A 57,671-nucleotide genomic window follows, 5' to 3' on the forward strand; every position below is an offset into this window, starting at 1 on the left:
GGGTCAGATCAAACATTCTTTGTGGCATTTTTCCCTCTTTGGTAATAACGTAACAAATTTCTGTACAACACAGTTTTGATGAGGTTGCCAACAATTGCTGTTGCAAAAAGATTCCTGCTTGAAACGGTAATACAAATTGTATTTTACCGCTCATACTTAGACAATTTTCAGCGGCAAGCAACCAATCCAAATGGGATAAATCACCAATATAACGTGCAGTTTCTCTAGATTGATCCCTACATTGATTAGCACGTTCAAAATAGGGCGGATTTGCTACAATAAGATCGAAACGCTGTGATATTTCTCGACAAAATTGCTGCATAGATTGATGATAAATCGTAACTCGCTCCGACCACGGCGAAATCGCCACATTATCGACTGCCTGACAATAGGCATTTTCTTCAATTTCCACGCCGACAATTTGACAATCCGCCGTACTTCTTTGTGCCAACATCAAAGCAATTAATCCAGTGCCACAACCTAAATCTAATATCCGTTTTGCACCGACAATATCCGCCCACGCACCAAGCAGAACCCCGTCTGTACCTACTTTCATTGCACTGCGGTCATGATAAATTTTAAATTGCTTAAACTGAAAACAGTCTGATTTTGCCATTGTTAAAATCGTTCGGATCAGGATTGAATAGCGATATTTTAATAAAATTTCGCTATAATTCGAGGCTGATTTTTTATTTTCGAGAATTTTTATGACCATTCCTAATTTTGACGAATTTGATCTTGATCCGCAATTACTCAAGGCATTAGCCCAAAAAGGCTTAAATCGTCCGACTGCCATCCAAATTGATGCAATTCCTGCGGCAATGGATGGACACGACGTTTTAGGCTCTTCACCAACTGGTACCGGAAAAACCATCGCTTTTTTATTACCGGCAATTCAACATCTATTAGATTTTCCTCGCCGTAAACCGGGTGCGCCACGAGTTTTAGTGCTGACACCAACCAGAGAATTAGCAATGCAGGTTGCTGAACAGGCACGACAATTAGCACAATTCACCTCTTTAAATATCGCCACCATTACCGGAGGTGTCGCTTATCAAAATCACGGCGAAATTTTCAATAAAAATCAAGATATGGTCATAGCTACGCCCGGACGTTTGCTCCAGTACATTCAGGAAGAAAATTTCGATTGTCGTGCGGTAGAAATCTTAATTTTTGATGAAGCAGATCGAATGTTGCAAATGGGCTTCGGTCAGGATGCTGAACGTATTGCCGCTGAAACCCGTTGGCGCAAGCAGACAATGCTCTTCTCCGCCACACTTGAAGGCGAAGAGTTAAACAATTTTGCACAACGTTTATTGGATAATCCGGTTGAGGTGAATGCAGAACCGAGCCGCCGTGAACGTAAAAAGATTCAACAATGGTATTACCACGCCGACAGCAAAGAACACAAAATCAAATTGTTGGCTCGTGTCATTGTTGACGAAAAAGTAAGCAGAGGTATTGTATTCGTACGCCATCGTGAAGAAGTGCGTGAACTGGCTGAGATTTTGCGTAAACGAGGTATCCGTAGCACCTATTTAGAAGGTGAAATGGCACAAACACAACGCAATAATGCAATTGAGAAATTGCGTGATGGCGTAGTAACAATTTTGGTCGCAACCAATGTGGCTGCTCGTGGTATTGATATTGATGATATATCACACGTTTTCAATTTTGATCTACCTTATAACGCCGATGTTTATCTACACCGTATCGGACGTACCGCCAGAGCCGGTAAAAAAGGTTGTGCGATCTCTTTTGTTGAAGCGCACGATTATCCCTTGCTTGGTAAAATTTGCCGTTACACCGGCGAAATTCTGAAGGCTAGAGTGATTGACGATCTTGCGCCTCGTACAAAAGCACCGAAAGTGAATGAGATCAAAAAAGTCATCAAGAAAAAGAAAGCACATTTAAAACAAAAACGGCAACAAGCCAAAGAACAAACCAGCAAGAAAAAAGTAAAATTACGTCATCGTGATAGTAAAAATATCGGTAAACGTCGAGTTCCTACCGCATTGCGTATGGCGCAACAAAATAATTCTGAACAGTAAGGAGAATTTATGTCATCTCTTCCATTTAGTGTCGTGATTTTAGCAGCCGGTAAAGGCACTCGTATGTACTCTGATTTGCCTAAGGTGTTGCACCCTATCGCCGGTAAACCGATGGTTAAACACGTGATTGATACCGTATCCCAACTTGGAGCCAATCAGATCCATTTAGTCTATGGACACGGTGCAGAATTGCTGCAACAACGTCTTGCCAACGAAAAAGTAAATTGGGTATTGCAGGCACAACAACTCGGCACCGGTCACGCAATGCAACAGGCAGCACCTTATTTTAATGATAATGAAACCATTGTAATGTTATTTGGTGATGGTCCTTTGATCAGTGCAGAAACTATCCAGCAATTAATTGCTGCAAAACCGGAAAACGGCATTGCACTCTTAACCGTTAAACTGGACGATCCGACCGGTTACGGACGTATTTTGCGTGAAAACAATCAGGCGGACGGCAATATTATCGGCATTGTTGAGCAGAAAGATGCCTCCGCTGAACAGCTAAAAATTCAAGAAATTAACACCGGTCTGCTCGCTTGTGACGGCAAAAACCTGAAAAAATGGTTATCACAATTAACCAATAATAACGCACAAAAAGAGTATTACATCACCGATATTATCGCTATGGCGCACCACGACGGTTGCAAAGTGGTTTCTGTTCATCCGCAAGATCCAATGGAAGTGGAAGGTGTCAACAATCGTCTACAATTAGCCCGCTTGGAACGTTATTACCAACAAAAAAATGCGGAACGTCTTTTATTGGAAGGCGTGATGTTGGCAGATCCGAACCGTTTTGATCTTCGTGGCGAGTTGATTCACGGCAAAGATGTCGAAATTGATATTAATGTCATTATCGAAGGCAACGTTAAACTCGGCGATCGTGTCAAAATCGGTGCCGGTTGCGTGCTAAAAAATGTTGAAGTTGCAGATGATGTGGAAATCAAACCCTATTCCGTTTTTGAAGATGCCGTGATCGGAAAAGGTGCTCAGGTCGGACCATTCTCCCGATTACGTCCGGGTGCGGTATTGGCGGATAATGTTCACGTCGGTAACTTTGTGGAAATCAAAAAAGCGACTGTCGGTGTCGGCTCCAAAGTGAACCACTTAACCTATGTCGGTGATGCCGTGATCGGTAAAGATTGCAACCTTGGTGCCGGTGTCATCACTTGCAACTATGACGGTGCCAATAAATTCCAAACCACGATCGGTGATAACGTTTTCGTGGGTTCCGATGTGCAGCTGGTTGCTCCGGTTTCTGTCGCAGATGGTGCAACTATCGGTGCCGGTTCTACCATCACCAAAGATATTGCCGAAAATGAATTGGTGATTACGCGTGTGCCACAAAAACATATCCAAGGTTGGCAACGCCCTACCAAGAAAAAAGCATAATTAAACACCATTAAAGCTTAAAATTTAGACAAAATGCAGCGAAAACAGCGCTGCATTTTGTTATTTTTGTGATCTCGTCCAAACTTCTGAAAATTAAAGGTATCCTCCATATTTACAAATATAATGGAGTAGTCTTATCATTAGTCTATCTTTTAACCCATTCAGTGTCGTATTTAGAATGGTCTATTCACAAACTCAGAGGTGATCTTATGAAATTACAAAAAACCGTTCTTCATTCAATGATCGTTGCCGGTCTTTCATTAGCCGCTTTTGCAGCACAAGCCGGACAATACCCTGATCTTCCGGTCGGGATTAAAAGCGGCGGCGGCGCATTAATCGGTGACACTGTTTATGTCGGGTTAGGTTCAGGTGCAGATAAGTTTTATGCCCTTAATTTGAAAGATGCGAAAGCCGGTTGGAAAGAGATTGCTACATTCCCTGGTGGTGATCGTTCACAACCTGTGGTCAGCGCCGTTGACGGCAAACTCTATGTTTTCGGCGGCTTACAAAAAAATGAAAAAGGTGAATTACAGCTTGTTAATGATGCCTATAGCTACAATCCGCAAGACAACACTTGGAGCAAATTACCGACTCGCTCACCGCTTGGTTTAGTTGGTGCAACCGGTGTAAATTATGGTGATAAAGTTTATGTGATTGGCGGTTCAAATCTTTCTATCTTTAACGGTTACTTCCAAGATTACACCGCAGCCGGTGATGATCAGGCGAAGAAAGATGCGGTAATGGCAGCCTATTTCAATCAACGTCCACAAGATTACTTCTTCAATACCACATTCTTCAGCTATCAACCATCAACCAATAAATGGCGTAATGAAGGACAGCTTCCATTTTCAGGACGTGCCGGTGCGGCGGTTACCGTAAACGGCGATGTACTCACTGTAATTAACGGTGAAATCAAACCGGGCTTAAGAACAGCAGAAACAGAGCAAGGTAAATTCAATAAACACGGCACTGTCGATTGGAAAAATTTACCTAACTTACCTAAACCGCAAAAAGGCACAGCACAAGACGGTTTAGCAGGTGCATATGCCGGTTATAGCAACGGTCACCTTTTAGTCACCGGAGGTGCTAACTTCCCAGGCGCAACCAAACAGTTCAAAGAAGGCAAACTCTTTGCTCACCAAGGTTTGAAAAAAGCCTATCAAACCGCAGTCTACAGTTTGGATAAAGGCAAATGGAAAGTGGTCGGCAATTTACCGGCAGGTGCAGGCTATGGCGTCAGCGTATCTTACGGTAACAAAGTATTACTCATCGGTGGTGAAACTGATGGCGGTAAGGCTTTAACCTCCGTACAGGAATTAAGCTTTGATGGCAAAAAACTTACCGTTGAATAACCCTCCCTCCTCTTGAGTTAATCAACATCAGCACGGCAAATGCCGTGCTTTTTTGTATCTGCCATATTATTTCAATAGTACCAATTAGAAACTTCTGCTATTAAAAATACTGATTAAGTAGTACACTACTTGCGTTTATTGCGTTGACTATTGGGAGCTGATTATGAAACCTTATCTTATTGCACCGTCCATTTTATCCGCCAATCTTGCTCATCTTGGCGATGATGTAAAAAAGGTGCTATCTGCCGGAGCTGATGTTATCCATTTTGATGTGATGGACAACCATTATGTGCCGAATTTAACTTTCGGACCTGCAGTTTGTCAGGCTTTACGCGATGACGGCATTACCGCTCCTATTGATGTGCATTTAATGGTGAAGCCGGTTGATCGTTTAATTCCCGATTTTGCCAAAGCCGGAGCTACTTCAATCACATTTCATCCTGAAGCAAGTGAACATATCGATCGCTCATTACAATTAATCAAAGATCTCGGCTGTCAAGCAGGGTTAGTATTTAATCCAGCCACACCGTTACATTATTTAGATCACGTTATGGATAAACTTGACATTATTTTAATTATGTCAGTTAATCCTGGGTTCGGCGGACAATCTTTTATTCCACACGCATTAGATAAATTGCGTCAAGCCCGTCAACGCATTACTTCAAGCAACCGAGATATTCGTTTAGAAGTAGATGGTGGTGTTAAAGTGGATAACATCGCTGAAATTGCTCGTGCCGGTGCGGATATGTTTGTTGCCGGATCGGCAATTTTCGGTCAGCCTGATTATCAACAGGTTATTCAAGCAATGCGTGAGCAACTTGCTCACGCCCATAAATAATAAGGAAAAACTATGAGTCAATTTAAAGCTATCGGTTTTGATCTAGATGGAACATTGGTTAACAGTTTACCGGATCTCGCTTTAGCCGTTAGCAATACATTAAAGGAATTAAATTTACCAACACCCAATGAAGAGTTAGTGTTAACTTGGATTGGTAATGGCGCAGATATTTTATTAGCACGTGCATTGGAATGGGCAAATTTTTCTCCGAATACTGAGCAGTTAATGCAGATTAAATCCCGTTTTAACTACTATTACGGTGAAAATATTTGTAATAAAAGTCAGTTATTTCCAAATGTAAAACAGACTTTAGAACAATTAAAACAGAAAGGGTTTATTCTAGCGGTAGTCACCAACAAACCGACCCAACACGTCATTCCGGTGTTGAAAGCATTCGGTATTGAGCATCTGTTCTCCGAAACATTGGGCGGTCAATCATTACCAGCAATTAAGCCTCACCCTGCACCATTATTTTATCTATGTGGTAAATTCGGGATTTTGCCTAAAGAATTATTATTTGTCGGTGATTCTAAAAATGACATTTTAGCTGCTCGTGCCGCCGGCTGTTCAGTGGTCGGGTTAACTTACGGTTACAACTATAATATTCCGATTGCTAATTCTCATCCTGATTGGGTGTTTAGTGATTTTGCACAAATTTTAACTATTGTTGAATAGAATGAAGGAAAGAAAATGAGTAAACCTATTGTATTTAGCGGCGTTCAGCCTTCCGGTGAATTGACGATTGGTAACTATCTCGGTGCTTTACGCCAATGGGTTAAAATGCAGGATGATTATGAATGTTTATTCTGTGTGGTAGATTTGCACGCTATTACTGTCCGTCAAGATCCGGTTGCTTTGCATAAAGCGACTTTAGATGTTCTGGCACTTTATTTGGCTTGCGGTATTGATCCGAATAAAAGCACAATTTTCGTACAATCTCACGTGCCTGAGCATACGCAATTAGCGTGGGTGTTAAATTGTTACACCTATTTCGGCGAAATGGGGCGTATGACACAATTTAAAGATAAATCCGCACGCTATGAAGGCAATGTCAGCGTTGGCTTGTTTACTTATCCGGTTTTGATGGCGGCAGATATTTTGTTATATCAAGCCAAACAAGTGCCGGTCGGCGATGACCAAAAACAACATCTTGAAATCACACGTGATATTGCGCAACGTTTCAATGCGCTTTATGGCGATATTTTCACTATTCCAGAAGTTTTCATTCCAAAAGCCGGCGCAAGAGTGATGTCCTTGCTTGATCCGAATAAAAAAATGTCAAAATCGGATGACAATCGCAATAATGTGATTGGCTTATTGGAAGATCCGAAAGCGGTGGCGAAAAAAATCAAACGTGCAGTGACCGACTCTGAAGAACCGCCTCGCGTAAAATTTGATGTTGAAAATAAACCGGGCGTGTCCAATTTATTAAGCATTCTCTCGGCGATTACTGAAAAGTCCATTCCAGAATTGGAATCTGAATTTGAAGGCAAAATGTATGGTCATCTAAAAGGTGCAGTTGCAGATGAAGTAAGCGCAATGTTAACTCAATTACAAGAACGTTATTACCATTTCCGCAATGATGAAACATTATTAAATAATATCTTGCACGAAGGTGCAGCAAAAGCAAGAGCAAAAGCAAAAGAAACCTTGGATAAGGTTTACCAAGCTGTAGGTTTTGTAAAATAATTCTCTCTGTTTCAAGGTGCGCTGATCGCACCTTGAATTTTTCCTGTCATTTATCCACGAGGATGGAATTTGCTATGTAACTGTTTTAAGCGTTCTTTGGCAACGTGTGTATAAATTTGCGTTGTAGAAAGATCACTATGCCCCAATAACATCTGTACTACACGCAGATCAGCACCGTGATTAACTAAATGTGTAGCAAAAGCGTGCCGCAAAACGTGCGGCGATAATTTATCTGCATCAATATTTGCTAAACTAGCATAATGTTTAATACGATACCAAAATGTCTGTCGTGTCATCAATTTACCCTGTCGGCTTGGAAATAAAATATCACTGCTCTGCCCGCCTAACAATTCTGTTCTACCATAAAGAATAAATTGTTGTATCCAATAATTAGCCTCTTCGCCGATCGGCACTAATCTTTCTTTGTCCGCTTTACCGATAACCCGCACCACACCTTGCTGCAAATTGATATTATTTGTCGTTAAAGAAACCAATTCGCTCACTCGCAAACCGGTCGCATATAACAACTCCAACATTGCTTTATCACGCAGTTCCAACGCATTTTCTGTTGCCGGTGTATTTAACAGATCGGTCACTTGGCTTTCAGTTAAATATTTCGGCAAACGTGCCGGTAATTTTGGTGAAGTGAGCAGTGAACAAGGATTATCCTCACGATACTTTTCCTGATACAGATATTGGAACAGTTTCCGCATTGCACTTAACATTCGTGAATAACTTGTCGCTTTATAGCCTTGTTGTAAACGTTCACCAAGAAACGCCTGCAAATTAAGATACTGCACCTGTTGCAAGGTTAAATGATGCTTTTCCAGCCATTCACTCAGAAATTTAAGATCCGAACGATAACTGGCGATAGTATTTTGCGATAAATTTTTGCCTAGCCAAAGTTCATCAAGAAAAAGGTTGATTAACGTGCTGTCTTTCATTTGGGTTTTAATTAAAACGTTATCGGGTATAATGTGCCGCAAATTGTCAATAATAACGGACTTTATCGCTATTCTCGCTCCGCCGCAAGGTTGGAGCGTGATTTTTTGATAAACCGTTTAAATCTTATTCCAGTTCAACTTATTGGCATTACTTTTTATACAAATTTTTTATTTCATTTGAGGATTATTTTATGGCTCGTTCACAATGGGGGTCACGCCTTGGCTTTATTTTGGCATCCGCCGGTTCTGCCATCGGCTTAGGCGCAGTGTGGAAATTCCCTTATGTTACCGCCACACAAGGCGGCGGCGCATTCTTGTTAATTTATCTTTTTATCAGTCTGACTTTAGGCTTAATTCTGATGGCTACCGAAATGGCGATCGGTCGAGCCACACACTTAGGGCCAATCGGTGCATTCCGCAAATTAGGCAATAACAAATGGTCCATTATCGGCATTATGGGCGTATTGGTTGCCTTTTTTATTCTCTCTTTTTATAGCGTGGTCGGCGGTTGGACGGTCGCTTATTTGGTGAAATCAATGACCGGAAGCATTGCCGGCTCCACCGATCCCACCATCAATGGCAATTTGTTCTCTTCTTTTATCACCGATCCTTGGCAACCGCTTATTTACCACTTTATTTTCGGTTTCCTCACTCTGTTTACCGTCGTTTCAGGCGTGGAAAAAGGGATTGAACGCATCTCTAAATATTTAATGCCAATCCTGTTGATTTTAATGTTGGTTTTAATCGGTCGTGCCGTTTCACTGCCGGGAGCAATCGAAGGCATTAAATTCTTTTTACTGCCGGATTTCGGCAAAATTGATGGTAAAACCTGGTTAGAAGCACTTGGTTTGGCATTTTTCTCTTTGTCTTTAGGCATTGGCATTATGATTACCTACGGTTCGTATGTCGGCCCTGAGGCGAAATTGGTCAGCTCATCCGTCTGGGTGATTCTGCTTACATTATTAACCTGTGTTCTTTCCGGTTTAATGGTGTTACCGGCAGTTTTTGCTTTCGGCTTTGAACCCGGTGCCGGTCCCGGCTTAACCTTTATCACAATGCCGGCAGTCTTCGCCAGTATGCCGTTCGGGCATCTATTGGCAATGCTGTTTTTCGCCTTATTGTTAGTCGCAGCATTAACCTCTTCGATCTCTTTGCTTGAAGTGTTAGTCAGTTTTCTGATTGATGAATTTAAATTACATCGTCTTAAAGCCGGTGTTATTTCATTCGTGCTATTTTTCTTGCTCGGTATCGGTGCTTCCCTCTCTTTGGGGGCTTGGAGCGAATACAAAATCTTCGGTTACAATATTTTTGACGCCTTGGATAAATCGACACAGAATCTATTGATGCCGTTGGGTGAAATTTTGTTAACGCTGTTCGTTGCTTGGTGGCGTTGGGATAAAATCAGAGCGCAAATTTGTGCTACCGATACCATTTGGACAACGCTATTACGGCTGTTATTAGGTATCGTTATTCCATTGATAATCTTTGCAATTTTCTTGCAAGGCATTTTGGCGTAAAAATAATTAATGAAAAGTGGTTGAGTTTTCAATGAATACTCTTTATACTGCCGCCCCAGTGCTTATAGACTGGAACCAAAAATGCAAGTTTATCAAACAAACAGCGTGGCAAACTCAGCTTATCAACAAGTGGTAAAATTAAGTCCATTGTTGTTTGTTATTTATTTTTAAAATCCTCATTTATTGAGGATTTTTTTTTGCTTGCGATTCAGGTTTCACTCATTCAACCAATAAATCAACACTGGAGCAAACACAATGAACCATATTCGTACTTTTAAAGCCTATGTGCGTGACGAAATTATCAAAAAAGGCGGTTGGGTAAATTCTCATGCTCACGCAGACCGCGCATTCACAATGACCCCAGAAAAAATGCATATTTATCACAACAGCAATCTGCAACAAAAATGGGATTTGGTGGATGAGGTGAAACGTAATTCCAGCGTTGAAGATTATTACGCCCGCTTCAGCCAAGCCATCGAGTTAATGATTTCGCAAGGCGTTACCGCTTTCGGCACATTCGTAGATATCGATCCTATCTGTGAAGATCGCGCCATTATCGCAGCGCACAAAGCAAGAGAAGTCTATAAAAATGACATTGAATTGAAATTCGCCAATCAAACACTGAAAGGCGTCATCGATCCGGTGGCAAAACATTGGTTCGATTTAGGTTCTGAAATGGTCGATATTATCGGTGGCTTACCTTACCGTGATGAGTTGGAATACGGTAAAGGTTTGGAAGCAATGGATATTCTGATGGATAAAGCGAAATCCTTGGGGAAAATGTTGCACGTCCACGTTGACCAATTTAATACGCCGGAAGAGAAAGAAACCGAACAGTTATGTGATAAATCGATTGAACACGGAATGGAAGGGCGTGTTGTGGCGATTCACGGCATTTCTATCGGTGCGCACTCTCGTGAATATCGTTATAAACTGTATGAAAAGATGCGTCAGGCGAAAATGATGATTATCGCTTGCCCAATGGCGTGGATTGACAGCAACCGTAAAGAGGATTTGATGCCGTTCCATAATGCCTTAACGCCGGCAGATGAAATGATTCCGGAAGGGATTACGGTTGCAATCGGTACGGATAATATCTGTGACTATATGGTGCCGTTATGCGAAGGCGATATGTGGCAGGAGCTTAGCCTTTTAACAGCCGGCTGCCGTTTCCCTCATTTAGAGCAGATGGTCGACATCGCCAGCACCAACGGTCGTAAAGTATTAGGGTTAGATCCTTATTAATATTTTGTTCTATATGCCTATTCCCCGGCATAAAAAAGATGGCGTATATAACGCCATCTTTTCACATTTCATTGGGAACAAATTCAACGCTTAAGCAATTTTCATATTACCAAGTGTGCCATCATCCTTAATTTCTTGCTCAACCCCAACAATTTCCCTCACCTTTTCCCCATCCTTGAACATCACAAAGCCACCGTGTGCCATTTTGGTCCAATGTTCATTTTTGGTAAGCGGTTGGGTTGAGATAATGGTCACTTTATCACCCGGTTTAGCATAATCATTAAAATCAATAAAGCCGTCATCATCCACACGGAATGCCTTACCGAACGGTGCTTTACGTGTTAGATAGTGCAAAAATGTTGAACAATGCGCAATCATAAACTGCCCATTGGATAAAATAAAATTAAATGTACCCAGTTTTGACAACTCTTGACTAACTTCGTAAACAGCATCAAAAATTTCATCTTCGCCCGGTTTACGCAAATAACGACGTTTTAAAAACTCGGTCATATAGCAAAACGCCGCTTCGGAATCAGTGGTGCCGATAGGTTGTGCTCGGCAATCGGATAAATCAGGCAATGTGGTTAAATTACCATTATGGGCAAACACCCAATTTTCACCCCAAATTTCACGCATAAACGGATGAGTATTCTCTAGATTTACATTGCCCTGTGTCGCCTTACGAATATGTGCAATCACATTGAGTGACTTGATATGATATTGCTTCACGCAATCAGCAATCGGTGAAGAGCTGCAAGGTTTATCATCACGGAAAACGCGCACACCTTTGCCTTCAAAAAACGCAATGCCGAAGCCATCTGAATGGCAATCGGTAATACCGGCACGACGGCGAAACCCTTCAAATGAGAACACGATATCGGTCGGTGTATTACAATTCATTCCCAATAATTGACACATAAACAAACCTACATACGAAAAGTTAAAATTTCAGGCTGTACATTATAAATCATAATTCACATATGAGTAGTAAGGATATTAATAATAATTTGTTATATGACATAGGCTTTAGTTTGTTTTGCCTGTTTCTGTTCAGCTCGCCTTTTTTGAAAGAATTGACTGATTTTGGCACTACACTCCTCTGCCAACACGCCGGCAGTAATTTCCACAATGTGATTCATTCGATAATCTTCAAACAGATGAAAACGTGAACCGATGGCTCCGGTTTTATAGTCGCTTGCACCAAACACCAAGCGTTTAATGCGGCTATGTAAAATAGCACCGGCACACATTGGGCAAGGCTCCAGCGTTACATAAAGTGTTAAATTCAATAGCCGATAATTCTGCAATTTCTGCCCTGCTTGGCGTAAAGCCATAATCTCGGCGTGGGCAGTCGGGTCGGATAAAGTGATCGATTGATTCCAGCCTTCTGCCACAATATTACCCTGCTCATCCACCAGCACTGCACCGACAGGAATCTCTCCCATCATCGCCGCTTTATCCGCCAATGCTAGCGCATATTGCATAAACTTCTGATCTTCATTAGACATAACTATTTGATTTAATTGGATAAATTAATAAAATGGCGAACGTGGGCAACTTCAATCTTTAATGATAACTTATTGATTTTATTCGCTTTATTCATCAACTCTAAATGTATTGGGTAGTTAAATGGGGAGTAATAACGCCCCCTTTGATTGAGCGATCCTATCAAAAAAGAAAAAATATGTATATCAGCCAAAAAATTTATTTTTGTTAAAAAAATGTTTCTTTTTTTGTGCTGTTGATATGTTGGCGTTTTTGCTTGCGTGAGTGTTTCCGGCTGGGTGAGTGTAAAACGGCTGGGACGCTGGGCAAATGGGACACGAAAAAAAAGATATTTATAATCAATTAGTTAAAGTCATTTTTTTGTCCCATCCTATATGGGCAGAATAGGGAAATTTTAAGGGACACTATTTTTAGTTAATTTTTAATTTGGGCAACTTGGGACAAATTAAAAACTTTTGGGACTTAATAAAAATTATAAATTATTGATATTATTATATATATTTATATCTGTCCCAATTGTCCCATATGTACCATATATATTTATCATCTTGAGGAAAAATTTTTGATGTTCTGCCAATAAAAAAGCCGGCTATTTTTGCCGGCTCTTGATATGTTAATTATTTGTTTCATTTTGTGGCGTTTCTTGTTCCTCGACTTCTACCGGATAAACTAGATAAACTCTCGGCCTTCGCTCGTCCAAATGCTTTGGCAATCTAACTAAATATTCTCGGTCTTTCTCGTTTCCCCTAGCCAACATTCCAACATCAGCCAAAATAGGGCAAGCGATTTTTAACGGATATTCGCCTAACGCTTCCTTAAAGGCTTTTGGATAAATATAAAAATGTTCCTGTTCCTCTGTGTTTTGCCTTGCCAATATTCTATAACCTGCGGTGTTCTTGATTGGGCTTTCTATCGGTTTAAATGGATATTCAATAAATCGGCTATCTCTGTTTTCAAAAATCCAGCCTAGCAACTGTTCAGGAATAACCGTCTTTTCTCGGTTATTCGTGCCAAAATCAGAAAGCCAATCATTAAAACATTTTATTAATGCTTCGCTGTTCTGTTTTTCGTTCCATAACGTCAAATTAGCGGCTAATTGCAAGGCGGTTTCTAAAATAGCAAAACGGCTGGCAACTCTTTGCACTTGTGAGCTGGCTTCTTCTGGCAATCTGTTAAGCCATTGTTGATTATAGGCTTTATAAGTTTCCGCTACTAACGCTTTATTCTCTGTTAAAAAAGCGATCCATTTGCGCCCTATCACGCCATAATTTTTTAACGCCATTTCATTGAGGTGGTCGGCGTGTGCTTTTTGGTTAGTGAATTCGCCTAATTGCGCCGGCTCTGAAATAGGAATATTGAGCAAGCGCACCAATTGACCGGCGTTGATAGCTATACCTTTGCTTTGCAGGTAAGTTTCTAGGTCTTTTTCGCCGGTTGATAAAGCGGTGATTTTCCAGCGGTTGATCTCTTGGTTTCCGCCCTCTTTCATTCCTTGAATGCGTCCGCTGCCATTAAACAGTGAATAAGCGATATTTTCAACTTCATAAAATCGCTTGGCTTGCCCTAACTCGTCAAGCGTGATAAATCCATCATTCCGTGCGGTTGCTTCGTTGTTAATGCCTTGCGGTGTGGTGTTCCACGTTAAAATAATTTCTTTCGGGTTGCCATAAACGCTATTGGCAATATTTAGGGTGGTTGTTTTGCCTTTGCTTGATTGGTTGTAAAGGTGAACGCCAAACGGCTCGGCGTTAAGTAAATTTAGAAGAGGACTCGCCAACGCGGTGGCAACGCCTAACATCATCGTGGCATTGCCTACAACATAACGCCCTATTTCATTTTGCCAACTTTCCAACGTGCCGGCGGTGCTGTAGCCGTGCTTGCTTGCGCTTTTAGCTGTGAATGCGATTGGCTGGCTTGGGTTGCCTATAATCTCGCCATTCGGTAATAAATAAGCACCGCCTTGCCATCCGGTCATATTGGTTACAATCCAATTTTGAGTGCATTCGCCTTTGGCGTGAAAATAATCAACAAGCTGCTTTAACTGTTCACAAGCGGACATTCTCAAACCGTTATTTTTAAAATGATCCCACGCTTGCGCCTTACCTAAATCAGCTGCTGGAATAGCTTCCCTAACAATGGTTTTATTTAGTGCGTGCTTCCATTCAAATATATAGTAAAAATGGTTATTTTGATTGATACCACGTCCAACAATAGCAAGATTATCACAAAGCCACGTCGCTTTTTCGTTGATAATATCGCCTTCTTTATCTGTTTTAGGAACAACATAATATAAACCGCTTAACTTGCCATCTCGATATTCAATATAAGGCAACGTTTTATCTTCAATTTCCGGCATTGTCATTTTTTGCACGGTTTCCGCTACGCTGTCGCCCTCTCTAATTCTTTTGATATAACCGCTTAAGTCTTGTTCTAATTCGCCTACATTGTTGCATAACAACACGCTGTCCGCTTCGGTGTGCTTGGCTAAGTTAATGCAAATACTATCAATTTGATCACTGCTTAACGTGCCATATTGAACGATACGGATCGCTTTTTGATTTTCCGGCGCAATTCTAAAAAGCCTCAAATCTTGCAATTGGTCATAACCTAAAATCACTGGCTTTTGCTTGTAATCGCTTCTTATTCGTTCCGTTAATAAATGCCAATATTGCCCGTTTCCATTTCCCCACGCTTGCCACGCTTCACTACCGGCTAAAATGATCATTTCATTAAGCGGTGCATTCGGTTGATCTTTTAAAAAAGGGGCTTTTTTTAGTTTTCCGTTCATCATAATACCTTCTTTAAAAAATAGCGTTGTTGCTCTGAAACAGAACAACAACGCCTTGTTAAATATTATTTATTTTGATTAGCTAAACTGTATAAACTCTTAACTAAATCACTGCACATAGCCTCCGCTTTTTCCATATAGGGTGCTTGCGACATCAGCAATGACTGTATTTTTCCTGTTGCATTTTTGGGGTCGTAAATAATAATTTCTTCAGCCAACATTAAAACGTCTTTTATCACTGAAAGGCTTGTCGCTACTTCTTCTGATAAGTTATAAAGATCTTTAAAATTATTTTGTGTATCCATCATCTCCCCCTCGCTTTTCTTCTTGCTTGTTTCTGTTGTTGCAACTGTCTTTTTCTTTTATTGGCTATTTCTCGTTTTCGCTTGCGTTCTTCTTTCATTGCTCTGAATTGGTCATAATCAGGAAATAAATTGCGCATTTGTTCCAAATCGGGTGCGAAAAATTCAATAACTGCGCCATTGGCTAATGTAATTTTTTCAGTGATCATAATTACCGCCTTATTTAGCCAATTTGTGGAAAGTATTAATGCCATTCTTGCCGGTGTTATATACATTTAACACAACAAAAAATGGGCTAACTTTTGCAACTGCCTGACTTAACGTTTCGGCGTTAATTTTCAGCGTATAACGTGGGAATAGTGAGATTGGTTTTTGGGTGTTGCGTAAGTCAAAACGGCTCACGGCTTTGAATTGATAGATCATTGCTAATAGTCCTTTGGGTAATTTTTCAAAGACTACCGCTAGACTTCTCACAGTCGGGCGGTAGAACGTAACAGGGTGAGAAACTAGCACCAAAGGAACACTAGCCACGCTTAAAGCGTGCCTATTACGCTCTACCATTGATGAACACGCCTTAAATTGGCGTTCTTTAGGTGTGCGAAAATTACGAACAAAAAAAGCACGGGTTGGCGTGCTGTTCGCCTCTGGTATATTCAGCTTCTCACGGCTGGCTTTCGATTTTGCGAAAGCGTGGCAAGTGTAAGCTGGTTTAGGTGAGTTTGTCAAGGCTAAATTACGCATAATTTCCCCCCTTAATTCTTGCGATAAAAATAGCTTTATCACGGGGTAAATTTAAAAATTGGCGTGCTTTTGCCTCGCTGTTGGCATAGGTTGAAACGTGTAGGCGTGTGCCTAGCAATAAGAATTTGTAGATCATTGCTAATAGTCCTGTAAATAATTGTTCAAGGGCTATCGCTAAACTTGTCACGGATTGGCGATAGCGTGTAGCAGGGTGACAAACTGCCTTTACAGGAAAGCAGCCAACCGCAGAGGGTTGCCCACTACACGCCATCATAGATTGAATTACCGCTAGGCGGTTTTCTTGGGGTGTGTGAAATCTACGAACAAAAAAAGCACGTTTTGGCGTGCTGTTCGCCTGTAAAATATTCAGCTTGTCACGGCTGGCTTTCGATTTTGCGAAAGCGTTCGTAAAATAACGTGGTTTATATTTTTTTGTCAAGTATAAATTAATATTATTTTCTGTTTTTAAAGCAAAACAGTAGCTTTTTTTGTTATTTATCATATAATTAAATCCGTTGTTCGTTCAAACAACAACCATACAAGTTAAAAAGGATAAAAGTAACAGTGCAATCATCAACGGTTTTTGGTGATTGCGCTTTTTTTTAATAATCGTTTTTTTATTTCTTCATCCTGTTGCCATTGGTGGTTGTCTGCCACTGAATGGAATTCAGCCAATTGAATTTGCGAAAGTTCCGCATTAATCACGCCTTTTAAATGACAATCAGCGCAATAAACGCTCGCTTGAGTCAAGCAAGCGCTCGGTCTTTGAGAGTCCCTGATGTTTAAACCATTTCCGCATATAGGGCATTTAATCAATAAACCTTTTAACCGCTTCACTTCCCCTCTCCTACTTAAACTGCAAAATTTATTTTTTTATTATTTCGCTGTTCATCGCTTAATTTCTGCGCTCCTGTTTTAGCAGCGTTGAAATATTGCGCATTTTCTTCCTCTTTCTTAGCCATCATTCTGACAAAGCTAACTTGCTCTTTAATAGGCAATTTATTGAATGCCGTTAATAGCTCTTTTGCTGTATTCATACTTTCCGCCTTTAATTAATTGACTTATTCGGGTTATTTTTTGCGATCCAATCTTGAATATCAGATAGCGACCATCTGTTATAGCGACCATATTTAATCGGTTTTGGAAAATCGCCATTTTTTAATAATTTATAAATTGTTGATTTGCTGCCAATACCAATCTTCGTGACTTCTTTCATTGTTAATAACTTTGTTTCCATTTTTCCTCCGGCTAACTTAAAATAATATTTTTTTCATTTACTGCTGCCATTAAATTTAAATCCTCAACAACATAGCATTGTCTGCGATAAAAACGATAAACAAGCTGCTTCTTCTCTTCATCATTTTTTATTGAAAATCTGCAACTTATTGGATCAATATAGAAACTTAAATTAGATAATGTTGTAATTGCTGCGCCTTTTGCCGGAAAATTCGGCGGAGTGATAACTGGTAAACCGGCTATAACGTTTTGAAATTTAATAGATTCAAGCTCTGCATTGTGAATAGCTTTACTTGTATCTATTAATAAATTCTCTTGTTTTGAAATTAAATCTCTTCCAATCATAAGAAATAGATCATTTCTTTGTTGGTGATGTGGTAATAGCTTGCTTTTTAATGCAAAAGCCAGTTCGGACAATGTTTTATAATCCGCATTTTCGCCAAAAACCTTTATAATATTTTGTTCTTTTCCTTGTTGGATAATGTTTTCCGGTTTCTGTTCCTCAAATAATTTTAACCATCCTTTATCAACATCGGATAAGTCTGTATTTTCAGTCATTAAAGCGGAATTTTTCCCATTCCAGCCAATCTGCAAAATATCAAAAACGATAGTGGATAAAATGCGTTCTAGATATTCATTTTTTAAATCTTTCTCATACAAATCAGCTAGACTGTCTAAATGATTCCAGCTAAAAGCAATACCAGTATCGACCTCTTGCAATTCAAATTTAAAGCCGTCCGAACCTAAATTTGCGCTTTGTCGAGCCTCTCTTCTTCCTGTTGCTGGGCTTGTTATGACTCCTTTAAATTTATTTCCTTGTAAGTTATTCGCTAAAACAAGATTAATTTGATTAAAAAAGTCTGATTTAGAAAATAGAGTTTTGATAAACTCAATTCCACCCTGTTTTCCTGTTTCTAAATGCTCATAAATGCTGGATATAGGTTGGCTGCTGTAATCATTAAAAATTTCTGAAATAATCTGATTAATTTTCGCTCTGTTTTTCATAACTTCTCCGCCTGTGTTGTTTATCTATAAAAAATTTTTTGCATCTTCTAACGTTCGCCAACGTTCTTGAATGATTGCAAGCGGATTTTATAAAGCGGACAAAATGAAATTTGTCAAATTGGCAAAAATTTTTTAAATCTGACAAAATTAATTTTTAAATTATTGTTCTATAACAATTTAAAACACAAATAAAAAAGGCTTAAGTCTGCCGACTTAAGCCTTTCTATAATCTGTTATTATTATTTATGATTTAATTCTTTAATAATGTCATTAATATGTGTTCTGATAGTAGTGTTTCCTCTGGTATTATTTATAATCTTCCCTTCATTCCTAAGTTTCTCAGTCACTGAAACAATTTTATCTGCTATTGCGTTGCAATTGTAACTATTGTCCGCTTTCAGCATCTTTTTTCGCTTTAAAGGATATTCAAAATTAGGATTAGCAAGACAAATCAGACCTTTTATTATTTGTTTATAGGTTTCTTCTTTTTGCGTGCCTAATTCATTACAAGCAACATTTTTTTCGGGTTCTCTGATAACCTTGTTAATTTCCTTTTCTCTATAAAGCTGGTATGTTTCATCAATGTTCTTTCTTAGAATATCTGTTCCCATAATCATTCACCACACTCTGTAAAAGTAACGGTATTTTAATCTATAGTTTATATTAGTTCAATATGGTTTTTATCGTTTTTTATGAATAAAAAACCGCACTCAAGGTGCGGTTCAAATTATTTTTGTTACAAAACTATCTTAAAGCAGCTTTTATTTGCTTTTAGCAACTTTTATATATTAAAGTTGCTTTTATCTGCTTTTTACTGCTTTAATTACAAAGCTTCTTTTAACTCATTTATTTTATTTTCTCTATTAAAGACGCTAGTTTTAATTTCAAAAAGTTTATTATATCCTGTTAATTCAATAACTGGGGCTAATTCAATCCTATCTACTAACAACTCATTGATTTTACTAATAAAACCTTTTTTCATTTCCTCGCTATTTTTAAATCTAAATGGTGTATATGGATTGCAAAAGAAACTAAAAAATATATTAAAATCTTCCATTATTTCACTTGAAAAAATATTTTTAGCTATCCATTCTCTACCATATTCATATAATTTACTATAAGCCAACCTAATATCATCATCAGCTTTTTTATAATCGGTAAGTAATAAATATTCTTTTTTCTTCTCCAGCTTGCTATTTGCAAATTTGAAAGCATTTTGTTTTTTTTCGTTTATTACCATTGAATCTGTAAACTCATCAATTTTAGAAACGGAAGAAATAACATCACCGCTCATAGTAATATCATTTATTTGCTGTTGTAGTTCTTCACTGTCTGAATCCAAAGCTTTTATTATATTTTTATTTCTGTCTATGGTTTTTTGTATATCCACTATTTTATCTTGTATCTGATAAAAAAATGTTTCTTTCTGTTTAACTGTCGCTAACAATTCTTTGAATTGTTCATCTTTTCTAAGTCTATCTAATAGCATTTTGTCTCCTTGTTTTATACTCATTAATTTTACTATTGATCCATTGGTCAACTTCGCTTTCAAGCCATACAACAACTTTATCAGATATAGGGATATTGCTCGGGAATGATCCATCTTTCATATATTTATAAATTGTTCCTTTGCTCAATCCTGTTTTTTTTATCACTTCATTTAATCTGATAAACCTTTCTTTATCATTACCCATTTTATATTCCTTGAAATTTAACGCTATATAACTCTATTCAACTTCATAGAATATAAAAATATTAGTCTCGTTATATAAAAATAGAAATATATTGATAATGTGATAAGCCTCATCACATAAAAAGAATGATATTATTAGCGTTAGTAGTTCAATAAATAGACATATAGATAAAATTTCACGGAAAAACGCACGTCACGAAAAATTCACTCGCTCACCCTCGTTTTTTATAATAAATTTTTGTATTTTTTCAGTTAAGTTTCAGCGTTAAAAATTTCTAATCTATTGAAAATAAAGAAAATATCCTCTTTTTTTCCTGTTTTCTTAACTGAAAAAATTACAGTTAATTTCAGTATTTTTCAGTTATGAAAAAGTGATAAAATTAGCAACCACAAAATAAGTTATTGTTATATAACAGATTTTTTTAAATTTACGTGATAACAATTGCTAAAAAAATCATTTCAGTTAATAGGGGGGCCCAATGCCTAGAACACTGACTCATAAATGCACTGTATGCCAAAGCAAAGCGAAAATATTAAACGTTAAAGCAATCAATCAGGATTTATCTGAAATAGAATTCTTTTGCACAAACGAACAATGTAAACATCAATTTGTAATGCGCATCAGCTTCAGCCATACCACAAAAGAACCGCACCAAAAGTAGTGCGGCCCTATAAAATCAGCTATAACGCTTTAATAGCTTCAATTTTGCAACTTTCCACATAATCCCCCCACTCTTGCATTATCTCTTTTCTCGCTTTCCATTTTCTGGATCTATCATATGCCGCGCGAACCTTCCCTTTGTTCTCGTGCGCCAAACACAATTCTATCGCTTCTGAAGAAAATCGATCCAACTCGTGCAAATAAGTACTAGCAATCGACCGCAAGCCGTGCGAAACCAATATCCCTTTAAATCCCATCCTTTTTAACGCTACATTTGCGGACTGCGTGCTCATTGGCTTGTCATAAGGTGCGGAATAGCTAGCAAATATATGTTTTCTATTGCCTGTAAATTGCCTCATCTGCTTTAAAATATAAAGTGCCTGCTTAGATAACGGAACGCTATGCGCTCGCTTCCTGCCTTTCATTTTTTCAGCTGGAATATGAACCGCATCATTTTCAAAATCTATCTCTGACCATTCAACACTTACCGCTTCCGCCGGTCGTAACATTGTTAATAATTGCCATTCAATCAACAATGCTGTAGGGCGTTGAATATTGGCATTATTCAACGCTCTAAATAAACTGGGTAATTTATGCGGAGCTATTGTGGGCTGGTGTTCTGGAGGAATATAGTTAAATTCTTCGTGCAATCTACGCAAAGGATTTTTATTAATCAAATCTTCATCCTCTGCCATCTGCAATATTTGCCTTAACGAAACATTAATTTTATAAAGTGTATTAGTATTCTTTAATGCTTCCAACGCCGGCATAACAGAAGATATTGACACGTCCTTTATCGGTAAATTGCCAATAACCGGCAAAATATGGATCTCAATTCGCCTATAGGCTTCGTTAATAGTTTCTATTTTAAATTTCTTTTGACTTATTCTCTTATCCTTCCATTTTTTCGCCATTTCCGACAATGTAATGTTTTCATACAGCAATTTATTTTTCTGTTCCTGCAAATATTCAACCGGATCAATATTTCTCAATAAAAGGCTTTTATAGGTCTGTGCCAACTCTCTAGCTGCCGCTAAAGATAAAAACGGATATTCACCCAAACTGATCTTTCTTGAACGATTTAAAAACTTATAGGAAAAATACCAATATTTAGATCCATTTGAACGAACTCTTATATAAAGCCCGTTTCCGTCTGATTTTGTGTACTCTTTATTTGTTGGTTTTAAGTTTTGAATAGCGGTATTGGTTAATGGTTTTACTATTCTGCTCATCGTCTTTAGCCTCTTTTTTATGAAAGATAACGGAAATTTAACTCCCCAAAAATTATCCATCTAACGTGGGGAGTTAAATGGGGAGTTAAAAAACAAATTTATAAGCAATCATAAAAAACCGCTAAAACACATAAAAAGAAGATAAATACTTGTTTTTAAAAAGATTTAGCAGCACTAAAGAACGTTGGCGAACGTTGGAAAACCTAAAAATGGCGAACGTGGGCGGGTTCGAACCGCCGACCTATCCCTTAGGAGGGGATTGCTCTATCCAGCTGAGCTACACATTCGCAAAATTGAGGAGTTAATTTGTACTGTTTTTATGTTCTTGACGAATCAAGGAGTTGTGCTGAATTTTAATATTTTTTCCTTTCGCTTTAAAGTATTCCGCTAACTGTTGCGCAATATAAACGGAACGATGTTTACCGCCGGTGCAGCCGATACAAATCGTCAAATAACTGCGGTTATTCTGTTCCAATAAAGGCAACCAAGTTTCAATATAGTTACAGGTGGAATAGAGAAATTCACGCACGACATCATATTGACGCAGAAAGTCGATTATTGGCTGATCCAGACCGGTTAAAGGGCGCAATTTCGGTTCCCAATGCGGATTCGGCAAAAAGCGCACATCAAAAATATAATCCGCATCTTGTGGAATTCCATACTTAAAACCAAACGATTTAATGATGATTTGCAACTCTTTATCGGCATTACCGCGCACAAATTCACGTAATTTTTCCGCCAACTGGTGAGTGGAAAGATTGGTGGTATCGATAATAAAATTAGCGTGCTGGAACAGTGGCTCAAGCCGCTCTTTTTCCAAATCAATCGATCCTTCCAACGAGAGATTCTCTTTAGACAATGGATGTAAACGGCGCGTATCACTATAACGGCGAATCAAACTGTTACGATCTGCATCAAGATAGATAATTTTCGTATTACAGGAGTGCGGCAGTTGTTCCAAAATCGATTCCAGTTCCTTTGCATCCAGCGGAATATTACGAATATCAACACTAATCGCAACTGTCTGCTGTCCACTACCTAATTTCTCAATCAATTGGGGAATAAGAAACAACGGCAAATTATCAATACAGTAATAACCGATATCCTCAAGCGCTTTTAATGCAACGGATTTCCCTGCCCCAGAACGACCGCTAATAATCACAAGTTCCATAAATCGATCCCCCACACTCAACGAAAAGCTATTTATCTAGTTTGCTCGCTTTCCTTGATTTCTTCCACCTGTTCCACCTGATCATCCTGATGTTCCGAATGATCAAAAGCAACAAAAATAGACCATACTTCTTCCGGATTTTTTGCCAAACGTAATTGCTTACACAGATTCTTATCTGAAAAACATTCCGCTAAATAAGGCAATAACGCCGAACAGCTTGAACAACAGGTTTCCGGAATCAGAATTGCGAAGATTAAATCAACATCACGATGATCGGCTGATTCATATTTTATTGGTGTATCCAACTGCAAAAACACTGCCACCGGTTTATCACCCACCGCTAATTTTGCGTGCGGAATGGCAATGCCGTTATTGATGCCGGTATTGCCCATTTTTTCTCGATTAAACAACGCTTCAAAACAGGTGATTTCGCTCTCTTCCGTTTGTGGTGAGATTAAACTGCAAATCAGCTCGAATGCTCGCTTCTTACTTGAACAGAGCAAACCGGTACGAATATTTTGCGGTTGTAAAAAATCAGTGATTTTCATATTTCAGCCACTTGTTACAGTTTAAAATGTTCGCCCAGATAAACGCGTTTGACGTGCTCATCCGCCAACACCTGCTGCGGCGTGCCATCGGCAATCATCGTGCCTGCGCTCACAATATAAGCTCGTTCGCAAACATCCAAGGTTTCACGCACATTGTGGTCGGTGATCAGCACCCCCAAACCACGATCACGCAACCCTTTGATAATATTTTTAATATCCAATACGGAAATCGGGTCAACCCCGGCAAAAGGCTCATCCAACAAAATAAATTTCGGATTTGCTGCCAATGCACGCGCAATCTCAACCCGACGGCGTTCACCTCCGGATAATGATTGACCGATATTGTCTTTAATATGGGTAATATGAAACTCTTCCAACAGGCGTTCCAATTCATCAACACGCTGTTCTTTACTTAAATCCTTACGAATTTCCAGCACTGCCATCAAATTGTCATACACAGATAAACGGCGGAAAATGGAAGCTTCCTGAGGCAAATAACCAATGCCCTGCTTGGCACGCTGATGCATCGGCAGACGGCTGATATCTTGATTATCAATGGTGATCTTGCCTTGATCGTGGCTAATCAACCCCACCACCATATAAAAAGTTGTTGTTTTACCGGCACCGTTCGGCCCAAGCAATCCAACAATTTCACCGGAATTAATCGTTAAACTGACACCATTAACCACCGGACGACCTTTATAACTTTTACTTAACTGTTCAGCAGATAAAACTGACATAAATATGCTCTAATTCGATTTTAATTGGTTTGGAATCAAAATGGTTTTCACACGAGAATTACCGTTACCATTCGCTTTCAACTGTTGTTTTTTCACATCATAAGTGATGATATCGCCATTAATACGGCTATCTTCTTGCTTCAACTGTGCATTATCGATAAGTGTTAAAAACTCTTTGCCTAAATCATAATGGACTTTGTCCGCATTGCCGTAAACCATTTTGCCGTTATCCAATTTCTGTTGGAATTTCACCGGTTTACCGTAAGCATCCACCGTCTCTTTTTTATTATCGGCTTTCTCTTTCTCGTTCGGGCGTGTAATCACCACTTTATCGGCATTAATTTTGACACTGCCTTGCGTAATCACCACATTGGTATTGAAAGTCACAACATTATTGGTTAAATCTAACGACTGATTATCCGACTCGATGTTAATCGGCTGTTCTGAATCACCGGTCAACGCATTTGCCGAATAGCTGACAAATAAAGCGAGTAACGCAAAAGCAAAATTAATTTTTTTGGATTTCATAATATGTTTTAACCTGTTCTTTTAATGTTGCGGATTCTTTTCTCAAATTGCCATCCAATGCTTTTCCTTGACTGGTAAAATTCAGCCCGGTCAAGGTCACCATTGTATCAGATGTTATATCCTGTGTCGTTAAATTGACAAACGCCCGCTCTGCATCAATCGTCTGCAACTTTGAAGTTTCAACTAAACTTTGCAATTTCACATTGCCCCGCAAAGTCAATTTATCCTTATCCGTCAATGTGGCGGTATCCGCCTGTAAACGCCAAGTTTTTATCTGATTTTCATCATAAACATACAGAATCGGCTGACTGAATACGGTCTTATCATTATTAAAATAATCGACATTACTGGATTGCGCCTGATATTGGATTGATCCTGTCGGACCGAATACTGTTGTTGTCATCTGTTTGGCGATATATTCTGGTGCGGAATCATCTTTCACTAGGGTTGGCACATTATTATGCTGTAGCGAATAAAGCCACGCCAACAAAGCAAACACAATCACCGCAAGTAAAATATTCCAACGAATGGACATAAACAAAATACCTTTTTCAGTAAAAATTTTAGCCGCAAAATAATAGCATAAAATCGTTATTAATGAGTTATTTTTCAACAAAACGCTTTCTTCTGTTAAAATAGCGGCTTTACGATCAAGAACATAAGGCAAAACAGATGCAAGATATTCTTATCGAAGTGAAAGATCTCATTTTCAAACGCGGTGAAAGAACGATTTATAACGGTCTGAATTTAAAGATCGAACAGGGCAAAATCACCGCGATTATGGGGCCTTCCGGAATCGGTAAAACCACTTTATTGAAACTCATCGGCGGTCAATTAATTCCGGAGCAAGGTCAAATTCTGTTTGATGGTCAAGATATTTGTAATTTATCCAGCAAAGCCCTTTATAAGGTGCGGGAACGGATGGGAATGTTGTTCCAGTCAAGTGCGTTATTTACCGATATGACCACCTTTGAGAATGTGGCTTTTCCTATTCGCGAACATACCAAACTGCCGGAAAGCATTATTCGCAAAATGGTGTTAATGAAATTAGAAACTGTCGGTTTGCGCGGCGCAGCAAATTTGATGCCGAATGAGTTATCGGGCGGAATGGCTCGTCGTGCCGCACTAGCTCGTGCAATTGCGTTAGATCCAGATTTAATTATGTATGATGAACCTTTCACCGGGCAGGATCCAATCAGTATGGGGGTGATTGTTGATTTAATCAAAAAATTAAATCAAACCTTGAATCTAACTTCTATTGTTATTTCGCACGATGTCACAGAAGTTTTAAGTATCGCCGATTATGCTTATATCGTGGCGGAACAAAAAATTATTGCGGAAGGTATGCCTCAACAACTACGGCAGAGCCAAGATCCACGTGTGGTTCAATTTTTATCTGGACAAGCAGATGGTCCAGTGAAATTCCACTATCCGGCACAAAACTATGAAGAGGAATTATTTCAGTGAAAATCACAATTATTGAGTGGATGGGAAAACGTGGCATTCATTGGTTGCGCACGTTGGGGAAATCTGCCTTAATGCTTTATGGTGCATTAATCGGTGTCCCTCAGTTTAGAAAAAATTTTCCTTTAGTTGTCAAACAGTTATATGTGTTAGGCGTACAATCCTTGCTGATTATTGTGCTTTCCGGCCTTTTTATCGGTATGGTACTTGGTTTACAGGGTTATGTTATTTTGGTCGATTTTTCTGCTGAAACCAGCTTAGGGCAACTCGTTGCATTATCACTGTTACGTGAACTTGGGCCAGTGGTAACAGCATTGCTTTTCGCTGGTCGAGCCGGCTCTGCATTGACGGCGGAAATCGGTTTAATGAAAGCAACAGAACAACTTTCCGGACTAGAAATGATGGCAGTCAATCCTTTAAGGCGTGTTATTGCCCCTCGTTTTTGGGCGGGAATGATTGCAATGCCATTACTTGCCTTAATCTTTACTGCTGTGGGCATATGGGGTGGCTCTTTAGTCGGCGTTGACTGGAAAGGTGTTGACAGCGGTAGTTTCTGGTCGGTAATGCAAAGCGCTGTTGTTTGGGGCAAAGACATCGGTAATGGCATCATTAAAAGTTTATGTTTTGCACTCAGCGTAGTTTGGATCGCATTATTTAACGGCTACAATGCTTTACCAACTTCAGAAGGTATCAGCCAAGCTACGACCAAAACTGTAGTACAGTCTTCATTAGTGGTATTGGCATTAGATTTTATTTTAACTGCATTAATGTTCGGCGGAAGTTAATCAAAAAGGACAATTTATGAAAAACACAATGAAATATGAATTTTGGGTTGGGCTTTTTTTATTATTAGGCATTGCCGCCTTAGTTTTCCTAGGCTTGAAAGTGGCCAATATTCAAAATTTTAGTGAATCACAAACATACCGTGTAGAGGCAACTTTTGATAATATAGGCGGTCTGAAAGTAAGAGCGCCGGTGAAAATTGGTGGTGTAGTTGTCGGTCGCGTCAATAAAATTGAATTGGATCCAACCACCTATTTACCAAAAGTAACGCTAGTGATTGAGCAACAATATAATCAAATTCCGGATAACAGTTCATTATCGATCAAAACCGCCGGTTTATTGGGTGAACAATATATTGCTTTAAATATCGGTTTTGATGATGGAGAAACCCCGATGTTGAAAGACGGTAGCAAAATTGTTGATACCAAATCAGCAATGGTGCTGGAAGATTTAATCGGGCAATTTATCTATGGTGATAAAAAATCCAATGATTCCGCCACAGAATCAAGCGAAACAAATAAAGAATAAATTATCTTAAAGGAGAACAAATATGTTACAACGCTATCTCAAAAAAATGGCTTGGTCATTAATCACCACCACTTTAATGTTGGTCAGTTGTCTTGCCAATGCCGAACAAAATCCTTATCAACTAATGCATCAAGCATCTGATAAACTCTTTGCTGATATTACACAAAATCAGAACAAAATTAAGCAAAATCCAAACTATTTACGTACTATTGTCAAACAAGATTTAATGCCTTATATTCACGTTAAATATGCCGGTTCATTAGTTTTAGGCAATTCAAGCTTTAAAACTACAACATCGGAACAACGTGAGCAATTTTTCACGACTTTCGGCAACTACATAGAACAAGCTTATGCTCAAGTTTTAACTTTTTATAATGGACAAAAAGTTACCATAGAACCTGAAAAACCTGTTGACGGTAAAAATATTGTCAATATTCGTGTTACCGTTGAACAAAATAACGGTGCTGCTCCAATTAAATTGGATTTCAAATGGCGTAAAAACAGTAAAATTAATCAATGGCAAGCTTACGATATGGCGGTTGAAGGCGTGAGTATGGTTGAAACTAAGAAAAATGAGTGGAGTAGTGTACTACGCAAACAGGGTATTGAAGCACTCACTGCTCAGATCGCAAAATCAGCAAGTATGCCGATAACTTTAGATAAAAAATAAAATTTCAGCCATTAAGGGATTTTGGATGAGCGATGATAATTTAATCTGGCAACTGGAGCAGGTTGAACAACAGGCTATTGTTACCTTAAACGGCATATTAAATCGTGAAACTGTGCCACAACTATGGCGACAACGCCAGCAGTTCAGCTTGAAAGAGAATGCTAATTTGCAAAGCTGTCAACAGATAATCTGGGATTTACAACAAATCATCCATATTGATTCCGCCGGTTTTGCTTTACTGACTGAATTATTGCTATTAAATCCGGTTGAAAAAGTGCGATTAATTAATCTACCGGAACAATGCAAAAATCTGGCAGCGTTATTTTCATTAGATCAATGGTTACACCAATATTTAATTTAATCAATAATTAGAGAACATTTATGGATCCAAAAGAAATTGAACAATTATTAAAACAAACACTTAATTTAGATGAAGTTTATGTGCGTGGTGAAAATGCCCATTATGATGTGATTGCAGTTAGCGATAAGTTTGCTGATTTATCACGTGTTAAACAACAACAAATGATTTACGCACCATTAATGGAGCATCTTGCCAGCAATGCTATTCACGCATTAACCATCAAAACCTTTACCGTTGATAAATGGAAACGTGAAAAGCTCTTTTTTAATCTATAATATCTCTCATTAATTTATGCAGAAAGGTGCGTGAATTCGCACCTTTCTAATGTAGAATCATCTTTAGGAAAAATTATGTCATCACCGAAATTTGTTCATTTGCGCATTCATAGCGACTTCTCAATGATTAATGGTCTAACCAAAATAAAAACATTGGTTGATGAATGTGCAAAGCAACAAATGGTGGCAATGGCATTAACCGATTTTACTAACTTCTGTGGTTTAGTGAAATTTTATGGTGCAACCTTAGGTAAAGGCATTAAACCAATTGTTGGTGCGGATGTTTTAGTCAATAGCGAAGAGCTTCCGGATGAACCGTTCTCTCTAACACTGCTCGCCAAAAACAATGTCGGCTATCAAAATATCACTTTATTGCTTTCCCGTGCTTATCAGCGCGGTTATCGTGAGTATCCAATGATAGACAAAGAATGGCTGATTGAACACGCTGAAGGTGTTATTATCCTTTCCGGTGGCAAAGACGGTGATGTTGGTAAGTTTCTCGTGAGAGGAAATCAAAATTCTGCGGAGAACTGCCTAGCTTTTTATCAACGTCATTTTTCAGATCATTTTTATCTTTCTATCAGCCGCACTGGTCGTAATGATGAAGAACATTATCTGCAACAGGCGGTCGACTTAGCGGAGCAACACCAAATTCCACTAGTTGCGACTAATGATGTAATGTTTCTTACGGAGGATGATTTTGAAGCTCACGAAATCCGTGTCGCTATTCACGATGGCTATACGCTAGATGATCCTAACCGCCCGAAAAAATATAGTCCACAACAATATTTCCGTAGTGAACAGGAGATGTGCGAATTGTTTTCCGATCTCCCACAGGCTCTCGAAAACAGTGTTTACATTGCACAACGTTGCAATGTTACCATTCGCTTAGGTCAATATTTTCTACCTCAATTTCCGACCGGAAAATTAAGCACTGAGGAATACCTAATTCAACAGGCAAAAACCGGTTTAGAGCAACGTTTAGCTGTTCTTTTCCCTGATGAACAGGAACGACAACAAAAACGTGCCAAATATGATGAACGCTTGGAAACTGAACTAAAAGTAATCAACCAAATGGGATTCCCCGGTTACTTCCTAATCGTGATGGAATTTATCCAGTGGTCAAAAGATAACAATATTCCGGTTGGACCGGGACGAGGTTCCGGTGCCGGTTCTTTAGTGGCTTATTCCCTTAGAATTACCGATCTTGATCCGCTGCAATTTGATCTGCTTTTTGAACGTTTCTTAAATCCAGAACGTGTTTCAATGCCGGATTTTGATGTCGATTTCTGTATGGATGGTCGCGACCGCGTAATTGAACACGTGGCACAAATGTATGGACGGGATGCTGTATCGCAAATTATCACTTTCGGTACTATGGCAGCAAAAGCAGTAATTCGAGATGTTGGACGAGTGCTTGGTCATCCATATGGTTTTGTTGATCGCATTGCAAAACTGATTCCCCCTGATCCCGGTATGACTTTACAAAAAGCATTTGATGCCGAACCTAAATTAGTCGAGGTTTACAACAGCGATGAAGAGGTTAAAGCACTGATCGATATGGGGCGTAAATTAGAGGGAGTTACCCGAAATGCAGGGAAACACGCCGGTGGTGTGGTTATATCACCAAGCAAAATTACCGACTTTTCGCCAATTTACTGTGATTCCGAAGGTAAACATCCTGTTACTCATTTTGATAAAAGTGATGTTGAATATGCCGGTTTGGTCAAATTCGACTTCTTAGGCTTACGCACGCTCACTATTATCCAATGGGCGGTTGATATGATTAACGAACGTATGCGACGTGAGGGCAAACCGGAAATCAATATTCACCATATTCCATTGGATGATGAAAAATCCTTTAAATTGCTACTAGATGCGCAAACAACTGCGGTATTCCAACTGGAATCGCGCGGAATGAAAGATTTAATCCGCCGTTTAAAACCTGACTGTTTTGAAGATATTATCGCATTAGTGGCACTATTTCGTCCGGGACCATTACAATCCGGAATGGTGGATAACTTTATTCGCCGTAAACACGGGGAAGAAGAAATCTCCTATCCAGATGCTGAATATCAGCACGAATCCCTTAAACCAATTTTAGAACCAACTTACGGCATTATTTTGTACCAAGAACAGGTGATGCAAATTGCACAAGTGCTTGCTGGTTATACCTTAGGTGGTGCGGATTTATTACGCCGAGCAATGGGAAAAAAGAAACCGGAAGAGATGGCAAAACAACGTTCTGTTTTCAAAGAGGGAGCAATTAAAAACGGTGTTGACGGCGAATTAGCAATGAAAATTTTCGATTTGGTGGAAAAATTCGCCGGTTACGGTTTCAACAAATCACATTCTGCCGCATATGCACTGGTTTCCTACCAAACACTTTGGCTAAAAGCTCACTTTCCTGCTGAATTTATGGCGGCAGTAATGACATCAGAAATGTACAAGGTGGAAAAAATCGTCAATTTCTATGATGAAAGTTTGCGAATGGGTTTAAAAGTTGTTCCTCCCGATATTAATACCGGTAAATACGGCTTCAGTGTGAATGAAAAAGGGGAAATCGTTTATGGCTTAGGCGCAATTAAAGGTGTGGGAGAAGCTCCCGTTGAAAATATTATTGAAGCTAGAACATCGGGTGGACTATTTCGTGATCTGTTTGATCTATGTGCTAGAGTGGACTTACGCAAAATTAATCGGCGCACCTTTGATAATCTGATTAAAGCTGGCGCATTAGATAAACTTGGGCCGCACCGTGCTGCAATTGCACTAAATTTAGAAGATGCCCTCAAAGCCTCCGATCAGCACGCCAAAGATGAAGCATTAGGACAAACAGATATGTTCGGTGTATTGGCAAGTTCACCGAACCAAGTAGAACAAGCTTACGCCAATGCCCCTAAATGGACAGAAAAAATGGTGTTAGATGGTGAACAAGAAACATTGGGATTATATTTAAGTAGCCATCCAATCAGCCGTTATGTGAAAGAGTTATCACACTATGGCAATCGTTTATCAGAAGTGAGTGTCACTCGTCGTGGCGAAAGCTGCACCGTATCAGGGTTAGTAGTTAATTTCCGATCACTGGTTACTAAACGAGGTAATCGTTTAGGAATTCTAACCCTAGATGATCGCTCGGCAAGAATGGATATTACTCTATTCTCTGATGCTTTAGAGCAATTTGAAGAAAAAATCCATAAAGATCATATTGTTATCGTTAGTGGTTCTGTCATTCCTGATGATTTCACCGGCGGTATCCGAATGATTGCTAGAGAGATCAATACACTAGAAGAGATTCGCCAACGTGTGGTAAAAAGCCTAGCAATTGCGATTAAACAAAAACAGTTAAATAACGACTTTATCGAACGCTTTAAACAAATCCTAACCCCTTATGCACAAGGCACTATCCCAGTTCATATCTATTATGATAGTCCGAACGGTCGAGCAATGCTCACTTTAGGCATTGAATGGCGTATTACACCACACGATGATCTCATTTCTGATTTAACCGCTTTTATCGGCGAAGAGCAAGTTGAGTTGGAGTTTGACTAAAAAGAAAAACGAATCCGCACCTTAAAAATTATTCTTGATATTAACTATGTAGGTGCGGATTTTATAACAAAAACTCACTTGGTATTTTATCAATAATCTAGAAATACCATTTAGACAACAAAACACCTGCGGTAACTGCCACATTTAGCCCAGTTGAAAGTGGATTAGTTATCGATAACGCCACATTAGTCACATCAGGATCGAGATCTTTAATCGTATTTTCCGACAACACAATTGCCACTTTGTCCTGTAACTCTAATTTGTTTAGTGCAATCGCCTGTTTGGATAAACTGGCGCGTATCAGTTGATAACCTGCCTGTTTTAACAAATCTAACGCTAATGTCGGATGTGCGACTTCAAATAAACGTAAATATTCGATACCACCTTCAGCAACACGCATTGCTGCCGGGCTTTGTACTGTATCAATCTTATCTGTTACCACATTCTGTACGCCATAAAATGCCAATGTTTTCAAGACGCCGCCAATATTCGCTGCATTGCCGATGCCATCCAACACGACAATACAATCTCGTTTTCTAGGCGTTTCTAAATAACTTTTCAGCATTAGCGGCGGACGTTTTTTCACTAATAAACAGATGCCGCCGTGATGCTCCGTACCACTGACAAGCTGCAATTCGTCCCCTTTCACCACGTGATAAGCCTTTTTATTTTCTGCTAAATAGCTCATCATTTCGCCGGCTTTTTTCGTTAATTCCTGCGTGACCCATAAGCGCACAATATCTTGTGGACGATGTTCAAATAAGGCAAAACACGCCGCTTCGCCATAAACTTTCACCTCTTCGGCACGATTTTGGCGGATATTTTCCGGTGCACGTGGCGATAACGCACCTTTCTTTTTCACTTTTTGTTGTGGCACATTGGATTTAATCGTTACCGTTACACTTCCCTCGCCAAGCGTACCTGCTTTATGTGCGGTAATCTGCTGTTTATCTCCCCAAATAGAACGTGGTTCGCGTGGTTGGCGGAATTTATTTTGATCCGAAAAACCTGATCGCTTGTCGTCATTGAAACGATCCTGTTTTTTATCGCCGAAACGTGGCTTATCTGAAAAACGTGATTTGCCTTTCTGATCACGTTCGGTGCGATCCTGACGGCGATTGTTATCGGAAAAACGGAATTTATTTTCTTGGAAAACTGGTTTTTTATTCATTGGATTATTTTCAGGTTGGATAATAGGAAAATTTCGCCCATTATAACTGAAACAGTTGAGAAGTCTTAACAAATAATTGTAAACTTAGGCATTTTATAGAAAAGCGCAACGTCATAATGGCTGCGCATAACCATAATTATATTATGTTACTATCAAGATTAGATCGTGCGAAAAGAAGATTAGCTCGTTTGCCTGCGTATACACTGGAAGCGCAACAGGTTGAAATTATCCTATCTTCCAAAGCATTTAAACAGCAAATACTGGAACTTATCAGCCAGGCTAAAAAACGCATTTACATTACCGCACTTTATTGGGAAAAAGATGAAGCGGGGCAAGAGATTCTTGAGGCCGTTTATCAGGCAAAACAGAACCATCCGCAGTTAGATATTAAAATTTTTGTCGATTGGCATCGTGCACAACGTGGACGCATCGGTGAAGATCAACAAAGCAGCAATGCCGATTGGTATGCGGCAATGCGTCAGAAATACGGTTTTGATGATGTCATTGTTTATGGTGTGCCGATCAACACCCGTGAGATTTTCGGCGTGTTGCACATTAAAGGTTTTATCTTTGATGATACCGTGCTTTATAGCGGTGCAAGCATTAACAATGTCTACTTGCATCAACTGGATCGTTATCGCTACGACCGTTATCAAAAAATTACCAATCCACAATTAGCCGACTGTCTGGTTGAATTTATCCAACAAAATTTAAATGATATTTGTGCGGTAAATCGCCTTGATCAAGCGCGAAAACCAACCAAAGAGTTACGCCCTGCGATTCGTTCTTTCCGTAGAAATTTGATTTTAACCGGTAAATATCATTGCCGTACCAAACAACATCTTGAAGACGGCAGATTCACCGTTACACCACTGTTCGGACTGGGTAAAAACAATCTGCTGAATAAAGTGATTGAAGCCTTATTTGTAGTAACTCAGCAAAAATTAACGATTTGCACACCTTATTTCAACTTTCCGCGTTCATTACAACAACGCATCCGCACTTTGCTGCACGAAGGCAAAAAAATTGAAATCATCGTTGGCGACAAAACTGCGAACGATTTCTACATTCCGCCATCCGAACCGTTCAAAATGGCAGGGGCATTGCCTTATCTTTATGAGAAAAACTTACGCCAATTTGCACGGAAGTTTGCCGAATTTATTGATAATAAGCAGCTTACTATCCGCCTATGGAAAGACGGTGAAAACAGTTATCACCTTAAAGGCGTTTGGGTTGATGACAATTACATTTTGCTTACCGGTAATAATTTAAATCCGCGTGCTTGGCGTTTGGATGCGGAAAACGGTTTACTGATTCAAGATTTGGATCACAAGCTGACTGCTCAAACCTGCACCGAATTGGCGGAAATACGCACTTACACCACTATTCTTAATAGCTATCAACAATTGGATAAACCAAGCGATTATCCGGCGCCGGTACAAAAAATCTTACGCCGTTTTGAGCGGATTAAAGCAGATCATTTGGTTAAGATGATTTTATAGTTTCACCATAAGAGAAGTAATGAATGATTTATAGTATGACAGCATTTGCACGCCACGAAATCCAAGCAGAATGGGGCTGTGCAGTTTGGGAGATTCGTTCTGTTAATCAGCGTTATCTGGAAACTTTTTTTCGTTTACCCGAGCAGTTCAGAGCGTTAGAAAATACACTGCGAGAAACATTAAGACAACGCTTATCACGCGGTAAAATCGAATGCAGTTTGCGCATTGAATTAAATCAGGCAAAATCCGGATTAAACCTTAATCAAACGTTCGCTCGCCAAGTAATGGAGGCTTTGCATTGGATTAAAACTGAATTAAATGACGGTCAAATTAATCCGATTGATATTCTACGTTATCCGGGTGTAGTGGAAGATGCCGGCGTTGATGTCGATGAGCTTAGTCAGGAGCTGCTTGCCGGTTTCAATGCATTATTGGATGATTTTATTGCAATGCGTGCACGAGAAGGGGAAAAGTTAGCGCAAGCGATTAGCACTCGTTTACAAGCAATTGCCACTGAAGTGACATTCGTTCGTAATAAAATGCCGGAAGTGCTGCAATGGCAGCGTGAACGCTTATTACAACGTTTTGAAGAGGTGCAATTACAGCTTGAACCGAGCCGCTTGGAACAGGAGATGATTTTGCTGGCACAACGTATTGACGTTGCTGAAGAGTTGGATCGTTTGGAAATGCACATCAAAGAAACCAACAACATTATCAACAAAGGTGGTGTTGTCGGTCGCCGTTTAGATTTTATGATGCAGGAGCTGAATCGAGAATCCAACACGTTGGCATCCAAGTCAATTAATACCGAAATCACCAACGCTGCGGTCACGTTGAAAGTGTTAATTGAACAGATGCGTGAGCAGGTGCAAAATATCGAATAAGCAAAAGGCAGATCATTTGATCTGCCTTTAATTTTTACTGCTCTTCAAATCTGTTTTCCAATAGCTGGTAAACCGCGCCATCTTCTGCTAAACGGAACGGTGTTTCCGGCGGCACGTCTTTATTCAACACCACTTGTAGCCACGTTTGCTGTTGATAATGGGCGAAATTAATGATTGTGCCTGTTTTTCGCCAACCGTTTTCTAACGCCATTTGCACGCTGGAACCGATTTCAACCGCCTCAATCTCATCCGCCACCAAGGTAAACATCGCCAACTTATTTGCACCACGATACTTAGCACGTGCAATGGTTTCTTGACCGATATAACAACCTTTAGTGAACGAAATTGCCTGTTCCAAATGCTGTAAATTTAATGCTTGCGGAATAAATTCCCCTTGTGCCGTAGCGGTAAATAACGGCTCACCATTAACGATATTCAACCATTTCCACTGTTCTGCCTGTTCCGCCTGTGCCTGCTCGCTCTCACTGAATAACAGGTAAAAATCATTCTCTGCATTAACACGTACTAATGTTTTATCTGCTGTTGTAGTGACTTCTGCATCAGTGATTAAATCATTCGGCAGACAATCTTCACTAAAGGCGGCAATGTGCAAATTTTTCTCAACAAAAGTAACTTTAGAAAAAACCGCATATTTTTTTAACTGCTGTAATGCCAGCGGCAACAAACTGTTGTTAAACACAAACCAAAATTGCTCTGCGGAAAATTTTATTAATCGGAATAAAGAGATCACCTTACCTTTCGGATCACAATGCGCCGCTAAGGTCGAGCTGTTTGCGCTCATATTGACGACATCACAAGTTAATTGCCCCTGTAAAAAAGTTTGGCTGTCTACACCATTGATCTCAATGACGCAATAATTATTCAATTTGGCTGCCAACCCGTTGATATTATTTAAACTGGACATTTTTCGCTCCTCAGCCTAAAAATAGGGCTTGCAATACAAGCCCATTCTTCATTAATGACGCGCAAATTTTTTGCGATTTTCTTTAAATTTCCGTTCTTTACCGGAATGCGATCTCTTAGTAAAAGATTCTCCCTCACGCCCTTTTTTACGTGGCGAATGTTTGCCTTCATCGCTATTTTTCGCCATTTCCAATAAAGACATTTTCATTGGTTTGCCAACAACATAAGTACGTTGGAAATGTTGCAACAAAGGTTTCGGCATTTCTACCGGCAACTCCACTGTTGCATAATGATCATACAATTTAATATGACCGATATAACGACTGCTGATATTGCCCTCATTTGCAATCGCACCGACAATATGACCAACTTCTACGCCATCGGCACGACCGACTTCAATACGATAAAGATCCATCGGCAATTCATTTCTTACCCCACGACGCTCTGCCGAACGTGGATTTTCTCTACGCTCCCGATCAGCACGATCTCGTCTGTTCTCACGACGTGCCGGTTTAATTTCCGGATCTGGCGGCAGGATTAATTTCTGTTTACCTTGCAATAACATCATCATTGCCGCGGCAATATCTTCTTGCGATTGATCCGCCGCAAATATATCTTCCAATAGACTGCGATATTGATCGAGATCGTGATGTTCCAACTGTGCTGTAATCCGCTGACGGAATTTATCACGTCTAACTTGTTGTAACTGCTCGTGATTCGGGATCTGCACCTCATCAACCGTTTTCTTCATCAAACGTTCAATGTTGCGTAACAACCGTTTCTCTCTCGCTTCAACGAACAACAGCGCACGTCCGGCACGTCCGGCGCGACCGGTACGTCCAATACGATGCACATAAGATTCAGGATCAAGCGGAATATCATAATTCACCACTAAACTGATACGATCAATATCAATACCACGTGCTGCCACATCCGTTGCCACCACAATATCCAAACGACCGTTTCTTAATTTATCCAGTGTTTGTTCACGCAGCTGTTGTGTCATATCACCATTGAGTGCCGCACAACGAAAACCGTTACGTTCAAGCAGATCTGTCACTTCGGTGGTGCCGGTTTTAGTGCGAGTAAAAACAATTGCAGCATCAAACTCTTCCACTTCAAGGAAACGCACTAACGCTTCACTTTTTCGGAAGCCATTCACAAACCAATAAGATTGTGTGATATCCGGTGCAGTCTGTTGTGTAGATTGAATTTTGATCTCTTGCGGTTCACGCATAAAACGGCGTGTGATCCGGCGAATCGGTTCCGGCATTGTCGCTGAAAATAGGGCTGTCTGGTGCGATTCCGGCAATTCCGCCATCACGGTTTCAACGTCTTCAATAAAGCCCATTCGTAACATTTCATCGGCTTCATCAAGCACAATGGCTTTCAAGGCACTTAAATCCAATGTTTTACGACGAATATGATCCAAAATTCGTCCCGGTGTGCCGACAACCACTTGCGCACCCTGTTTTAATGCGCGTAATTGAATATCATAACGTTGACCGCCATAAACGGTAACAATATTGATACCTTTTAAATTTTTCGCAAATTGTTCGCACGCATCTGCCACTTGGATAGCCAATTCTCGTGTCGGTGCCATCACTAAAAGTTGCGGATATTTTTTATCAAGATCGATTTTGCTTAATAACGGCAATGCAAACGCGGCTGTTTTTCCACTACCGGTTTGCGCCATACCCAACACATCTTCACCATTCAATAAATGCGGAATACACGCTTGCTGGATAGGTGAAGGGTTAATAAAACCTAGGTCTGAAATTGCAGATAAAAGGTTTTCCGGCAGACCTAAATCTGCAAAAGTCATTGTTTGTTCTGTCATGTAAATACCAAAGTATAAATTTTTGTTTTAATAATATTATGGCTTGCTTTGTGCTGGGGCTTTAGTTTCACTTAAACGCAACAGTTCTAACAATGAAAAACGATATTCTACAAAGCTATAAACTTGATTCACCATTGCTAATTTAAATAGTGTAATCGCATCCTGTCGATGATTTTGCATTAATTGCTGTTTTGCCAAGTAAAAATAGGTTTCCGTTAAAACTTCTGAATATTGTGAGGAAGATTTGCCTGCATACTGCTTCATCCGTTGTTGTAATTCGGATAAAGAAATCTGCGTTAAATAATACTGTACAATATTCGTTCCCCAATATTGATTGGAAAGTTTATTTGCACGCTGTTTCAAACGAGAAAACGCCAAATCAGGGTTCTGTTTCAATTCATTGAAATATAACCAGAGTACGCGATAAGGGTTTGTCGTATCTTCTTGATAAAATTTAATTAAATCATCTTCCGCTCGTGCAAAACGGTTAGAGTAATAGTAACTTAACCCACGATTAAAGAAAGCATAACTGTAATGAGGATCGAGCGTCAGCACTGCATTAAAATAATCAATCGCTGCATCGTAATCGCCCTCAACTAGGGCATAAATCCCTAAATAATTATAAGCATCCGCCATTGTTGGTTTGAGTTGAATCGCTTGCGCGAAATCAAATCGGGACAATGTCCAAAGACCAAGACTATCGTATAAAACACCACGTTCAAAATAGAATGCGGCGCGATCCTCCCGGTTCATTTTTTCTAATTGCAGCACTTGACTAAGTTTGGCAATAACTACTTCCTGATCAATATGTTCCTGCGGTTTGGTGTCAGAAAATATTAACTGTGAATCCGTTCCCAAAACACTTAATGGTGAACTCGAACAACCCACCAATAAAAAGCATAATGAAAAAAATGGAAAATAGAAAAATGAACAAACTCTTCTCTGCAATCGACACATAACACTGCCTTAACTAGCACTAAGCCCAACACTTTCGGCAAAAACACCGTGGCAAAACCACGGTGTTATTCGTCATTGCTTATATCTTACGCGTCTATTGAATGATCTTCAATTACGCTGTTTTCATTTGTTGTTTCAGGTTCATTCACTGCTTTAGGTTGAAGATCTTTCATTGTCAAACGAATACGTCCTTGACGATCGATTTCAACCACTTTCACCATCACTTCCTGACCAACTTGTAGATAATCACTGACTTTCTCTACACGCTCATCAGAAATTTGTGAGATATGAACCAACCCTTCTTTGTTGCCCAACACCGCAACAAATGCACCAAAATCAACGATACGAGTCACTTTGCCTTGGTAGATTTTATTCACTTCCACTTCAGCGACAATGTCTTCGATTCTGGACATTACTGCTTTCGCCGCATTGTTATCAGTTGCGGCAATTTTCACTGTACCATCATCATCAATATCGATTGAGGTGCCGGTTTCTTCGGTCAAACTACGAATTACCGCACCACCTTTTCCGATCACATCTTTAATTTTCTTCGGATCAATCTTCATTGTATGAATACGAGGTGCGAAATCAGAAATATCAGCACGCGGTGTTTGAATCGCTTGTTCCATTACATTAAGAATGTGCATTCTTGCACTTTTTGCTTGGTTAAGCGCAATCTGCATAATTTCAGGCGTGATCCCTTCAATTTTAATATCCATTTGCAATGCGGTTACCCCTGCACGAGTACCTGCAACTTTGAAGTCCATATCACCAAGGTGATCTTCATCGCCAAGAATATCAGATAACACTACAAATTTATCATCTTCTTTTACCAATCCCATTGCAATACCAGCAACTGCCGCTTTAATAGGCACACCTGCATCCATTAATGACAAAGACGCACCACAAACAGATGCCATTGAAGAAGAACCGTTTGATTCTGTGATTTCAGACACCACACGCACCACATAAGGGAACTCTTCTAAAGTCGGCATTACTGCAGCAACGCCACGTTTGGCTAAGCGTCCATGACCGATTTCACGGCGTTTTGGTGAGCCAATCAAACCTGTTTCACCAACAGAGTATGGCGGGAAATTATAGTGGAATAAGAAATGATCGGTTCTTTCACCAGTCAATTCGTCAATAATTTGAGCATCACGTTCCGTACCTAATGTAGTCACCGCTAAAGATTGAGTTTCACCACGAGTGAAAATTGCAGAACCGTGAGCGCGAGGCAACACGCCTGTACAAATATCCAATGCGCGAACAGTATCAACAGTACGTCCATCAATACGCGGTTCACCTGCTAAAATACGGCTGCGAACAACACCACTTTCTAATTCGTGAATAATATCAATGATTTTACCTTCGGTAATGCTATCATCTTCGCTATTTTCAGCTAACACAGTAGCACAAACATCGGCTTTGATCGCATCAATCTGTTCATAACGTGCCTGTTTTTCAGTAATACGATAAGCTTCACCTAAACGAGCTTCAGAGAGTTCTTTAATACGATTGATTAAAGCTTCATTTTTAGCTGGAGCCTGCCAATCCCAACGAGGTTTACCAGCTTCTGCCGTAAACTCTTTGATCGCTTCAATCACAACCTGTTGTTGTTGATGACCGAAAACCACCGCTGCCAACATCTGTTCTTCGGTAAGAATATCCGCTTCAGATTCAACCATTAATACTGCTTTATCCGTACCGGCAACCACTAAATCCAAACGACTCTGTTTTTGTTCTGATATTGTTGGGTTAAGTACGAACTGATCATTAATAAAACCGACTCGTGCCGCACCAATTGGACCATTAAACGGCACACCAGATAAAGAAAGTGCCGCAGATGCACCAATCATTGCGACTAAATCCGGACTAATTTGAGGATTAACAGACATGACAGTCGCAATAATCTGAATTTCATTTAAAAAACCTTCCGGAAATAATGGACGAATCGGACGATCAATTAAGCGTGCAATTAAGGTTTCACCTTCTGAAGGACGTCCCTCACGTTTAAAAAAACCACCCGGAATACGACCAGCAGCATAACTACGTTCTTGATAATTAACAGTTAATGGAAAGAAATCTTGTCCCTCTTTCACATCTTTTTTTGCTACAACGGTGACAAATACACAAGTATCATCCATACTTGCCATTACCGCTGCGGTCGCTTGGCGCGCCATTGCTCCCGTTTCTAATGTTACGGTATGTTGCCCGTATTTAAATTGTTTCACAAATGGAGTCACAATTTTATCCTCTTATAAATAATGTTAAGTTAATGACATTTGTAATGACCCGTTTGCGACTAGCAAAAATATTTTCCTTTAATCAAAAAGTGCCACCAGCAAAAAACATTTTTGTTAGCCGCACACAAAACGAGGTATTACAAAGTGCGCTATTATAGCGTGATTTTAAAACAGACGCATTGTTATTTTCTTGAGAATGCTTATTCTCCCAACTTTTTCTCGCCTAATAATTCCAGCATTTTTTGCATAAACAGGGATAATTCGCCTGTCATTAAAACAAAATCTGCATCAAAACGCTGTGCTACATCCTCTTTCAAAATGTCATCATTTTTTTCACGCACCACATCCGCAAATTTTACGCGTTTCAGTGAAGCGTCCTCATTGAAAATAAAACTAAAATGATCTTCCCACGCTAACGCCAGTTTGGTAACAACCTTTCCGGCAGCAAGGTGAGCTTGAATATCTTGCTCATAGAGATCCTGATTTTTACAACGCAACGTTGAACCTGTATCCAAATCTTTAAATTCCGCTTCTTCCAAACAGGCAAGCCATTCAGGCAAACTATCTGTCAATAACCAGTTTGTCATTGTCACAAATAACGGTTCTGCAAACGAAAACGGCACTACCGGCAAAGAACCGAGCGACTTACGCAATAATGCCAACACATCTTCCGCGCGCTTGCTTGAGGCGGCATCAACATAAATTAAATCGTTTTGTGTATCGATCCACAATGCGGTACGCTGATGACGACTGAATGCGCGCGGCAATAATGTAGCAATCACATCATCTTTTAAGGATTGTTTCTCTGTCTTTTTCAATTTACGTTGCTGGGCTGCTTCAATCTCTTTAATTCGGTTTTCCAATGTTTCTTTAACCACATTGCTCGGCAACATTTTCTCTTCTTTATGTGCCACTAATAAGATCTGTCCGCTTACCTCAAAATGAAACATTTCGCTCTCTGCCAACAGCGCTTGCCAACCTAATTTTGTTCTATCACCTGCGCCGCAAGGGAAAAATTGCTGTAATGCTAAACTCTGCTGTAAGTTTTCTGTCGACCAGTCCAATTTTTTTGTTAAACGGTAAACTAAAACATTCTTAAACCAAAACATCGCTGTTTCCTTATAGTTATCTTCATAGCTGTCGGGTACAATAGCCGCTATTGTACCGTGATTTATGGAGAAAATCTTATGCAACTGAAAAAGATCGCCTTTATCGGCGGCGGCAATATGGCACGTGCCATTGCATTGGGATTATTAGCAAAAGGCTATCAAGCAGATCACATTATGATTTGCGATCATAACGAAAACAAACGTCAAGCCTTTGAAGAAAAAGGCATATTAACCACAGCGGTATCCACCAGCGCTATTGAATTTGCCGAAGTGATTGTGTTGGCGGTTAAACCACAAAATATGCAACAAACCTGCCAGGTATTTCAACAATATGATTTACAACATAAATGGCTGATTTCTATCGCTGCCGGCATCAGCGTAGACACGTTGCAGCGTTATCTACCCTCCGCCAAACAAATTGTACGTGTTATGCCGAACACACCTGCTTTGATCGGCGAAGGAATGTCCGGTTTATATGCCAATCCGAATGTTAATTTGGAATTTAAAAAATATGCCACAGAACTTTTCAATGCGATTGGTCAAAGTTGCTGGGTGGAAACAGAATCCAGCATTAATACTATTATTGCAACTTCCGGCAGTAGCCCAGCTTATTTTTTCCTCTTTATGGAAGCGATGCAAAAAACTGCGATGGCAATGGGATTGGATGAACAGCAATCACGTTTATTAGTGCAACAAACCGCGTTGGGTGCAGCACAAATGGTAATTAAAAATCCAGATTTGTCCTTAGAGATCTTACGTCAACAAGTCACTTCTAAGGGCGGCACGACTGCGGCGGCGATTAATGTGTTCCAACAACATCAGCTAGAACAGACGATTGCACAAGCAATGCAAGCGGCAGTGGCACGTGCGGAAGAGATGGAGAAATTATTTTGATTAAACTGAAATCAAATTATTGGCTCATTCTCAATTATTTTGGCTATTTCTGTGCCTATGGTGTGTTTGTGCCACTTATTCCAGTGTGGTTACAATCACAATCTTGCAGTGATGAAAATATTGCTCTTTTGCTAGCTTCTGCCTACATATTCCGTTTCTTGGGCGGTATTTTCTTTTCCGGCAAAATTAAAGATACCGCTTATCTACCGGCAATGTTACGCAATCTGGCATTTTCCTCTGCTTTAGTTATTTTAATGATTGCCATCAGCTCATGGTATTGGCACTCTTTTTTATTAATTTTTGTGCTATTTGCTCTGTTTAGTCTATTCAACGGTGCTGGAATGCCATTGCAGGATAGTCTTGCTGGTATTTGGAATCGACAAATCGGCTTAGATTATGGCAGAGTACGTTTAATCGGTTCATTAGGGTTCGTGATTGGAGTAGTAGTTTTTGGTGCATTAATTAGTTATCTTGGCGATTCTTCTATTATTTGGGTCATCTTGAGTTTATTAATCGTCTATATTTTATACCAACTGCCAATCCCCGCGACACTTCCAATTTCTAATCTGCAAGCAACCCAAGCGAAAAGTATAAGTTATCGTCAATTATTATCCGAAACGAATACTCTCCGTTTATTGATCGCCATTTCATTAATTCAAGGCTCACACGGTGCTTACTATGCTTACAGTACCATCTATTGGGTTTCACAGGGTATCGATCTGAAAACCACTAGCCTATTGTGGGGAATTTCTGTGGTAGCGGAAGTGATTTTGTTCTTTTTTGCTTCCAAATTATTTAAACATTGGAATATTACTACATTATTTACGCTAAGCATCATTGCTGCTGCTATCCGCTGGATGGCATTTCCAGTATTAGGAAATTTAGCATTGTTGACCTTGTTACAGCTATTTCACGCATTAACTTACGCTGTCAGCCACTTTGCCACTGTTCGCTATATTTCTGCTCAACCCGATTCACATATCGCTAAGTTACAAGCGTTATATAATGGTATCAGCAACTGTATCGCTGTAGCTCTGTTGACCGCATTATCCGGCGTGATTTACAGCTACAACCCGACTTTCGCATTCTGGACAATGGCAGCTTTTGCCTTATCGGCATTACTGTTTTTACCAAAAACAAATTGTGGGAAAGTCACTGCAATCCGTGAATAAACAAAAAGGATAGTATAAAACGTACTATCCTCTTTCTATTTGTATTTTAGACAAAGTTTATGGTTTATAAATAATCTCCACACCCTCTTCGTCTTCTTCTGACCAATCATCGTCCCAGTCGTCGTCACCTTCTTCAACATCTGCCAACTGTTGCTGGTGATAGTCCTCCCATTTGAACTTCACTTCTTCATTCTCGGCAACAACCGCTTTTTCTCGCGGATTGGCTTCAATAAAGTCCATCACCTCTCTGACCAAATCCGGTACATTGCGTCCTGTTGCGGCGGAAATAAGATAATAATCGCCGTCCCAACCTACACGGTCTGCAATTTCTGCTGCACGCTGTTGTGCTTCCTCATCACTCAAGGTATCCATTTTATTAAAAACCAACCAACGTGGCTTATCCGCTAATTTTTCACTGTATTGGAACAATTCGGTTTCGATAATCGCAATATTATCCGCCGGATCACTCTCATCAATTGGCAGAATATCCACCAAATGGATCAACACTCGACAACGTTCAAGGTGTTTTAAGAAACGAGTTCCTAAACCGGCTCCTTCTGACGCCCCTTCGATCAATCCCGGGATATCCGCAATAACGAAACTACGGTTTGCATCCACTTTCACCACACCTAAACTCGGCACCAATGTGGTAAAAGGATAATCCGCCACTTTCGGCTTTGCTGCTGACACCGCACGGATAAAAGTTGATTTACCAGCATTAGGCAACCCCAACATTCCAACATCAGCAAGCAACATTAACTCTAACTGCAAATCTCGTTTTTCACCCGGCGTACCATTAGTTTTTTGGCGAGGCGCGCGATTTACAGATGATTTAAAACGGGTATTTCCTAGACCGTGATAACCGCCTTTTGCTACCAACAGTTTCATATTATGCTCTGTTAAATCACCAATGACCTCTTTGGTATCATTATCAACCGCTCGCGTACCAACTGGTACACGTAACGTGATATCATTACCACGATGTCCGGTGCAGTTAGAACTGCGTCCGTTCTCGCCACGCCCTGCCGCAAAGCGTTTTTCAAAACGATAATCTACCAATGTATTTAAATTTTCATCAGCAATTAGGTAAACATCACCACCATCACCACCATCACCACCATCAGGCCCACCTTTCGGAATATATTTCTCTCGGCGAAAACTGACACAACCATTGCCACCATCACCGGCTTCAACACGAATTAAGGCTTCATCAATAAATTTCATCTTGTTTTAATCTCCTATTACGTCACAGGACGTTTTTTCAATAATTTATGTCCTAATGCTGAACATAGTGCACCTAATACAACGATAAAAGCACCGATATACGCCAAAGTATTTAATTCAGAAGCCGGCACAATATCCGGATAGATTCGGTGGAAAGTTTCAACAAACACAATGGTAAACAATGGCGTTAAAGTAAGAATTGAACTCACTTTGGACACTTCCCAACGGTTTAAGGCTTCGGCATAAGCACCATAAGCAATTAATGTATTTAAACAGCAATAGACTAAACATAATGCTATCGGCCAAGTCAAATTTTCTAATTTAGCCGGATGACTCAACGGTGTAAAAATTAATGAGGCGCCGATATAAAAAATAAATAAAATCTGCTGAGAATTAAAACGGCGTAACAATAATTTTTGTGCAATCGCATAAGATACCCAAATAATTGCCGCAGAAACACAGATAATCACCCCCATAGTATAAGTGGTCAAACTGGTGAACAATTCAACTAAACGTGCATTAAAAAATGTCAGTAGTCCAATAAATAAAAGTATTGCACCAACTTTCTGATTCCAACTTAATTTTTCTTTAAAAATCAACACACCGGCAAGCATCATAATAAATGGCGACACTTGCCCAAGCACCTGTGAAACCGAAGGATTAATATATTCCAATGACGTGTTGAATAAAATAAAGTTTATCGCTAACCCCAAAGTACCAATAATTGTGATCCAGCGAAAACGTGGGTTAAACGCAATGCGAAACTTCGGCATTTTTCCTGTCACCAACAAGATAATCGCTAGCCCAAGCATCGCTACTAAAAAACGTAACCATACTATGGTGTAACTATCTAAAACAGTTAAAACACGTTGCAATGCAAGCGGCAGAGATCCCCAACAGATCGCTGTCGTCAATGCCAATAAAAACCCCGATAATGGTCGTTCTACTTGCTTCTGCTTCATTGTTTTTCCTTACTTGTTTATCTTTCTGCTCAGAATACTCTCAATCTTTTTCAGGCTCAATTCAGGAAATACTATACTTTTTCATCAAAATGCCTAAATAGTTGAAACACCGTTCAGAACAGCAGAATATTTGTATTTGAGAGGAACAATCTCTTGCAAATCAAGGCAATTCAAACATTAAAATATAAAAAACTGCACCCATCAGTAAAACCGTTGGGTGCAGTTAGAATTAAAAATTTTGACTTACAAAAAAACGATTATTTAATTTTCGCTTCTTTATAAATAACATGCTTACGAACAACTGGATCAAATTTTTTGATTTCCATTTTTTCCGGCATATTACGTTTATTTTTAGTTGTAGTATAGAAATGACCTGTTTCAGCAGTTGAAACTAGTCTGATTTTCTCACGTGCACCTTTTGCTGCCATTGTTCAGCTCCTTAGATTTTTTCGCCTTTAGCACGAAGATCAGCTAAAACTGCATCGATGCCTTTTTTATCAATAATACGCATACCTTTCGCTGTTAAGCGTAAAGTTACGAAACGGTTTTCACTTTCAACCCAAAAACGATGGGTATGTAGATTCGGTAAAAAACGACGACGAGTTGCGTTCATTGCGTGTGAACGGTTATTACCAACTGCCGGACGTTTGCCTGTTACTTGACAGACTCTGGACATTTGTAATTCTCCAATAATTAACTAAAGCTTAAGCTCAACGGCTCGGATTACCAACATTCTAATTGGTTTAGATTTGTTAGCTACCTCGTCAGGTATTAAAACCCGACCCGCTACTAACTATATTAAAGGTCGTGGATTATACTCACTTTATCTTGATTTCTCAAGCCTGATCATAAAATACCTGCAGAAAAAGAGAAAAATTTCCTATTATTCTGACTATTTCATTGTATATTGCCGTTGCTCTCTATTTTGTAACACTAATCGTAAAATGGTAATAGCATTCATCACAATAACGGTAGATTCCAATAAAACTCCGCCAAATGAACCTACTAAAATATTATTTGTCAGCCAACAGCCTGACCCCACTAGCATCAACAGACGCATTGGAATACCTTTTAATAAAAAGAGAGAAATTGTACCAATGGTTGTACCGAAAATCGGGAAAAACTGCCACAAGGAGTCCGCTACTATATAACCGAAAATAATCCCTATAATAACAAAGAAAAGTGCAACATATTTTGAAGAAACATAAATCGATGTTGCTGTACGGCACGCCGACAACAACGAACTTAACGCTGAAACTGACGACCCTAATAAAATAAAATGCGACATATAGGTCAGATTCTGCACCAGCATCACAATCTTCAATTTTTTATCATTACGTTGATAAAAACTTAGCACACCTAAAATAAAAGCAAGTACACCTAAAAATTGTGGTAAGTTAAATATCTGTTCTAGCATATCGCATTGATCCTAAAAAATAGTTAGGAATTTATTTTACTAATCCCATTAATTCAGGAATAGACATTGAAATTGAAGGAAGATATGTTACTAACATTAATACCATAAAAATCGCAAAGAAAAACGGCAATAATGTTTTTATAACCTGTTCAATTTCAACATTTCCTACTTTACAACCTGTAAATAGAATTGGCCCTACCGGTGGGGTAATTGTTCCTAATGATAAATTAAATACTAATAAAATACCGAATTGTACAGGACTCATCCCCAAAGACATACAAATAGGTAAAAAAATCGGTGTAAAAATTAATACCGCCGGTGTGGGATCCATAAAGGTTCCTACCAATAAAAGAATTAAATTTATAATTAATAAAATCAATATTGGATTATCTGTAATAGATAATAATCCGGAGGCAATCATATTCGGAATCTGAGTAAATGCCATTACCCAAGACATTACAGAAGAGGTCGCCAACATAAAAATAACAATTGCAGACATTTTAGCTGTTTGTAAAAAAATTTGCGGTAGCATCTTCAAAGAAAGCGTTCTGTAACACAAACTCAATATTAATGAATAAACAACAGCAATCGCCGATGCTTCTGTTGCAGTAAACACTCCTACAAGTATACCCCCAATAACAATGATAACTAACGATAAGCTTGGAATAGCTGCCAATGCAATTTTTACACTGTCTTTGCAAGTCACTTTCTCTTTTGTAATATAGCCTCTTTTTTTAGCCATAAATCCTGCAATAATCATTACCGCAACGCCCCATAAAATACCAGGTAAATAACCCGCCATAAATAAAGCAGAAACAGACACACTTCCAGCTACAGTTGCATAAACAATGATGGTATTACTTGGTGGAATTAACATTCCTGTCGGTGCTGAAGCAATATTTACTGCGGCACTATATCGGGGATCATACCCTTCTCTTTTTTCAATTGGAGTCATAATGCCTCCGATTGCCGCCGCTGAAGCAACACCAGAACCACTAATCGAACCAAATAACATATTAGAAATAATCGTTGTTTGAGCAAGTGATCCCGGCAAAAAGTGACTAAAAATTTTAGCAAAATTAATTAAACGAATAGCTATACCACCACTATTCATTATATTTCCTGCCAAAATAAAAAATGGTATAGCCAATAATGCAAAAGAATCTAAACCAACAAAAATACGTTGTGCGGAAGTTACCATTCCCCCTTGAAACGGCAATATTGAAAACATTGCAGCAACTGAAGATATACCGACACTAATACTGATCGGTGTTCCGATCACTAAGAAAAATACTGTACCTACCAACATAATAAGTGCAGCAGTCGTTGCTAAATCCATAGTTTCCTCCCATGAAATTTATTTTTTTGTGCAGTGATAAAACGTGGCTAAATTACAAATAGAATAAAAAACAATAATTGCTCCACTAATAGGAATTGCTGAATAAATAACACCGATCGGAATTTGCAATGCAGAATCTAATTGGAACATCTGTCTAACAGTTGCACTATAACCACCAATAATCATCACCCCAATAGCAAACGTTGCAATTACTATTTCAGAGATAGAATCAGCAACCACTTGTAATTTCGGAGGAAATTTATTTTTCAGAAAAGCGATTTCCATATGTTCTCTTAAACCAAAAACATAAGCACCGGCAAATAAAATTAACCAAACGAATAAATAACGAGATAATATTTCACTTACTGCACTTGGACTATTAAATACATAACGCACAACAACTTGATAAGTAATCAATACCGTCATTAAGCCAACAATAAAAATACATATCCATTCAATGGCTCTATCTAAAATTTTCTTTATTAACAACAAAATATCAAACACCACACACCTCCTAAAATAAATAAGGATAGGCAAGCAGCCTATCCTTTAAGCATCTATTTCAATGCAATAATTTTTTCATACAATGCTTTTTGTGCTGGCGTTTTGATTAATTCCTCTTGAAGTGGTTTGCAACTTTCTTGGAATGGTGTTGTATCTACTTCAACGAAAGTAGCTCCTTTCTCTTTTGCAAAAGCTTCCGCAGTTTTAATTTGATCATTCCATAACTCAAATTCTTTTTTAGTGCTTTCTCTAGCAAGCTTTTTCAAAGTTTCCTGATCTTTTGGCGTCATAGTGGAAAGAAAAGCATCACTCACAACCAATAAATCTGCTACGCGTAAATGTCCTGTACGAGAAAAATACGGTGCTACTTCATATTGTTTCAAATCCGCATAGGTAATCTCATTATTTTCTGCACCATCCAATACCCCTTGTTGAATTGCCGTATAAACTTCACCTTGGTTCATTGGAACTCCTGTACCGCCCATACAGGATAGCATTTTAATCATTGTATCTGACTGTAATACTCTGATTTTTTTACCTTTCAAATCTTCTTTAGATTTAATTGGGCCACCTTTGGTATAAAGGCTCCTCGCACCTGCAGTATAAGCAGTTAATACCTCAAAACCGAACTTCTTAGTGGAAGCAAACAAATCATCTAAAATTCCAGAAGTAAACACTTTCTCTTGATGTGCAGTATTGGCATAAACATATGGAATACCTAATACCGCAAAGGTTTTATCAAAATTTTCCACTAAAGGATTAGCAACAACAGCCATTTGGATAGCTCCATTCTGCACTAATTCTAATGAAGCTCTCTGATTCCCTAATAATTCATTAGGAAAAACATTCACTTTATAACGACCATCCGTTGCTTTGGAAAGTTCTTTTCCAAATTGTTGCAATGCTTGATATTGAGGATGTTTATCAGATTGGTTAAAAGCAATTTTTACCTCTGTTGCCGCTAGAACAGAAGAGGAGTAAATCGCCGTAATAGCAGCCGCAAAAAGAGTTGCTTTTTTAGATAATTTGAAGACTTTCATAATTACTCTCCTATAGTGGATAATTCATAAATTTTTAAAATAGTGCTAACGTAAATCCTGCATTGAAACAAAATCCATATCATCGAAAGTTTGATTCTCGCCAACCATACCCCACACAAAACTGTAATTTTTCGTACCACAACCTGAATGGATAGACCAACTTGGTGAAATAATTAATTGTTTATCGCGAACAACAATATGACGGGTTTCTGTTGGTTCTCCCAAGAAATGGAACACTACTTGATCGGGTTCAATATTAAAATAGAGATACGCCTCCATACGGCGTTCGTGTGTATGAGCAGGCATCGTATTCCATACGCTACCTTTTTCTAATTCAGTCATTCCCATACATAATTGACAAGTTTCCAAAACTTCAGGATGAAGATATTGATTAATTGTGCGGGCATTGGAATTTTCTAATGTCCCTAATTTGACTTTTCTGGCATCAACATATTTAATCAACTTACTAGGAAATGTGCGATGAGCAGGCGCACTTAATCCATATAACACAGCCGGAGATTTATCATCTTGAGATGAAAAAGTGATCTCTTCTGTTCCTTTACCTAAATAAATTGCATCTAAATGCCCTACAGTGAAACTTCCTTGTTTAGTAGTAATAACCGCTGTACCGCCTAAATTAATAATTCCTAATTCTCTACGTTCTAAGAAAAATTCTGTACCAAATGATTTTTTATCAATCACTTCATCTAACGATAATATTTCCCCACTATTTGGAATAGCACCCAAGGCAACTAAACGGTCAATATGGCTATAAACAACATTAATCTTGCCGGTTAGGAATAAATCTTCACAAAGAAAGGCTTCACGAAGACGTGTTGTATCGTAATGTTTAGCATCCTCTGGATGCATATTGTGTAAAATTTTCATTTTTACCTCCTAAAAAATTAGAATTACTCTAAATTAGTTTTTTTGTATCGTCTATCAAAAAATTCAAAATTTGTGATAAAGATCTAAAAAAATTAAAACAATGTTTTATTTTTATGGAAGATAATTCTTTAATTATGTATTTTAGACAAACATATCCCCCTCAAGTTAACTTGAGATAATGAATAATGCTTGATTAAGCTTCGGGATATTCCTAATTAATAACCAATTGTTTATAATTTAACATCTTTAATGATATAAAATTTGATGCCTGTAAAAATATGAAAAAAGAAAATGCACCTGAAGCCGTAGCTTCAGTAATGAAAGTATTCAGTATTTTAGAAATCCTATCGGAACAAAAAGATATCGGAATAACCGAACTGTCTCAGAAATTAATGATGTCAAAAAGCACAACCTATCGTTTTCTACAAACAATGAAAACTTTAGGGTATGTTTATCAGGAAGATGATAGTGATAAATATGGATTAAGTTTAAAACTATTTGAGCTAAGTGCTAGATCATTAGAATATGTTGATCTTATCTCTTTTGCAGATAAAGAGATGCAATATATTGCAGAACAAACCGGTGAAGCATTGCATTTAGGGATTCTCGAAGGGCACGAAATTGTTTATATGCATAAAATTGATTCAAAATATAATCTTAGAATGCAATCTAGAATAGGGCGAAGAAATCCTCTTTATAGTACAGCTATTGGAAAAATTCTGTTATCCGGAGTATCTGATGATGAAGTTCGTACAATTTTGGCTGATGTTGATATGGTACAATCGACCAAAAATACAGTTGATAATGTTGAAAAATTAATTCCGGAGTTACATTCAGTAAGGGAAAATCATTATGCCGAAGATAATGAAGAACAAGAAGAAGGTTTAATCTGTATTGCCGCACCGATTTATAACAGATTGGGGCAAATTATTGCAGGCATATCAATTTCTTTACCAACAATCCGCTTTAAAGAAAAGGATCGCCCATATTTAGTCAATTTATTACAGCAAGCAGGAAAGCACATTTCCGAACGCTTAGGTTTCTATGGCTATCCTGCTCTACAAAGCCATAATTAGATTGATGGCATTGCAACTTTCGGAATAATCGCACCTTTGTGTTGAATGACTGTTCCAGCCAACAAATGCCCTGCTTGTGCTGATTCCACAATGGTTCCGCCTTGCAGGCGTTTTGCCAAATATCCGGCACTAAAAGAATCACCGGCAGCAGTGGTATCCACCACTTTTTCTACACGTGTAGCTTCTACTTGATAACGTTCCGATTTAGTGGCTATTACACAAGGCTCTTTCCCTCTTTTCACCACGACTTCTTTCACACCTAATTCCAATGCTTGTTGAATAGACTGTTCATAATCAGTAAAACCGAACAGAGCCTGATCATCCTCAAAGGTTAAAAATGCAATATCAGACAGCGCCAATATCCTTTTATAAATATCTCTTGCTACTTCAACATTTTCCCATAATGCCGGACGATAATTATTATCAAAAATCACCTCTATGTCAGCCTGTACGATTGCTTCCAATAACTTCTGCCGATCACAATTCGGCAAAATTGCCAAGCTAATACCACTCAAATAGAGATAAGAATAGCCAGAAAGCAGATTTGCTATTTCATTAATAGACAAATCTGCTAACCAGTAACGTGCAGCAGCATCATTACGCCAATATAAAAACCGACGCTCACCTTGAGAATCAGTTTTAATCATATATAAGCCGGGCTGTTTATTGGCAACGACAGCGACCGCATCAGTATCTATATCTTCTTGTTGCCAATAATTGATCATTGCCCGACTTAAATCATCTTTCCCTATTCCAGTAAGATAGGACACTTTTGCTGAAGTACCCAACAATCGAGAAAGATAAATCGCCGTATTAAGCGTATCTCCCGCAAATCCCTGACGATAACAGTCATTATCGTTCCAGAGTTCAATCATACATTCACCTAAAATTGCAATTTTTTTCTCCATTTATTGATACCTCACTATGTATAACTATCTTGCCAACCAACCACCATCTACTGCAATTGTATATCCATTAATATAATCAGAAGCAGCAGAAGCTAAAAATACACAAGGCCCAGCAACATCTTCTGGCAGTCCCCATCTTCCTGCCGGAATACGCTCTAAAATTTCCTTGCTTCTTGATTCATCACTACGTAATGCTGCGGTATTATCCGTTGCCATATAACCAGGGGCAATCGCATTAACATTAATGTTATATTTTGCCCATTCATTGGCCATTAGACGCGTAATCCCCATCACTCCACTTTTAGATGCAGTATAAGATGGAACACGAATACCACCTTGGAATGAAAGCATTGAAGCGATATTAATAATCTTACCGCCAGATTGTTGTTTTATAAACTGTTTTGCAACTGCTTGAGAGAAGAAAAAGACACTTTTTAAATTAATATTAATTACATCATCCCAATCTTTTTCACTGAACTCAATCGTATCCTGACGACGAATAATGCCTGCGTTATTTACTAAAATATCAACTTTACCAAAAGCTTCGACTGCTTTTTCCACGAGCGAAGTAATTTGATCCTGTTTCATTAAATTTGCCGGTAAGTTAATGAAACGTCTGCCCAATGCCGTAATCTTTTCTGCAGTTTCTGAAGCATCACTCAGATTTACTCCGACAACATCACAGCCTGCGGCAGCAAGACCCAAAGCCATTCCTTGCCCCAATCCAGTATTACATCCTGTAACAATTGCCACTTTCCCTAATAAATTAAATTTCTCTAACATTTTTTCCTCCTTAATCAAAAAATCCTATTAAATAATATTCTGTTTCTTTATTTTTGAAAAGTTGTTTTATTATTTTTATATTAAAAATATTTAATTAACTAATGGCAAAAAAATCCCGCTTACTACACTTTTGGCATTAAACGGGATCAGAAGGAAATTATTGATGATAATGTGTTAAGAATCTGGCAAGTTTGGTCATTGCCTCTTCAATTTGATGGACATATGGTAAGGTTACAATACGGAAATGATCCGGCTTATGCCAGTTAAATCCCCGTCCGTGAACCAACAACACTTTCTCTTGAGTTAAAAGATCAAACACAAATTTTTCATCGTCGTGGATGTTATACATTTCTGTATCAATTTTCGGGAACATATACATTGCGCCTTGAGGTTTAACACAACTGATACCGGGAATTTGATTAATCATCTCATACGCTTTATTGCGCTGTTCCAGCAAACGCCCACCCGGCAAAATAAATTCGTTAATACTTTGATATCCACCCAACGCTGTTTGTATGGCGTGTTGCATCGGCACGGTAGCACATAACCGCATTGATGCCAACATATCCAAGCCTTCGATATAGCCGGCAGCCGCCTTTTTCGGGCCATTAAGCACCATCCATCCTTGACGGAATCCAGCGACTCGATAGGCTTTAGATAAGCCATTCAAGGTAACTGTTAATAAATCTGGTGCTAATGCTGCAATGTGATGATGAACAGCACCATCATATAAAATTTTGTCATAAATTTCGTCCGCAAAGACAATCAATTTATTTTGACGAGCCACTTCCGCTAATTCTAATAATAATGCTTTGCTATAAACCGCTCCGGTCGGATTATTCGGATTAATAATCACAATCGCCTTTGTGCGAGGAGAAACCTTCTGCTTAATATCTTCTATATCCGGAAACCAATTCTGTTCTTCATCACATAAATAATGCACTGCTTTACCACCGGAAAGTGTTACTGCTGCTGTCCATAACGGATAATCAGGCATTGGTATCAACACTTCATCCCCATCATTCAAAAGTGCTTGCATTGACATCGTAATCAATTCTGATACACCGTTACCGATATAAACATCATTGACCCCAATATTAAGCAGTCCTTTTGATTGATAATATTGCACGATCGCTTTGCGTGCGGAATAAAGACCTTTGGAATCACAATATCCCTGTGCTGTCGGCAAATTGCGGATCACATCCACTAAGATTTCATCTGGTGCTTCAAAACCGAATGGCGCCGGATTACCAATATTCAACTTTAAAATCTTATGCCCTTCTTCTTCTAAACGACAAGCCTCTTTATGCACCGGCCCACGAATATCATAACAAACGTGTTCTAATTTATCTGATTTTGGGAAAACATCCATCACTGTCACCTTAAACAATTTATTAACAATAATGGGTTACTTTACGCTAATTTTTTGAGCTTAGAAAGATTTTCAAGAACTTTATTTGAAATTACGGTAAAATTACCGCTTTTATAACATTTGGATAAATAGAATAGCTATTGACAATGGATGTATTTCAACAACTAAAATCATTACTCACTACGCAGATTGCTATTTATCAACCTGATTGCCGCCGCTTTGGTGAAATCCAAGCATCCATAGAGGCTTCAAACATTGATCTTATCGCTTGGTTGAAAGGGCAAGCCGTATTTCCACAATTTTATTTGCAACAACGCCAACAGCAATATGAAATCGCTGCTGTCGGTGCGGTAAGCCACATCACCTCGTTTGAAGAATTAACCACATTTAAACAAGACTATCCCCATTTTAACCTTGTCGGTGGTGTCCAATTTTTAGGTGAAGTAAAGTTCATTTTGCCTCGTATTTATTTACATTATCAACAACAAAAATTAACTGTTAAGCTATTGTTTAATCAAAGAATTTGGCAACAAGAAAAACAACAACTGTTGCAAATTCTACAACAACTGCCGCATCCTCAAACTTGTAACGAGATCAAGGACATCACACCGATACTACACCATCAAAGTAGTACTCAATCTCAATGGCGG

The 57,671-nt window shown here is 39.0% G+C and carries 62 protein-coding genes and 1 tRNA gene (1 of these 63 running past the window's edge); 22 read left to right on the plus strand and 41 right to left on the minus strand.

Features of this window, described 5'->3' with window-relative positions; translation table 11 throughout:
* On the minus strand, positions 1-616 hold a 616-nt coding region (locus tag P375_RS04760; protein WP_245176424.1), incomplete at its 3' end, for a tRNA1(Val) (adenine(37)-N6)-methyltransferase.
* A 91-nt stretch (positions 617-707) separates the two neighbouring features.
* Between P375_RS04760 and srmB the strand changes: the two genes are divergently transcribed.
* The 6 genes from srmB (at position 708) to trpS (ending at position 7,325) form a co-directional block, all read left to right on the plus strand.
* Positions 708-2,051, plus strand: coding sequence for an ATP-dependent RNA helicase SrmB (gene srmB / locus P375_RS04765; protein WP_039134964.1), 1,344 nt, complete (start codon positions 708-710; stop codon positions 2,049-2,051).
* Between the two features lie 9 nt (positions 2,052-2,060).
* Positions 2,061-3,446, plus strand: coding sequence for a bifunctional UDP-N-acetylglucosamine diphosphorylase/glucosamine-1-phosphate N-acetyltransferase GlmU (gene glmU, locus P375_RS04770; protein ID WP_039134967.1), 1,386 nt, complete (start codon positions 2,061-2,063; stop codon positions 3,444-3,446).
* Positions 3,447-3,655: 209 nt separating this feature from the next.
* Positions 3,656-4,798, plus strand: a complete 1,143-nt coding sequence (locus tag P375_RS04775) for an N-acetylneuraminate epimerase (protein WP_039134969.1) — start codon at positions 3,656-3,658, stop codon at positions 4,796-4,798.
* A gap of 163 nt (positions 4,799-4,961) precedes the next feature.
* Positions 4,962-5,636 (plus strand): ribulose-phosphate 3-epimerase, encoded by a 675-nt coding sequence (gene rpe, locus P375_RS04780; RefSeq protein ID WP_039134972.1) that lies wholly within the window; start codon positions 4,962-4,964, stop codon positions 5,634-5,636.
* 12 nt (positions 5,637-5,648) lie between these two features.
* The gene (locus tag P375_RS04785; protein WP_039134974.1) at positions 5,649-6,311 is read left to right on the plus strand and encodes a phosphoglycolate phosphatase; all 663 of its coding nucleotides are present in this window, start codon (positions 5,649-5,651) and stop codon (positions 6,309-6,311) included.
* Positions 6,312-6,326: 15 nt separating this feature from the next.
* Positions 6,327-7,325: a tryptophan--tRNA ligase gene (trpS, locus tag P375_RS04790; RefSeq protein WP_039134975.1), complete on the plus strand. Its 999-nt coding sequence runs from the start codon at positions 6,327-6,329 to the stop codon at positions 7,323-7,325.
* A 50-nt stretch (positions 7,326-7,375) separates the two neighbouring features.
* On the opposite strand, the gene xerD is transcribed toward trpS, so the two are convergent.
* Positions 7,376-8,269, minus strand: coding sequence for a site-specific tyrosine recombinase XerD (xerD, locus tag P375_RS04795; RefSeq protein ID WP_039134977.1), 894 nt, complete (start codon positions 8,267-8,269; stop codon positions 7,376-7,378).
* 191 nt (positions 8,270-8,460) lie between these two features.
* On the opposite strand from xerD, the gene P375_RS04800 reads away from it, so the two are divergent.
* Both P375_RS04800 and P375_RS04805 read left to right on the plus strand, forming a co-directional pair.
* A complete protein-coding gene (locus tag P375_RS04800; protein ID WP_039134980.1) occupies positions 8,461-9,786 on the plus strand; it encodes a sodium-dependent transporter in 1,326 nt (441 codons plus the stop codon).
* Between the two features lie 255 nt (positions 9,787-10,041).
* Complete coding sequence (locus P375_RS04805) at positions 10,042-11,031, plus strand: amidohydrolase family protein (RefSeq protein ID WP_013746467.1); 990 nt, start codon at positions 10,042-10,044, stop codon at positions 11,029-11,031.
* 90 nt (positions 11,032-11,121) lie between these two features.
* Here P375_RS04805 and P375_RS04810 read toward each other — a convergent pair whose 3' ends face one another.
* The 14 genes from P375_RS04810 to P375_RS04875 all read right to left on the minus strand — a co-directional run bounded on the left by P375_RS04810 (position 11,122) and on the right by P375_RS04875 (position 20,303).
* The gene (locus P375_RS04810; protein ID WP_039134983.1) at positions 11,122-11,949 is read right to left on the minus strand and encodes a class II glutamine amidotransferase; all 828 of its coding nucleotides are present in this window, start codon (positions 11,947-11,949) and stop codon (positions 11,122-11,124) included.
* Between the two features lie 92 nt (positions 11,950-12,041).
* Entirely contained in the window at positions 12,042-12,539 is a 498-nt protein-coding gene (gene tadA / locus P375_RS04815; RefSeq protein WP_021461418.1) for a tRNA adenosine(34) deaminase TadA, read from the minus strand.
* Positions 12,540-13,150: 611 nt separating this feature from the next.
* Positions 13,151-15,328: a DUF927 domain-containing protein gene (locus tag P375_RS04820; protein ID WP_084598491.1), complete on the minus strand. Its 2,178-nt coding sequence runs from the start codon at positions 15,326-15,328 to the stop codon at positions 13,151-13,153.
* Positions 15,329-15,390: 62 nt separating this feature from the next.
* Positions 15,391-15,633 (minus strand): hypothetical protein, encoded by a 243-nt coding sequence (locus P375_RS04825; RefSeq protein ID WP_155275088.1) that lies wholly within the window; start codon positions 15,631-15,633, stop codon positions 15,391-15,393.
* Complete coding sequence (locus P375_RS04830) at positions 15,630-15,836, minus strand: hypothetical protein (RefSeq protein ID WP_039134993.1); 207 nt, start codon at positions 15,834-15,836, stop codon at positions 15,630-15,632. Before P375_RS04830 ends, P375_RS04825 begins: the two co-directional genes overlap by 4 nt.
* 10 nt (positions 15,837-15,846) lie before the next feature.
* Complete coding sequence (locus tag P375_RS04835) at positions 15,847-16,368, minus strand: ash family protein (RefSeq protein ID WP_052121797.1); 522 nt, start codon at positions 16,366-16,368, stop codon at positions 15,847-15,849.
* Positions 16,361-16,807 (minus strand): ash family protein, encoded by a 447-nt coding sequence (locus P375_RS04840; protein ID WP_167333062.1) that lies wholly within the window; start codon positions 16,805-16,807, stop codon positions 16,361-16,363. The genes P375_RS04835 and P375_RS04840 overlap by 8 nt, the downstream gene beginning before the upstream one ends.
* Before the next feature lie 134 nt (positions 16,808-16,941).
* Positions 16,942-17,205: a hypothetical protein gene (locus P375_RS04845; protein ID WP_018346112.1), complete on the minus strand. Its 264-nt coding sequence runs from the start codon at positions 17,203-17,205 to the stop codon at positions 16,942-16,944.
* A gap of 14 nt (positions 17,206-17,219) precedes the next feature.
* Entirely contained in the window at positions 17,220-17,405 is a 186-nt protein-coding gene (locus tag P375_RS04850; protein ID WP_039134996.1) for a hypothetical protein, read from the minus strand.
* Positions 17,406-17,416: 11 nt separating this feature from the next.
* A complete protein-coding gene (locus tag P375_RS04855) occupies positions 17,417-17,605 on the minus strand; it encodes a helix-turn-helix transcriptional regulator (protein WP_018346110.1) in 189 nt (62 codons plus the stop codon).
* Positions 17,606-17,616: 11 nt separating this feature from the next.
* Complete coding sequence (locus P375_RS04860; protein WP_052121799.1) at positions 17,617-18,609, minus strand: phage major capsid protein, P2 family; 993 nt, start codon at positions 18,607-18,609, stop codon at positions 17,617-17,619.
* A 239-nt stretch (positions 18,610-18,848) separates the two neighbouring features.
* On the minus strand, positions 18,849-19,220 hold the full coding sequence (locus P375_RS04865; protein ID WP_039134999.1) for a hypothetical protein: 372 nt from the start codon (positions 19,218-19,220) through the stop codon (positions 18,849-18,851).
* 212 nt (positions 19,221-19,432) lie between these two features.
* Complete coding sequence (locus tag P375_RS04870) at positions 19,433-20,098, minus strand: hypothetical protein (RefSeq protein ID WP_039135002.1); 666 nt, start codon at positions 20,096-20,098, stop codon at positions 19,433-19,435.
* Entirely contained in the window at positions 20,085-20,303 is a 219-nt protein-coding gene (locus P375_RS04875) for a helix-turn-helix transcriptional regulator (RefSeq protein WP_021461409.1), read from the minus strand. Before P375_RS04875 ends, P375_RS04870 begins: the two co-directional genes overlap by 14 nt.
* 478 nt (positions 20,304-20,781) lie before the next feature.
* Here P375_RS04875 and P375_RS12980 point away from each other — a divergent pair, with 478 nt between their 5' ends.
* Positions 20,782-20,964 (plus strand): ogr/Delta-like zinc finger family protein, encoded by a 183-nt coding sequence (locus P375_RS12980; RefSeq protein WP_018346105.1) that lies wholly within the window; start codon positions 20,782-20,784, stop codon positions 20,962-20,964.
* A gap of 19 nt (positions 20,965-20,983) precedes the next feature.
* On the opposite strand, the gene P375_RS04880 is transcribed toward P375_RS12980, so the two are convergent.
* From P375_RS04880 to lptC, 7 genes are all read right to left on the minus strand, one after another.
* Positions 20,984-22,195: a tyrosine-type recombinase/integrase gene (locus tag P375_RS04880; RefSeq protein WP_039135006.1), complete on the minus strand. Its 1,212-nt coding sequence runs from the start codon at positions 22,193-22,195 to the stop codon at positions 20,984-20,986.
* A gap of 210 nt (positions 22,196-22,405) precedes the next feature.
* Positions 22,406-22,482, minus strand: a tRNA-Arg gene (locus tag P375_RS04885).
* A gap of 14 nt (positions 22,483-22,496) precedes the next feature.
* A complete protein-coding gene (rapZ, locus tag P375_RS04890; RefSeq protein ID WP_013746240.1) occupies positions 22,497-23,366 on the minus strand; it encodes an RNase adapter RapZ in 870 nt (289 codons plus the stop codon).
* Positions 23,367-23,398: 32 nt separating this feature from the next.
* Positions 23,399-23,914 carry a PTS IIA-like nitrogen regulatory protein PtsN gene (gene ptsN, locus P375_RS04895; protein WP_039135009.1) on the minus strand — a complete coding sequence of 172 codons (516 nt, stop codon included), beginning with the start codon at positions 23,912-23,914 and terminating at the stop codon, positions 23,399-23,401.
* A 14-nt stretch (positions 23,915-23,928) separates the two neighbouring features.
* Positions 23,929-24,654 (minus strand): LPS export ABC transporter ATP-binding protein, encoded by a 726-nt coding sequence (lptB, locus tag P375_RS04900; RefSeq protein WP_013746238.1) that lies wholly within the window; start codon positions 24,652-24,654, stop codon positions 23,929-23,931.
* Between the two features lie 9 nt (positions 24,655-24,663).
* The gene (gene lptA / locus P375_RS04905) at positions 24,664-25,182 is read right to left on the minus strand and encodes a lipopolysaccharide transport periplasmic protein LptA (protein WP_013746237.1); all 519 of its coding nucleotides are present in this window, start codon (positions 25,180-25,182) and stop codon (positions 24,664-24,666) included.
* The gene (gene lptC, locus P375_RS04910; protein ID WP_039135092.1) at positions 25,163-25,717 is read right to left on the minus strand and encodes an LPS export ABC transporter periplasmic protein LptC; all 555 of its coding nucleotides are present in this window, start codon (positions 25,715-25,717) and stop codon (positions 25,163-25,165) included. Before lptC ends, lptA begins: the two co-directional genes overlap by 20 nt.
* A 137-nt stretch (positions 25,718-25,854) precedes the next feature.
* Here lptC and P375_RS04915 point away from each other — a divergent pair, with 137 nt between their 5' ends.
* From P375_RS04915 to dnaE, 7 genes are all read left to right on the plus strand, one after another.
* Complete coding sequence (locus tag P375_RS04915; protein WP_039135012.1) at positions 25,855-26,649, plus strand: ATP-binding cassette domain-containing protein; 795 nt, start codon at positions 25,855-25,857, stop codon at positions 26,647-26,649.
* Between the two features lie 20 nt (positions 26,650-26,669).
* Positions 26,670-27,431 carry a lipid asymmetry maintenance ABC transporter permease subunit MlaE gene (gene mlaE, locus P375_RS04920; protein ID WP_039135097.1) on the plus strand — a complete coding sequence of 254 codons (762 nt, stop codon included), beginning with the start codon at positions 26,670-26,672 and terminating at the stop codon, positions 27,429-27,431.
* Between the two features lie 16 nt (positions 27,432-27,447).
* Positions 27,448-27,957 carry an outer membrane lipid asymmetry maintenance protein MlaD gene (gene mlaD / locus P375_RS04925; RefSeq protein ID WP_039135014.1) on the plus strand — a complete coding sequence of 170 codons (510 nt, stop codon included), beginning with the start codon at positions 27,448-27,450 and terminating at the stop codon, positions 27,955-27,957.
* 46 nt (positions 27,958-28,003) lie between these two features.
* The gene (gene mlaC / locus P375_RS04930) at positions 28,004-28,627 is read left to right on the plus strand and encodes a phospholipid-binding protein MlaC (RefSeq protein WP_231924164.1); all 624 of its coding nucleotides are present in this window, start codon (positions 28,004-28,006) and stop codon (positions 28,625-28,627) included.
* A gap of 25 nt (positions 28,628-28,652) precedes the next feature.
* A complete protein-coding gene (locus P375_RS04935; RefSeq protein ID WP_039135020.1) occupies positions 28,653-28,988 on the plus strand; it encodes an STAS domain-containing protein in 336 nt (111 codons plus the stop codon).
* Between the two features lie 20 nt (positions 28,989-29,008).
* Entirely contained in the window at positions 29,009-29,263 is a 255-nt protein-coding gene (locus tag P375_RS04940) for a BolA family protein (RefSeq protein ID WP_039135023.1), read from the plus strand.
* A gap of 75 nt (positions 29,264-29,338) precedes the next feature.
* Positions 29,339-32,812, plus strand: coding sequence for a DNA polymerase III subunit alpha (gene dnaE / locus P375_RS04945; protein ID WP_039135026.1), 3,474 nt, complete (start codon positions 29,339-29,341; stop codon positions 32,810-32,812).
* A 97-nt stretch (positions 32,813-32,909) separates the two neighbouring features.
* Here the strand turns inward: dnaE and P375_RS04950 are convergent, their stop codons facing one another.
* The gene (locus P375_RS04950; RefSeq protein ID WP_039135029.1) at positions 32,910-33,983 is read right to left on the minus strand and encodes a TrmH family RNA methyltransferase; all 1,074 of its coding nucleotides are present in this window, start codon (positions 33,981-33,983) and stop codon (positions 32,910-32,912) included.
* Between the two features lie 143 nt (positions 33,984-34,126).
* Here P375_RS04950 and pssA point away from each other — a divergent pair, with 143 nt between their 5' ends.
* Positions 34,127-35,485: a CDP-diacylglycerol--serine O-phosphatidyltransferase gene (gene pssA, locus P375_RS04955; protein WP_039135100.1), complete on the plus strand. Its 1,359-nt coding sequence runs from the start codon at positions 34,127-34,129 to the stop codon at positions 35,483-35,485.
* A gap of 23 nt (positions 35,486-35,508) precedes the next feature.
* A complete protein-coding gene (locus tag P375_RS04960) occupies positions 35,509-36,369 on the plus strand; it encodes a YicC/YloC family endoribonuclease (RefSeq protein WP_013746225.1) in 861 nt (286 codons plus the stop codon).
* A 34-nt stretch (positions 36,370-36,403) separates the two neighbouring features.
* Here P375_RS04960 and P375_RS04965 read toward each other — a convergent pair whose 3' ends face one another.
* From P375_RS04965 to rdgC, 5 genes are all read right to left on the minus strand, one after another.
* The gene (locus P375_RS04965; RefSeq protein ID WP_039135033.1) at positions 36,404-37,294 is read right to left on the minus strand and encodes a YgfZ/GcvT domain-containing protein; all 891 of its coding nucleotides are present in this window, start codon (positions 37,292-37,294) and stop codon (positions 36,404-36,406) included.
* Positions 37,295-37,345: 51 nt separating this feature from the next.
* The gene (locus tag P375_RS04970) at positions 37,346-39,133 is read right to left on the minus strand and encodes a DEAD/DEAH box helicase (protein WP_039089101.1); all 1,788 of its coding nucleotides are present in this window, start codon (positions 39,131-39,133) and stop codon (positions 37,346-37,348) included.
* Positions 39,134-39,169: 36 nt separating this feature from the next.
* On the minus strand, positions 39,170-40,090 hold the full coding sequence (gene nlpI, locus P375_RS04975) for a lipoprotein NlpI (RefSeq protein WP_039135034.1): 921 nt from the start codon (positions 40,088-40,090) through the stop codon (positions 39,170-39,172).
* An 86-nt stretch (positions 40,091-40,176) separates the two neighbouring features.
* Entirely contained in the window at positions 40,177-42,333 is a 2,157-nt protein-coding gene (gene pnp / locus P375_RS04980; RefSeq protein ID WP_039135037.1) for a polyribonucleotide nucleotidyltransferase, read from the minus strand.
* Positions 42,334-42,533: 200 nt separating this feature from the next.
* On the minus strand, positions 42,534-43,442 hold the full coding sequence (gene rdgC / locus P375_RS04985; RefSeq protein WP_039135039.1) for a recombination-associated protein RdgC: 909 nt from the start codon (positions 43,440-43,442) through the stop codon (positions 42,534-42,536).
* A gap of 78 nt (positions 43,443-43,520) precedes the next feature.
* Here rdgC and proC point away from each other — a divergent pair, with 78 nt between their 5' ends.
* On the plus strand, positions 43,521-44,336 hold the full coding sequence (proC, locus tag P375_RS04990) for a pyrroline-5-carboxylate reductase (RefSeq protein ID WP_039135041.1): 816 nt from the start codon (positions 43,521-43,523) through the stop codon (positions 44,334-44,336).
* A complete protein-coding gene (locus P375_RS04995) occupies positions 44,336-45,508 on the plus strand; it encodes a 3-phenylpropionate MFS transporter (RefSeq protein WP_039135103.1) in 1,173 nt (390 codons plus the stop codon). The genes proC and P375_RS04995 overlap by 1 nt, the downstream gene beginning before the upstream one ends.
* 57 nt (positions 45,509-45,565) lie before the next feature.
* Here P375_RS04995 and cgtA read toward each other — a convergent pair whose 3' ends face one another.
* The 9 genes from cgtA to kduI all read right to left on the minus strand — a co-directional run bounded on the left by cgtA (position 45,566) and on the right by kduI (position 52,882).
* Entirely contained in the window at positions 45,566-46,732 is a 1,167-nt protein-coding gene (gene cgtA / locus P375_RS05000) for an Obg family GTPase CgtA (RefSeq protein ID WP_039135044.1), read from the minus strand.
* Between the two features lie 17 nt (positions 46,733-46,749).
* Entirely contained in the window at positions 46,750-47,694 is a 945-nt protein-coding gene (locus P375_RS05005) for a DMT family transporter (RefSeq protein ID WP_039135047.1), read from the minus strand.
* A 257-nt stretch (positions 47,695-47,951) separates the two neighbouring features.
* Complete coding sequence (gene rpmG, locus P375_RS05010; RefSeq protein WP_005542835.1) at positions 47,952-48,122, minus strand: 50S ribosomal protein L33; 171 nt, start codon at positions 48,120-48,122, stop codon at positions 47,952-47,954.
* Positions 48,123-48,133: 11 nt separating this feature from the next.
* Positions 48,134-48,370: a 50S ribosomal protein L28 gene (gene rpmB / locus P375_RS05015; protein WP_013746215.1), complete on the minus strand. Its 237-nt coding sequence runs from the start codon at positions 48,368-48,370 to the stop codon at positions 48,134-48,136.
* A 216-nt stretch (positions 48,371-48,586) separates the two neighbouring features.
* On the minus strand, positions 48,587-49,111 hold the full coding sequence (locus P375_RS05020; RefSeq protein WP_039135051.1) for a YgjV family protein: 525 nt from the start codon (positions 49,109-49,111) through the stop codon (positions 48,587-48,589).
* Between the two features lie 31 nt (positions 49,112-49,142).
* Positions 49,143-50,450: a TRAP transporter large permease gene (locus tag P375_RS05025; RefSeq protein ID WP_039135053.1), complete on the minus strand. Its 1,308-nt coding sequence runs from the start codon at positions 50,448-50,450 to the stop codon at positions 49,143-49,145.
* A gap of 18 nt (positions 50,451-50,468) precedes the next feature.
* Complete coding sequence (locus P375_RS05030; protein ID WP_197494784.1) at positions 50,469-50,954, minus strand: TRAP transporter small permease; 486 nt, start codon at positions 50,952-50,954, stop codon at positions 50,469-50,471.
* A gap of 53 nt (positions 50,955-51,007) precedes the next feature.
* Positions 51,008-51,994 (minus strand): TRAP transporter substrate-binding protein, encoded by a 987-nt coding sequence (locus P375_RS05035; protein ID WP_039135056.1) that lies wholly within the window; start codon positions 51,992-51,994, stop codon positions 51,008-51,010.
* A 45-nt stretch (positions 51,995-52,039) separates the two neighbouring features.
* Positions 52,040-52,882, minus strand: a complete 843-nt coding sequence (gene kduI / locus P375_RS05040) for a 5-dehydro-4-deoxy-D-glucuronate isomerase (RefSeq protein ID WP_039135059.1) — start codon at positions 52,880-52,882, stop codon at positions 52,040-52,042.
* A 278-nt stretch (positions 52,883-53,160) separates the two neighbouring features.
* Between kduI and kdgR the strand changes: the two genes are divergently transcribed.
* Positions 53,161-53,958, plus strand: coding sequence for a DNA-binding transcriptional regulator KdgR (gene kdgR, locus P375_RS05045; protein ID WP_039135062.1), 798 nt, complete (start codon positions 53,161-53,163; stop codon positions 53,956-53,958).
* On the opposite strand, the gene P375_RS05050 is transcribed toward kdgR, so the two are convergent.
* The 3 genes from P375_RS05050 to P375_RS05060 all read right to left on the minus strand — a co-directional run bounded on the left by P375_RS05050 (position 53,955) and on the right by P375_RS05060 (position 57,021).
* Positions 53,955-54,866 (minus strand): sugar kinase, encoded by a 912-nt coding sequence (locus tag P375_RS05050; RefSeq protein WP_039135065.1) that lies wholly within the window; start codon positions 54,864-54,866, stop codon positions 53,955-53,957. The two genes, kdgR and P375_RS05050, sit on opposite strands and share 4 nt — an antisense overlap.
* A 24-nt stretch (positions 54,867-54,890) precedes the next feature.
* Positions 54,891-55,649, minus strand: coding sequence for a 2-dehydro-3-deoxy-D-gluconate 5-dehydrogenase KduD (gene kduD / locus P375_RS05055; RefSeq protein ID WP_039135068.1), 759 nt, complete (start codon positions 55,647-55,649; stop codon positions 54,891-54,893).
* Between the two features lie 157 nt (positions 55,650-55,806).
* On the minus strand, positions 55,807-57,021 hold the full coding sequence (locus P375_RS05060; RefSeq protein WP_039135071.1) for a pyridoxal phosphate-dependent aminotransferase: 1,215 nt from the start codon (positions 57,019-57,021) through the stop codon (positions 55,807-55,809).
* Positions 57,022-57,167: 146 nt separating this feature from the next.
* Here P375_RS05060 and P375_RS05065 point away from each other — a divergent pair, with 146 nt between their 5' ends.
* Positions 57,168-57,671: the 5' end (the start) of an isochorismate synthase gene (locus P375_RS05065; protein WP_039135074.1), read on the plus strand. Its footprint extends 780 nt past the window's final position; only the first 504 of its 1,284 coding nucleotides appear in the window; it begins with the start codon at positions 57,168-57,170; its stop codon lies off the right edge, out of view.

Origin of the sequence: Gallibacterium genomosp. 2, assembly GCF_000771895.1 — a bacterium.
Classification (GTDB): domain Bacteria; phylum Pseudomonadota; class Gammaproteobacteria; order Enterobacterales; family Pasteurellaceae; genus Gallibacterium.

Excerpts from the sequence above, each read along its gene's own strand:
- srmB (WP_039134964.1), top strand. The coding sequence starts at position 708 with ATGACCATTCCTAATTTTGACGAATTTGATCTTGATCCGCAATTACTC.
- glmU (WP_039134967.1), top strand. The coding sequence starts at position 2,061 with ATGTCATCTCTTCCATTTAGTGTCGTGATTTTAGCAGCCGGTAAAGGC.
- P375_RS04775 (WP_039134969.1), top strand. The coding sequence starts at position 3,656 with ATGAAATTACAAAAAACCGTTCTTCATTCAATGATCGTTGCCGGTCTT.
- rpe (WP_039134972.1), top strand. The coding sequence starts at position 4,962 with ATGAAACCTTATCTTATTGCACCGTCCATTTTATCCGCCAATCTTGCT.
- P375_RS04785 (WP_039134974.1), top strand. The coding sequence starts at position 5,649 with ATGAGTCAATTTAAAGCTATCGGTTTTGATCTAGATGGAACATTGGTT.
- trpS (WP_039134975.1), top strand. The coding sequence starts at position 6,327 with ATGAGTAAACCTATTGTATTTAGCGGCGTTCAGCCTTCCGGTGAATTG.
- xerD (WP_039134977.1), bottom strand. The coding sequence starts at position 8,269 with ATGAAAGACAGCACGTTAATCAACCTTTTTCTTGATGAACTTTGGCTA.
- P375_RS04800 (WP_039134980.1), top strand. The coding sequence starts at position 8,461 with ATGGCTCGTTCACAATGGGGGTCACGCCTTGGCTTTATTTTGGCATCC.
- P375_RS04805 (WP_013746467.1), top strand. The coding sequence starts at position 10,042 with ATGAACCATATTCGTACTTTTAAAGCCTATGTGCGTGACGAAATTATC.
- P375_RS04810 (WP_039134983.1), bottom strand. The coding sequence starts at position 11,949 with ATGTGTCAATTATTGGGAATGAATTGTAATACACCGACCGATATCGTG.
- tadA (WP_021461418.1), bottom strand. The coding sequence starts at position 12,539 with ATGTCTAATGAAGATCAGAAGTTTATGCAATATGCGCTAGCATTGGCG.
- P375_RS04820 (WP_084598491.1), bottom strand. The coding sequence starts at position 15,328 with ATGATGAACGGAAAACTAAAAAAAGCCCCTTTTTTAAAAGATCAACCG.
- P375_RS04825 (WP_155275088.1), bottom strand. The coding sequence starts at position 15,633 with ATGATGGATACACAAAATAATTTTAAAGATCTTTATAACTTATCAGAA.
- P375_RS04830 (WP_039134993.1), bottom strand. The coding sequence starts at position 15,836 with ATGATCACTGAAAAAATTACATTAGCCAATGGCGCAGTTATTGAATTT.
- P375_RS04835 (WP_052121797.1), bottom strand. The coding sequence starts at position 16,368 with ATGCGTAATTTAGCCTTGACAAACTCACCTAAACCAGCTTACACTTGC.
- P375_RS04850 (WP_039134996.1), bottom strand. The coding sequence starts at position 17,405 with ATGAATACAGCAAAAGAGCTATTAACGGCATTCAATAAATTGCCTATT.
- P375_RS04855 (WP_018346110.1), bottom strand. The coding sequence starts at position 17,605 with ATGGAAACAAAGTTATTAACAATGAAAGAAGTCACGAAGATTGGTATT.
- P375_RS04860 (WP_052121799.1), bottom strand. The coding sequence starts at position 18,609 with ATGAAAAACAGAGCGAAAATTAATCAGATTATTTCAGAAATTTTTAAT.
- P375_RS04865 (WP_039134999.1), bottom strand. The coding sequence starts at position 19,220 with ATGGGAACAGATATTCTAAGAAAGAACATTGATGAAACATACCAGCTT.
- P375_RS04870 (WP_039135002.1), bottom strand. The coding sequence starts at position 20,098 with ATGCTATTAGATAGACTTAGAAAAGATGAACAATTCAAAGAATTGTTA.
- P375_RS04875 (WP_021461409.1), bottom strand. The coding sequence starts at position 20,303 with ATGGGTAATGATAAAGAAAGGTTTATCAGATTAAATGAAGTGATAAAA.
- P375_RS12980 (WP_018346105.1), top strand. The coding sequence starts at position 20,782 with ATGCCTAGAACACTGACTCATAAATGCACTGTATGCCAAAGCAAAGCG.
- P375_RS04880 (WP_039135006.1), bottom strand. The coding sequence starts at position 22,195 with ATGAGCAGAATAGTAAAACCATTAACCAATACCGCTATTCAAAACTTA.
- rapZ (WP_013746240.1), bottom strand. The coding sequence starts at position 23,366 with ATGGAACTTGTGATTATTAGCGGTCGTTCTGGGGCAGGGAAATCCGTT.
- ptsN (WP_039135009.1), bottom strand. The coding sequence starts at position 23,914 with ATGAAAATCACTGATTTTTTACAACCGCAAAATATTCGTACCGGTTTG.
- lptB (WP_013746238.1), bottom strand. The coding sequence starts at position 24,654 with ATGTCAGTTTTATCTGCTGAACAGTTAAGTAAAAGTTATAAAGGTCGT.
- lptA (WP_013746237.1), bottom strand. The coding sequence starts at position 25,182 with ATGAAATCCAAAAAAATTAATTTTGCTTTTGCGTTACTCGCTTTATTT.
- lptC (WP_039135092.1), bottom strand. The coding sequence starts at position 25,717 with ATGTCCATTCGTTGGAATATTTTACTTGCGGTGATTGTGTTTGCTTTG.
- P375_RS04915 (WP_039135012.1), top strand. The coding sequence starts at position 25,855 with ATGCAAGATATTCTTATCGAAGTGAAAGATCTCATTTTCAAACGCGGT.
- mlaE (WP_039135097.1), top strand. The coding sequence starts at position 26,670 with ATGGGAAAACGTGGCATTCATTGGTTGCGCACGTTGGGGAAATCTGCC.
- mlaD (WP_039135014.1), top strand. The coding sequence starts at position 27,448 with ATGAAAAACACAATGAAATATGAATTTTGGGTTGGGCTTTTTTTATTA.
- mlaC (WP_231924164.1), top strand. The coding sequence starts at position 28,004 with ATGGCTTGGTCATTAATCACCACCACTTTAATGTTGGTCAGTTGTCTT.
- P375_RS04935 (WP_039135020.1), top strand. The coding sequence starts at position 28,653 with ATGAGCGATGATAATTTAATCTGGCAACTGGAGCAGGTTGAACAACAG.
- P375_RS04940 (WP_039135023.1), top strand. The coding sequence starts at position 29,009 with ATGGATCCAAAAGAAATTGAACAATTATTAAAACAAACACTTAATTTA.
- dnaE (WP_039135026.1), top strand. The coding sequence starts at position 29,339 with ATGTCATCACCGAAATTTGTTCATTTGCGCATTCATAGCGACTTCTCA.
- P375_RS04950 (WP_039135029.1), bottom strand. The coding sequence starts at position 33,983 with ATGAATAAAAAACCAGTTTTCCAAGAAAATAAATTCCGTTTTTCCGAT.
- pssA (WP_039135100.1), top strand. The coding sequence starts at position 34,127 with ATGTTACTATCAAGATTAGATCGTGCGAAAAGAAGATTAGCTCGTTTG.
- P375_RS04960 (WP_013746225.1), top strand. The coding sequence starts at position 35,509 with ATGATTTATAGTATGACAGCATTTGCACGCCACGAAATCCAAGCAGAA.
- P375_RS04965 (WP_039135033.1), bottom strand. The coding sequence starts at position 37,294 with ATGTCCAGTTTAAATAATATCAACGGGTTGGCAGCCAAATTGAATAAT.
- P375_RS04970 (WP_039089101.1), bottom strand. The coding sequence starts at position 39,133 with ATGACAGAACAAACAATGACTTTTGCAGATTTAGGTCTGCCGGAAAAC.
- nlpI (WP_039135034.1), bottom strand. The coding sequence starts at position 40,090 with ATGTGTCGATTGCAGAGAAGAGTTTGTTCATTTTTCTATTTTCCATTT.
- rdgC (WP_039135039.1), bottom strand. The coding sequence starts at position 43,442 with ATGTTTTGGTTTAAGAATGTTTTAGTTTACCGTTTAACAAAAAAATTG.
- proC (WP_039135041.1), top strand. The coding sequence starts at position 43,521 with ATGCAACTGAAAAAGATCGCCTTTATCGGCGGCGGCAATATGGCACGT.
- cgtA (WP_039135044.1), bottom strand. The coding sequence starts at position 46,732 with ATGAAATTTATTGATGAAGCCTTAATTCGTGTTGAAGCCGGTGATGGT.
- P375_RS05005 (WP_039135047.1), bottom strand. The coding sequence starts at position 47,694 with ATGAAGCAGAAGCAAGTAGAACGACCATTATCGGGGTTTTTATTGGCA.
- rpmG (WP_005542835.1), bottom strand. The coding sequence starts at position 48,122 with ATGGCAGCAAAAGGTGCACGTGAGAAAATCAGACTAGTTTCAACTGCT.
- rpmB (WP_013746215.1), bottom strand. The coding sequence starts at position 48,370 with ATGTCCAGAGTCTGTCAAGTAACAGGCAAACGTCCGGCAGTTGGTAAT.
- P375_RS05020 (WP_039135051.1), bottom strand. The coding sequence starts at position 49,111 with ATGCTAGAACAGATATTTAACTTACCACAATTTTTAGGTGTACTTGCT.
- P375_RS05025 (WP_039135053.1), bottom strand. The coding sequence starts at position 50,450 with ATGGATTTAGCAACGACTGCTGCACTTATTATGTTGGTAGGTACAGTA.
- P375_RS05035 (WP_039135056.1), bottom strand. The coding sequence starts at position 51,994 with ATGAAAGTCTTCAAATTATCTAAAAAAGCAACTCTTTTTGCGGCTGCT.
- kduI (WP_039135059.1), bottom strand. The coding sequence starts at position 52,882 with ATGAAAATTTTACACAATATGCATCCAGAGGATGCTAAACATTACGAT.
- kdgR (WP_039135062.1), top strand. The coding sequence starts at position 53,161 with ATGAAAAAAGAAAATGCACCTGAAGCCGTAGCTTCAGTAATGAAAGTA.
- P375_RS05050 (WP_039135065.1), bottom strand. The coding sequence starts at position 54,866 with ATGGAGAAAAAAATTGCAATTTTAGGTGAATGTATGATTGAACTCTGG.
- kduD (WP_039135068.1), bottom strand. The coding sequence starts at position 55,649 with ATGTTAGAGAAATTTAATTTATTAGGGAAAGTGGCAATTGTTACAGGA.
- P375_RS05060 (WP_039135071.1), bottom strand. The coding sequence starts at position 57,021 with ATGGATGTTTTCCCAAAATCAGATAAATTAGAACACGTTTGTTATGAT.